This is a genomic window from Bacteroides sp. An19, from assembly GCF_002160215.1.
Lineage (GTDB): Bacteria > Bacteroidota > Bacteroidia > Bacteroidales > Bacteroidaceae > Phocaeicola > Phocaeicola intestinalis.
In genome coordinates this window covers 1-57,671 of sequence record NZ_NFKD01000019.1, presented here as the reverse complement: position 1 = coordinate 57,671, position 57,671 = coordinate 1, and the positions used below count along the sequence as shown (strand labels likewise).

49 protein-coding genes are annotated in these 57,671 nt (G+C 43.3%); 31 read left to right on the top strand and 18 right to left on the bottom strand.

Going from position 1 to position 57,671, the window contains the following annotated elements:
* Positions 1 to 95: 95 nt before the first annotated feature.
* From B5F25_RS09385 to B5F25_RS09350, 8 genes are all read left to right on the top strand, one after another.
* A complete protein-coding gene (locus tag B5F25_RS09385) occupies positions 96 to 629 on the top strand; it encodes a transposase (protein WP_087249159.1) in 534 nt (177 codons plus the stop codon).
* A 1-nt stretch (position 630) separates the two neighbouring features.
* Positions 631 to 1,752: a 2-iminoacetate synthase ThiH gene (gene thiH, locus B5F25_RS09380; RefSeq protein WP_013619484.1), complete on the top strand. Its 1,122-nt coding sequence runs from the start codon at positions 631 to 633 to the stop codon at positions 1,750 to 1,752.
* A 144-nt stretch (positions 1,753 to 1,896) separates the two neighbouring features.
* Entirely contained in the window at positions 1,897 to 2,592 is a 696-nt protein-coding gene (locus tag B5F25_RS09375; protein ID WP_022040884.1) for a HesA/MoeB/ThiF family protein, read from the top strand.
* Positions 2,593 to 2,649: 57 nt separating this feature from the next.
* Positions 2,650 to 3,258, top strand: coding sequence for a thiamine phosphate synthase (locus tag B5F25_RS09370; protein WP_022040885.1), 609 nt, complete (start codon positions 2,650 to 2,652; stop codon positions 3,256 to 3,258).
* Positions 3,259 to 3,341: 83 nt separating this feature from the next.
* Positions 3,342 to 4,280: a ribose-phosphate pyrophosphokinase gene (locus B5F25_RS09365; RefSeq protein ID WP_087209873.1), complete on the top strand. Its 939-nt coding sequence runs from the start codon at positions 3,342 to 3,344 to the stop codon at positions 4,278 to 4,280.
* Between the two features lie 105 nt (positions 4,281 to 4,385).
* Positions 4,386 to 6,023, top strand: a complete 1,638-nt coding sequence (locus B5F25_RS09360) for a radical SAM protein (RefSeq protein ID WP_087249157.1) — start codon at positions 4,386 to 4,388, stop codon at positions 6,021 to 6,023.
* Between the two features lie 35 nt (positions 6,024 to 6,058).
* On the top strand, positions 6,059 to 7,015 hold the full coding sequence (locus B5F25_RS09355; protein ID WP_087249155.1) for a nitronate monooxygenase: 957 nt from the start codon (positions 6,059 to 6,061) through the stop codon (positions 7,013 to 7,015).
* Between the two features lie 281 nt (positions 7,016 to 7,296).
* Entirely contained in the window at positions 7,297 to 8,640 is a 1,344-nt protein-coding gene (locus tag B5F25_RS09350; protein ID WP_087249154.1) for an MATE family efflux transporter, read from the top strand.
* A gap of 2 nt (positions 8,641 to 8,642) precedes the next feature.
* Here B5F25_RS09350 and B5F25_RS09345 read toward each other — a convergent pair whose 3' ends face one another.
* The 3 genes from B5F25_RS09345 to B5F25_RS09335 are packed head-to-tail and all read right to left on the bottom strand — an operon-like array spanning position 8,643 to position 12,703.
* Complete coding sequence (locus B5F25_RS09345) at positions 8,643 to 11,624, bottom strand: AsmA-like C-terminal region-containing protein (RefSeq protein WP_087249173.1); 2,982 nt, start codon at positions 11,622 to 11,624, stop codon at positions 8,643 to 8,645.
* Positions 11,625 to 11,681: 57 nt separating this feature from the next.
* Positions 11,682 to 12,191 carry a hypothetical protein gene (locus B5F25_RS09340; RefSeq protein WP_087249152.1) on the bottom strand — a complete coding sequence of 170 codons (510 nt, stop codon included), beginning with the start codon at positions 12,189 to 12,191 and terminating at the stop codon, positions 11,682 to 11,684.
* A complete protein-coding gene (locus tag B5F25_RS09335; protein ID WP_140406903.1) occupies positions 12,188 to 12,703 on the bottom strand; it encodes a hypothetical protein in 516 nt (171 codons plus the stop codon). The genes B5F25_RS09340 and B5F25_RS09335 overlap by 4 nt, the downstream gene beginning before the upstream one ends.
* A 745-nt stretch (positions 12,704 to 13,448) precedes the next feature.
* On the opposite strand from B5F25_RS09335, the gene B5F25_RS09330 reads away from it, so the two are divergent.
* The 3 genes from B5F25_RS09330 to B5F25_RS09320 all read left to right on the top strand — a co-directional run bounded on the left by B5F25_RS09330 (position 13,449) and on the right by B5F25_RS09320 (position 15,854).
* Positions 13,449 to 14,540, top strand: coding sequence for a histidine kinase (locus tag B5F25_RS09330; protein ID WP_087249148.1), 1,092 nt, complete (start codon positions 13,449 to 13,451; stop codon positions 14,538 to 14,540).
* Positions 14,537 to 15,256 (top strand): LytTR family DNA-binding domain-containing protein, encoded by a 720-nt coding sequence (locus B5F25_RS09325; protein ID WP_087249146.1) that lies wholly within the window; start codon positions 14,537 to 14,539, stop codon positions 15,254 to 15,256. The genes B5F25_RS09330 and B5F25_RS09325 overlap by 4 nt, the downstream gene beginning before the upstream one ends.
* An 82-nt stretch (positions 15,257 to 15,338) precedes the next feature.
* Entirely contained in the window at positions 15,339 to 15,854 is a 516-nt protein-coding gene (locus tag B5F25_RS09320) for a methylated-DNA--[protein]-cysteine S-methyltransferase (RefSeq protein WP_022040895.1), read from the top strand.
* 110 nt (positions 15,855 to 15,964) lie between these two features.
* On the opposite strand, the gene B5F25_RS09315 is transcribed toward B5F25_RS09320, so the two are convergent.
* On the bottom strand, positions 15,965 to 17,707 hold the full coding sequence (locus B5F25_RS09315) for a phospho-sugar mutase (protein ID WP_087208221.1): 1,743 nt from the start codon (positions 17,705 to 17,707) through the stop codon (positions 15,965 to 15,967).
* A 407-nt stretch (positions 17,708 to 18,114) separates the two neighbouring features.
* Here B5F25_RS09315 and B5F25_RS09310 point away from each other — a divergent pair, with 407 nt between their 5' ends.
* On the top strand, positions 18,115 to 19,779 hold the full coding sequence (locus B5F25_RS09310) for an AMP-binding protein (RefSeq protein ID WP_022040897.1): 1,665 nt from the start codon (positions 18,115 to 18,117) through the stop codon (positions 19,777 to 19,779).
* A 101-nt stretch (positions 19,780 to 19,880) separates the two neighbouring features.
* Here B5F25_RS09310 and B5F25_RS09305 read toward each other — a convergent pair whose 3' ends face one another.
* The 3 genes from B5F25_RS09305 to B5F25_RS21670 form a co-directional block, all read right to left on the bottom strand.
* Positions 19,881 to 20,255 (bottom strand): DMT family protein, encoded by a 375-nt coding sequence (locus B5F25_RS09305; RefSeq protein WP_022040898.1) that lies wholly within the window; start codon positions 20,253 to 20,255, stop codon positions 19,881 to 19,883.
* Positions 20,256 to 20,450: 195 nt separating this feature from the next.
* Positions 20,451 to 21,218: an ATP-binding protein gene (locus B5F25_RS09300; protein WP_087208148.1), complete on the bottom strand. Its 768-nt coding sequence runs from the start codon at positions 21,216 to 21,218 to the stop codon at positions 20,451 to 20,453.
* A gap of 4 nt (positions 21,219 to 21,222) precedes the next feature.
* Positions 21,223 to 21,450 (bottom strand): hypothetical protein, encoded by a 228-nt coding sequence (locus tag B5F25_RS21670; protein WP_162614387.1) that lies wholly within the window; start codon positions 21,448 to 21,450, stop codon positions 21,223 to 21,225.
* 181 nt (positions 21,451 to 21,631) lie between these two features.
* Between B5F25_RS21670 and B5F25_RS09295 the strand changes: the two genes are divergently transcribed.
* The 13 genes from B5F25_RS09295 to B5F25_RS21155 all read left to right on the top strand — a co-directional run bounded on the left by B5F25_RS09295 (position 21,632) and on the right by B5F25_RS21155 (position 34,509).
* Positions 21,632 to 23,050 (top strand): tetratricopeptide repeat protein, encoded by a 1,419-nt coding sequence (locus tag B5F25_RS09295; RefSeq protein WP_087249144.1) that lies wholly within the window; start codon positions 21,632 to 21,634, stop codon positions 23,048 to 23,050.
* A 2-nt stretch (positions 23,051 to 23,052) separates the two neighbouring features.
* Positions 23,053 to 23,523, top strand: a complete 471-nt coding sequence (locus B5F25_RS09290; RefSeq protein WP_022040901.1) for an NfeD family protein — start codon at positions 23,053 to 23,055, stop codon at positions 23,521 to 23,523.
* Between the two features lie 26 nt (positions 23,524 to 23,549).
* A complete protein-coding gene (gene floA / locus B5F25_RS09285) occupies positions 23,550 to 24,551 on the top strand; it encodes a flotillin-like protein FloA (RefSeq protein ID WP_022040902.1) in 1,002 nt (333 codons plus the stop codon).
* A gap of 114 nt (positions 24,552 to 24,665) precedes the next feature.
* Positions 24,666 to 25,550, top strand: coding sequence for a nucleoside phosphorylase (locus tag B5F25_RS09280; protein WP_013616587.1), 885 nt, complete (start codon positions 24,666 to 24,668; stop codon positions 25,548 to 25,550).
* 19 nt (positions 25,551 to 25,569) lie between these two features.
* Positions 25,570 to 26,076, top strand: coding sequence for a GAF domain-containing protein (locus B5F25_RS09275; RefSeq protein ID WP_087249142.1), 507 nt, complete (start codon positions 25,570 to 25,572; stop codon positions 26,074 to 26,076).
* The gene (mnmE, locus tag B5F25_RS09270; protein ID WP_087249140.1) at positions 26,073 to 27,449 is read left to right on the top strand and encodes a tRNA uridine-5-carboxymethylaminomethyl(34) synthesis GTPase MnmE; all 1,377 of its coding nucleotides are present in this window, start codon (positions 26,073 to 26,075) and stop codon (positions 27,447 to 27,449) included. Before B5F25_RS09275 ends, mnmE begins: the two co-directional genes overlap by 4 nt.
* A gap of 284 nt (positions 27,450 to 27,733) precedes the next feature.
* Positions 27,734 to 28,609, top strand: a complete 876-nt coding sequence (locus B5F25_RS09265; RefSeq protein WP_087249138.1) for a helix-turn-helix domain-containing protein — start codon at positions 27,734 to 27,736, stop codon at positions 28,607 to 28,609.
* Between the two features lie 119 nt (positions 28,610 to 28,728).
* On the top strand, positions 28,729 to 29,844 hold the full coding sequence (locus B5F25_RS09260; RefSeq protein WP_087249136.1) for a site-specific integrase: 1,116 nt from the start codon (positions 28,729 to 28,731) through the stop codon (positions 29,842 to 29,844).
* A 169-nt stretch (positions 29,845 to 30,013) separates the two neighbouring features.
* Positions 30,014 to 30,823 carry a hypothetical protein gene (locus B5F25_RS09255; protein ID WP_087249134.1) on the top strand — a complete coding sequence of 270 codons (810 nt, stop codon included), beginning with the start codon at positions 30,014 to 30,016 and terminating at the stop codon, positions 30,821 to 30,823.
* Between the two features lie 63 nt (positions 30,824 to 30,886).
* The gene (locus tag B5F25_RS09250) at positions 30,887 to 31,261 is read left to right on the top strand and encodes a helix-turn-helix domain-containing protein (protein WP_087249132.1); all 375 of its coding nucleotides are present in this window, start codon (positions 30,887 to 30,889) and stop codon (positions 31,259 to 31,261) included.
* Between the two features lie 4 nt (positions 31,262 to 31,265).
* Positions 31,266 to 32,336, top strand: a complete 1,071-nt coding sequence (locus tag B5F25_RS09245; protein ID WP_087249130.1) for an AAA family ATPase — start codon at positions 31,266 to 31,268, stop codon at positions 32,334 to 32,336.
* Positions 32,337 to 32,897: 561 nt separating this feature from the next.
* Complete coding sequence (locus B5F25_RS09240; RefSeq protein WP_087249128.1) at positions 32,898 to 33,104, top strand: hypothetical protein; 207 nt, start codon at positions 32,898 to 32,900, stop codon at positions 33,102 to 33,104.
* Positions 33,105 to 33,342: 238 nt separating this feature from the next.
* The gene (locus tag B5F25_RS21155; protein ID WP_162614386.1) at positions 33,343 to 34,509 is read left to right on the top strand and encodes a restriction endonuclease subunit S; all 1,167 of its coding nucleotides are present in this window, start codon (positions 33,343 to 33,345) and stop codon (positions 34,507 to 34,509) included.
* A 25-nt stretch (positions 34,510 to 34,534) separates the two neighbouring features.
* Here the strand turns inward: B5F25_RS21155 and B5F25_RS09230 are convergent, their stop codons facing one another.
* Complete coding sequence (locus B5F25_RS09230) at positions 34,535 to 35,338, bottom strand: tyrosine-type recombinase/integrase (protein WP_087249169.1); 804 nt, start codon at positions 35,336 to 35,338, stop codon at positions 34,535 to 34,537.
* A gap of 112 nt (positions 35,339 to 35,450) precedes the next feature.
* Here B5F25_RS09230 and B5F25_RS09225 point away from each other — a divergent pair, with 112 nt between their 5' ends.
* On the top strand, positions 35,451 to 35,873 hold the full coding sequence (locus B5F25_RS09225) for a restriction endonuclease subunit S (RefSeq protein WP_241148386.1): 423 nt from the start codon (positions 35,451 to 35,453) through the stop codon (positions 35,871 to 35,873).
* Here the strand turns inward: B5F25_RS09225 and B5F25_RS09220 are convergent.
* The 5 genes from B5F25_RS09220 to B5F25_RS09200 all read right to left on the bottom strand — a co-directional run bounded on the left by B5F25_RS09220 (position 35,868) and on the right by B5F25_RS09200 (position 42,876).
* Positions 35,868 to 37,307, bottom strand: a complete 1,440-nt coding sequence (locus B5F25_RS09220) for a restriction endonuclease subunit S (RefSeq protein WP_087249126.1) — start codon at positions 37,305 to 37,307, stop codon at positions 35,868 to 35,870. The genes B5F25_RS09225 and B5F25_RS09220 overlap by 6 nt on opposite strands.
* A gap of 4 nt (positions 37,308 to 37,311) precedes the next feature.
* Positions 37,312 to 38,469 carry a PDDEXK nuclease domain-containing protein gene (locus tag B5F25_RS09215; protein ID WP_087249167.1) on the bottom strand — a complete coding sequence of 386 codons (1,158 nt, stop codon included), beginning with the start codon at positions 38,467 to 38,469 and terminating at the stop codon, positions 37,312 to 37,314.
* A 4-nt stretch (positions 38,470 to 38,473) separates the two neighbouring features.
* A complete protein-coding gene (locus tag B5F25_RS09210) occupies positions 38,474 to 39,892 on the bottom strand; it encodes a class I SAM-dependent DNA methyltransferase (protein WP_087249124.1) in 1,419 nt (472 codons plus the stop codon).
* A 4-nt stretch (positions 39,893 to 39,896) separates the two neighbouring features.
* The gene (locus B5F25_RS09205) at positions 39,897 to 42,602 is read right to left on the bottom strand and encodes a DEAD/DEAH box helicase family protein (protein ID WP_087249122.1); all 2,706 of its coding nucleotides are present in this window, start codon (positions 42,600 to 42,602) and stop codon (positions 39,897 to 39,899) included.
* 67 nt (positions 42,603 to 42,669) lie between these two features.
* Positions 42,670 to 42,876 (bottom strand): helix-turn-helix transcriptional regulator, encoded by a 207-nt coding sequence (locus B5F25_RS09200; RefSeq protein ID WP_087249120.1) that lies wholly within the window; start codon positions 42,874 to 42,876, stop codon positions 42,670 to 42,672.
* Positions 42,877 to 42,998: 122 nt separating this feature from the next.
* Here B5F25_RS09200 and B5F25_RS09195 point away from each other — a divergent pair, with 122 nt between their 5' ends.
* From B5F25_RS09195 to B5F25_RS09175, 5 genes are read left to right on the top strand one after another with little or no spacing between them, the layout of a single operon-like run.
* A complete protein-coding gene (locus tag B5F25_RS09195; RefSeq protein ID WP_087249118.1) occupies positions 42,999 to 45,368 on the top strand; it encodes an AAA family ATPase in 2,370 nt (789 codons plus the stop codon).
* Positions 45,365 to 46,408, top strand: coding sequence for a 5-methylcytosine-specific restriction endonuclease system specificity protein McrC (mcrC, locus tag B5F25_RS09190; protein ID WP_087249116.1), 1,044 nt, complete (start codon positions 45,365 to 45,367; stop codon positions 46,406 to 46,408). Before B5F25_RS09195 ends, mcrC begins: the two co-directional genes overlap by 4 nt.
* Positions 46,409 to 46,410: 2 nt before the next feature.
* On the top strand, positions 46,411 to 47,073 hold the full coding sequence (locus tag B5F25_RS09185; protein ID WP_087249114.1) for a radical SAM protein: 663 nt from the start codon (positions 46,411 to 46,413) through the stop codon (positions 47,071 to 47,073).
* 19 nt (positions 47,074 to 47,092) lie between these two features.
* Positions 47,093 to 48,235 carry an HIRAN domain-containing protein gene (locus tag B5F25_RS09180; RefSeq protein ID WP_087249112.1) on the top strand — a complete coding sequence of 381 codons (1,143 nt, stop codon included), beginning with the start codon at positions 47,093 to 47,095 and terminating at the stop codon, positions 48,233 to 48,235.
* A 14-nt stretch (positions 48,236 to 48,249) separates the two neighbouring features.
* Complete coding sequence (locus tag B5F25_RS09175) at positions 48,250 to 49,377, top strand: ADP-ribosylglycohydrolase family protein (RefSeq protein ID WP_087249110.1); 1,128 nt, start codon at positions 48,250 to 48,252, stop codon at positions 49,375 to 49,377.
* Between the two features lie 20 nt (positions 49,378 to 49,397).
* Here the strand turns inward: B5F25_RS09175 and B5F25_RS09170 are convergent, their stop codons facing one another.
* The 5 genes from B5F25_RS09170 to B5F25_RS09150 form a co-directional block, all read right to left on the bottom strand.
* Positions 49,398 to 50,456 (bottom strand): MBL fold metallo-hydrolase, encoded by a 1,059-nt coding sequence (locus tag B5F25_RS09170; RefSeq protein ID WP_087249108.1) that lies wholly within the window; start codon positions 50,454 to 50,456, stop codon positions 49,398 to 49,400.
* A 1-nt stretch (position 50,457) separates the two neighbouring features.
* The gene (avs2, locus tag B5F25_RS09165; protein ID WP_087249106.1) at positions 50,458 to 55,158 is read right to left on the bottom strand and encodes an AVAST type 2 anti-phage system protein Avs2; all 4,701 of its coding nucleotides are present in this window, start codon (positions 55,156 to 55,158) and stop codon (positions 50,458 to 50,460) included.
* Positions 55,159 to 55,264: 106 nt separating this feature from the next.
* Entirely contained in the window at positions 55,265 to 55,882 is a 618-nt protein-coding gene (locus B5F25_RS09160; RefSeq protein WP_087249104.1) for a hypothetical protein, read from the bottom strand.
* Positions 55,883 to 55,904: 22 nt separating this feature from the next.
* Positions 55,905 to 56,732: a nucleotidyl transferase AbiEii/AbiGii toxin family protein gene (locus B5F25_RS09155; RefSeq protein ID WP_087249102.1), complete on the bottom strand. Its 828-nt coding sequence runs from the start codon at positions 56,730 to 56,732 to the stop codon at positions 55,905 to 55,907.
* Complete coding sequence (locus tag B5F25_RS09150; protein WP_087249100.1) at positions 56,729 to 57,355, bottom strand: hypothetical protein; 627 nt, start codon at positions 57,353 to 57,355, stop codon at positions 56,729 to 56,731. The genes B5F25_RS09155 and B5F25_RS09150 overlap by 4 nt, the downstream gene beginning before the upstream one ends.
* Positions 57,356 to 57,671 lie beyond the last annotated feature (316 nt).

Genomic DNA, 57,671 nt, shown 5'->3' with positions numbered 1-57,671 from the left:
TCCACGTGAATGTTTTCAGGGCGTATGCGATACGCCCCTACATGGCAATTGGATGAAATGAGGATATTTAATATAATAAAAATAAACAGAAAAGAATGTATGACCCCAATACTCATCGACGCAAAAGTATAAGGTTGCCCGGATATGATTATAGTACAGAAGGTTTTTATTTCATTTGTACAAAAGATAAAAAATGTATATTCGGTAAAATCGTTGATGGGGAAATGATTTTGAATGAGGCTGGAAAAATTGTAAAAGAAGAATGGCTACAAACTATCAATATTAGAAAAGGAGAAGCAAAATTGCACAAATATGTAATAATGCCCAATCATTTTCATGCCATCATAGAAATTTGTAGGGGCGTATCGCATACGCCCGAATGCATCAACGCAAATAATAGTGGATGTAATCAGGGCGTATGCAATACGCCCCTACAATCAACATCAAAAACTATAGGTGCCATTATACGTGGATACAAAGGAGCTGTTTCACGAAGAATAGGCTATTCTGTTTGGCAACGCAACTATTATGAACATATCATCCGGAACCAACATTCGTATGATGAAATTGAGGAATACATTTTAAATAATACTTTCCTTTGGGAAAAAGATAATTTATTCATTGAATAGCATGTTTAGCGAAGAATTAGAAAAAATAAGCTGGGAGGAGACGACCGAAGCCATCTACTCCAAAACAGAATCCGATGTGCTGCGGGCACTCGGCAAGTCACACTGTGATGTGAACGACTTTATGGCACTGGTTTCGCCGGCTGCCGAAAAATACCTGGAACCGATGGCACGCCTGAGTCGCAAATATACCGAAGAACGGTTCGGGAAAACAGTATCGATGTTTATTCCGCTTTATCTGACCAACTCGTGTACCAATTCGTGCGTGTATTGCGGATTCCATATCAGCAATCCCATGGCAAGGACTATCCTGACACCCGAAGAAATGGAGAACGAGTACAAAGCCATCAAGAAACTGGCTCCGTTTGAAAACCTGCTGATAGTAACCGGAGAAAATCCGGCAAAGGCAGGCGTACCGTATCTTGCCAAAGCACTTGATCTGGCAAAGCCCTATTTCTCGAACCTGAAAATAGAAGTAATGCCGCTGAAAACCGAAGAATATGCCGAACTGACCAGACACGGCATGAACGGGGTCATCTGTTTCCAGGAAACATACAACAAAGCACGTTATAACATCTATCATCCGCGTGGCATGAAATCGAAATTCGAATGGCGCGTAAACGGCTTCGACCGCATGGGACAAGCAGGCGTGCATTCTATCGGCATGGGCGTATTGATAGGATTGGAAGACTGGCGTACCGATGTCACGATGATGGCATACCACCTGCGTTATCTGCAAAAACACTATTGGAAGACCAAATACAGTGTCAACTTCCCCCGCATGCGCCCCGCAGAGAACGAAGGATTCCAACCCAACGTCATCATGAGCGACAAGGAACTGGCACAGGTGACCTTTGCCATGCGTATCTTCGACCACGATGTGGATATTTCGTATTCTACCCGTGAACCGGCTTATATCCGCGACCACATGGCATCGCTGGGCGTAACCACCATGAGTGCCGAAAGCAAAACCGAACCGGGAGGATATTACACTTATCCTCAGGCCTTAGAACAATTCCATATCAGCGACGACCGTACCGCCATGGAAGTAGAGTGCGCACTAAAGGCAGCCGGACGCGAACCGGTATGGAAAGACTGGGATGCTTCATTCGACTTTGTAAAATGAAGAATGAAGAATGATGAATGAAGAATCGGGGTTCTGATGAACCTATATCCGCAAGCCGATGAAGCTATATCCGCAGACCTATGCATATAGCTGCACCAGATTCTTCATTCCTCTTTCTTCATTCTTAATTCTTCATTCAAAAAAATGGAAAGATACAACCGCCAACTCCTTCTTCCCGAAATTGGCGAAGAAGGACAAGCACGCCTGAAAGCGGCACGTGTACTCATTGTAGGTGTAGGAGGGCTCGGCTCTCCCATCGCACTCTATCTGGCAGGTGCCGGAGTAGGAACAATCGGGCTGATTGATGATGATACCGTAAGTGAAAGCAACCTGCAACGTCAAGTGCTCTATTCTGAAGCCGAAGTAAACCTGCCCAAAGCCCTGCAAGCCCAAAAACGGCTGGAAGCACTGAACAGCACCATCCGGATAAAGGCCTACCCTACCCGCCTGACACCCGACAATGCTAAAGCAATTATATCAGACTATGACATCGTAGTGGACGGATGCGACAATTTCATCACCCGATACCTGATTGATGACACGTGTGCCTCACTGGGGAAAGCATATGTGTACGGGGCAATCCGGGCATTCGAAGGACAAGTATCGGTATTCTTATATAATAAAGGAGAAAAAAGATACCGCGACCTCTATCCCGATGAACAGGAAATGTTATCCATGCCCCCACTTCCCAAAGGAGTGATAGGAGTTACTCCCGGACTGGTAGGTTGCGTCGAAGCTCATGAAGTTATCAAGATTATTTGTGGTTACGGGACCATTTTGGCAGGGAAATTATGGCAAATCGACCTGAAAACGATGGAAACGTACACGATTTTGCTTTAACTTACGCTAATATTACAAACTTATTACTACCTTTGCTGCACCATATTGTGTTTTCACATGAAACTGATAGTAATAACCAGGCCCACTTACTTTGTGGAAGAAGATAAAATACTGACAGCCCTTTTCGAAGAAGGACTGGAGATTCTTCATTTACGCAAAACCGATTCCACTCCGGTCTATGCAGAAAGATTGCTGACATTGATTCCGGAAAAATACAGGAAGCGTATTGTCGTACATGGGAATTTCTACCTGAAAGAAGAATATAAGTTAAGAGGGATTCATATCAACAGCCATAATTCTGTGATACCCGACAACTATTCAGGTCCTATCACTACTTCCTGTCATTCGCTGGAAGAAGTGAAACAGAAAAAGCCCCAGTTCGAATACGTGTTCCTCAGTCCTATCTTCGACAGCATATCGAAAGAAGGATACGATTCGGCTTTCACACCTGAAGAAATCCGGGCTGCAGCTAAAAACGGCATCATCGACAAACGTGTCATCGCATTGGGAGGTATTGACGAAAGCAATATCCTGCAAGTAAAAGATTTCGGATTTGGAGGGTGTGCCGTATTGGGAGGATTGTGGAACAAGTTCTGTCCGGAGCATGACTATAATTACAGTGACCTGATTGAACAATTCAGGAAACTGAAGAAATTGGCTGACTAGAAGTTTTTTCGATACATGTTTTGTCCGGCTAAAGAAATAGTGTAACTTTGTATATATACTTTTTTAAGGCAACATATTTAACAATGAGCGAAACATCAAGATTTAAAGTCTTCTCGGGTACAAACTCGAGATATCTGGCAGAGAAAATCTGCAAAAGTTTGGGATGCCCGCTGGGTAACATGAACATTACTCATTTCGCTGACGGCGAATTTGCAGTATCTTACGAAGAATCGATTCGTGGCCAGCACGTATTTCTCGTACAGTCAACTTTTCCGAACTCCGACAATTTGATGGAGCTTTTATTAATGATTGACGCAGCAAAACGTGCTTCGGCCAAACGTATCATCGCCGTTGTCCCCTATTTCGGCTGGGCACGACAAGACCGCAAGGACAAGCCCCGTGTATCCATCGGTGCCAAATTAGTGGCAGACTTATTAAGCGTAGCGGGCATTGACCGCTTGATTACCATGGATTTGCATGCCGACCAGATTCAGGGATTCTTCGATATTCCGGTCGATCACCTGTACGGTTCTACCATCTTTGCTCCCTATATCCAGTCTTTACATTTGCCTAATCTGGTCATTGCCACTCCCGATGTGGGAGGTTCGAAACGTGCCAGTACGTATGCTAAATACCTGGATGTACCTTTGGTATTGTGCCACAAGACACGTGAAAAAGCCAATGTGGTAGCATCGATGCAAATCATCGGTGATGTAAAGGGTAAAGATGTAGTGCTGATAGACGACATGGTAGATACCGCCGGTACCATCACCAAAGCCGCCGACATCATGAAAGAAGCCGGAGCGACTTCGGTACGTGCCATCGCCAGCCACTGTGTCATGTCGGGTCCTGCATCCGAACGCGTACAAAACTCGCAACTGGAAGAACTGGTATTCACCGACAGCATCCCGTACTCAAACCGTTGTGCCAAAGTGAAACAGCTTTCTATAGCCGACATGTTTGCTGAGACGATTCGCCGTGTATTGAGCCACGAATCTATCAGCTCGCAATATTTGCTTTGATTTCTTATGAAACGCAGATTAACCCAGATTCTTGCTGATTCATAATTAAATAATATGATATCCGCGTCAATCTGAGCTAATCTGCGTTTTTAATAAAATTTCCTCATGAAAATCCTTTGGCTTGACCTGAACAGTTCGTATGCGCATTCCTCGTTGGCTTTGCCCGCCTTGCAAGCCCAACTCATCGGACGTGCCGATATAGAGTGGGATATTGTTTCTGCAACTATCAATGAAAATCCGGGCATGGCGAGTGCTGAAGTATTCCGTCGGAAACCGGATATCGTAGCCGCTACCTGCTGGCTCTTCAATCACGAAATGTTACTTCACACTTTGGGACGTATCAAGGCTTTGCTCCCCGATTGTTGCATCACACTGGGAGGTCCCGAATTTTTGGGGGATAATGAAAGGTTCCTACGTAACTATCCTTTCGTGAATTGTGTATTCCGAGGCGAAGGAGAAGAGGTTTTCGCACGCTGGCTGGAAATATGGAATAAGCCGGAAGCATGGCACACCATAACCGGCTTATGTTATTTGGATACAGTTTCCACCTACCACGATAACGGACGTGCACAAGTGATGCATTTCGACCGGCTTGTCCCGCCCGAAGAAAGCCCGTTCTTCAATTGGAGCAAACCTTTCGTGCAACTGGAAACTACACGCGGATGTTTCAATACATGCGCCTTTTGTGTAAGCGGAGGCGAGAAACCCGTACGCACCCTTCCCATTGAAACCATCCGAAGGCGAATCTCCTTGATTCAGGAGCACCACATCCGGAATATCCGGGTGCTCGACCGGACTTTCAATTACAATACCCGTCATGCCCGCGCCTTACTCGATTTATTCCGTGAATTTCCAGACATCCGTTTTCACTTAGAAGTGCATCCCGCCCTTTTATCCGAAGAGCTGAAAGAAATACTTGCCGCCATGCCAAAGGGACAATTACACTTAGAGGCAGGCATTCAAAGCCTCCATCAGGAAGTGCTGACCGTCAGCCGGAGAGCAGGAGACTTGGCAGATGCCCTGTCCGGTCTGGAATTCTTATGTGCTTTGCCCAATTTGGAAACCCATGCCGACCTGATAGCAGGATTACCTTTATATCATTTAAAAGAGATATTCGAAGATGTCCGTACGTTGGCTTCTTATCGTGCCGGCGAAATTCAATTGGAATCTCTAAAGCTTCTTCCCGGAACGGAAATGCGCCGGCGCAGCTCGGAATTAAGCATCAGCTACTCTCCTTTTCCTCCATACGAAGTATTGAAAACCAACGAAATCACTCCCGACGAACTTCAAACAGCACGCATGTTATCACGCCTCATAGACGGATTCTACAATGCCAAACCTTGGCAAGAAATCACTCGCCTGTTGATTGTGGAAGAGTCTGAATTCTTGCACCGGTTCTTGGAGCATCTGACTCGTATCGGCGTCATTGACCAGCCCATGAGCCTGGAACGGCGTGGCATCCTACTCTATAAGTTCTGTCAAGAAAACTATCCGGCTTACGAAACCGTCGTGACACTTGCATGGATAGAAGCGGGCATGTCGCTCAAGAAAGAACCAGCCTACCGCGTCCGTACCAAACACGTATTACCTCCCGAACATTGGGAGGTACTCAATGGTAATTATCACGAAGAATTGCGTCTCTGCCTGCTTCCGCCTGCCGAAAACGAAGACATTACGTATTGGTTTGGTTTTGAACCTGAATCGCAACAAACCAAACCGGTATTCAAAGCAAGGACTTTATAAATTATTCATTATTAACTGTTAACTAAAAAAATACCATGAACCGAATTTGCCGACTATTCAACATTAAATACCCCATCATCCAAGGTGGAATGGTATGGTGCAGCGGCTGGAGATTAGCTTCTGCCGTAAGCAACGCTGGAGGGCTTGGCTTGCTGGGAGCAGGCTCAATGCACCCCGAAACCTTACGCGAGCACATCCGTAAGTGTAAAGCAGCTACCGACAAGCCTTTTGGAGTAAATGTACCGCTCATGTATCCCGAAATAGATACCATCATGCCAATCATCGCCGAAGAAGGCGTAAGAATCGTTTTCACTTCGGCAGGCAGTCCAAAGAAATGGACTGACTGGCTTCACGAACGGGATATCCTCGTGGCACACGTAGTGGCTTCGTCCAAATTTGCAGCCAAATGTGAGGAAGCGGGCGTAGACGCTATCGTAGCCGAAGGATTCGAAGCCGGAGGGCATAACGGACGAGAAGAGACCACCACCATGTGTCTCATCCCTGCCATTCGCCGTACATGTACTCTGCCCCTATTGGCTGCAGGAGGCATAGCGACTGGCGAAAGCATCCTTGCCGCACAAGCCTTGGGAGCCGACGGCGTACAGATAGGAACCCGATTCGCATTAACCGAAGAAAGCTCAGCACACTTCTCGTTCAAAGACCGGTGCCTGCGCCTGAACGAAGGCGACACGATACTGACACTGAAACAACTTTCGCCTACCCGATTGGTGAAAAATGACTTCTACAAACGGGTTGAAGAAGCAGAACTGCGCGGTGCATCAGTAGATGAACTTCGTGAGATCTTAGGACGGGGACGCGCCAAGTTAGGAATATTCGAAGGAGACATCTTTGAGGGAGAAATCGAAATTGGTCAAGTTGCCTCACAAATCAAACGCTTGCAAGCAGTTGACGAAGTGATGAAAGAACTGATAGATGAATATAATGAATCGCTGATTCGCCTGCAGGCAAACCGCCTGATGGATATGGCATAAAACAAAAAGCATGTGACGGTCATTATTAAAATAATGAGGTGAAAATGAAGATATATTACTTTGCCGTTTCAGTTATCTTCATGGACTGTAGCAGTTAACTGGAATAGCTTATGAAGTATATCTTCGTTTTCAGAAGGAGATGTTATGGACTTATGAAGATATTCGTTTGAAACAAAACCGGGACATAAAGCACAAACAAAGAGCGATAAAATCCAGCTTTCTCTTCGTTTATGCATTCAAATAATTGATTACCTTTGCACGATTTTTCAAGCAAAGGCGCAATGAACAATGCATATGAAGAAAGATTAGGTACCGAACGTATGCTGCCGCTGGTATTCAAGATGGCACTCCCAGCCATCGCGGCACAGTTTGTAAACCTACTATACAACCTCGTAGACCGTATCTACATCGGGCATATTCCAGACATCGGAACTGATGCGCTGGCAGGAATCGGTGTGACCAGCGCAGTCATCATTCTGATTTCTGCCTTTTCATCTATCGTAGGAGCTGGAGGTGCTCCATTGGCAGCCATAGCCTTAGGACAAGGCGATCGCGAACGGGCCGGAAAAATACTGGGTAACGGTTTCATTTTACTGATAATCTTTACACTTATCACTTCCTCCATAGCATATATTTTCATGGAGCCGATTTTATTGTTTACCGGTGCATCCGGACGGACAATCGGCTATGCTACCGATTACCTGTCGGTTTATCTGCTGGGAACGCTCTTCGTAGAATTGTCGGTAGGGCTCAATACTTTTATCAACATACAAGGACGTCCCGCCATTGCCATGTACTCAGTGCTGATAGGTGCCATTCTGAATATCGCGTTAGACCCTCTGTTCATTTTTACATTCGACATGGGAGTAAAAGGAGCAGCTTTTGCCACCATCTTGTCGCAAGCTTGCAGTGCGGCCTGGACGTTAAGTTTCCTGACATCCGGAAAAGCTTCCCTCCGGCTGGAACGGCAGTATATGAAGCTACACAAAAGCATCCTTTTTCCCGTTCTGGCACTGGGAATTTCTCCTTTTATCATGGCAAGTACTGAAAGCCTGGTAAGCTTCGTATTAAACGGTACGTTGGAGCGCTTTGGCGACATCTACGTCAGTGCACTCGCTATTATGCAAAGTGCAATGATGATTGTCAGTGTTCCACTAACCGGATTTGCACAAGGATTTGTCCCTATTGTAAGCTATAACTACGGACATCACGATTTCAATCGTGTCAAATCGTGTTTCAAGATTGCGCTTATCTCGATGTTTTCATTCAACTTTGTGCTGATTGTGTTTATGATACTGTTTCCTTCAGTCATAGCTGGCGCTTTTACTACCGATCAAAAACTAATAACCGTTGTATGTCAAATGATGCCCATATTCCTTGCCGGTATGACCATATTCGGCTTGCAACGTACTTGCCAAAATATGTTCGTGGCACTGGGTCAGGCAAAAGTATCCATTTTCATCGCCCTTTTGCGAAAAGTCTTTCTTCTGGTTCCTTTGGCACTTGTCCTTCCACATATCATGGGTGTGCATGGTGTATTTGCAGCAGAAGGCATTTCAGATGCAACAGCAGCCATCTGTTGTACCCTTATTTTTGCCTTCCGTTTCCCCAAAATACTTCGGTAAGGCTATTCTCTCCGCCTCACGATATTCCGAAAATCGTTCACGATGTCACGCCCTAAGTTAACCCGCGTACTGTCTACCTGCCGGATGGCCACCGGTGTAACCGCATCTTTATATTTCGCTTTACCCAGTTTGAATTTCATCTTGTCCAGATTGCCCGTTATGGTAACTCCCATCTTGAAAGGCAAAGGCGATTTCAAAATGGATATGTGATAATTGAAATTCATATCCAATCCTTGTGTCCCTCCCACTGCAGCTTTATAACGGTCTATTTGCACTACAAACGGATATACCGTCACATTACCGTCTTTCACCGTTACATTAACTGATATGCTGTCGAACACATTCCGTTTCTTGTTTTTGAACCTCAACATTTCTGATATCTCGGAAAAAGTTTCCCCATCCATCAATACCAAGCTGTCACCATCGATACGGACTGCGGCACGCAGGCTGGGTATTTTGATGTTCATGTTCGAATCAAGCCGGGCTTCTGCCGCAGCATCAAAATTGACCTGCCCTTTGAACGAACGAAGCATTGGCACGATGGTATCCAACGAAGGAATGAAATCAACCAGTTTACCGATATTGATTCTACGCAGCCTGAAATCAAACCCCGCATATCCTCGCTTTTTCTCTGTGGCCCGATAAACCACCGTTGCAAACATACTTGCATCCAATCCTTTCATCCGCAAAGCATTGAGGTGTACAGCCTGATCCCGGACGTTTACTTCACCACGTACATTTTCGAATACCATTTTGTCGTAACGTACACGTTTCAAATTTGTCTGCAGTTCGAAATCTATGTTCTTCGGCACGATAAACAATTTCATTGCCGAGGCTGTATCCACTTTCTCTTCTGCAGCCTCTTCCGTATCCACCGTGTCTGCCGGAAAACTGAGGGCATTAATCAACTGATTGCAATCAAGGTTGTGCGAAGACACATCCAACTGGGCACGCAATACCTTATGATGCTTCATTACGCCATATAAGTCGTAAACCACACCACTTGCAGTCAAATCGGAACGGCCAATACGGAAACTGGCATTTTTCAATGTTATCCGACGGTCGCCTACAGTAAGTGCCGTCTTGCGCATACGGACAGGCAAAGCAAATTGAGGAACATTTACTTTCAGGCGATTGAAACCAATGATGCCTTTAGGTATCCACAATGAATCGCGCACCTTTTCTGCCGATACGCCAAACCCTGCCTTGTCCATACCGAACCGGATATCGCCTGCACGTGCAAACAATGTATCTGCCTCCATTGAAAGCCCGATACGTGGCATGGAAGGATTCCGCTGTCCTGGCTCCAGACTGATAGTGGCAGTAGTCTTCTTGCAAAACACAGCCAATGAATCTCCCATATTCCCTTTCAATTGATTCAATTCCACCTTGCAATCCATTTTGGCTATTCGTGCCGTATCCTGCGGATTGGTTGTTTTTGCTGTAGCGGTAAGGCTGGAAAGATTGGCATCCAGACGGCGAGAGCGTAACACCAGCTTGCTTATCTGAGCACGGGCGGCCAAGAAATCATTGCCTAAAAATGCCAGTGATGCATCGCTGGTAAACTCGAAGCCTTTGGCTGTATCTTGCAGCGACATGCCATTCATCGTGACTTTACCTGCCGCCCGGATACGTCCCAAATCACGTTTCTTAATAGATGACAACCGTGTCTTCAACCGTAAGTTTGCTTCGACAGCTCCTTGGATCGTTACTCCCTGTTGTAACGGGAAAGTCTGTGCCAACGAAGTCAGGTCTATCTTTGATTGGGTATTGAACGTAATCACCGGATCACCCAATAAATCATCCACCTTCGCATCTGCCAATACATCGGTATGTGCACCTTGGAAACGGAAAATTTTCAAATCGGCATACGAAGGTTTCTGACGCATCAGGTCTACAAAAGCTTGAAAATCTGCCGAGAGATGGTCAATTCCATAGGGCAATTTATCGTATTTGGCAGAAGCATCCTTGATACGGACATCCAGTGTGACAGCAGGTACCTGTTTTTTCCCGTACCAGCCTTTTACCGTTCCCCGCATCATCACTTCCCCCTTGGCAGTCATGCTTTCACGTTTTAAAATACTTTCGGGTATCATGCTCAGTACCGTTTCAAGCGTAGGAGCATGCAGACCGTATGTGAGATCTACAGCCAGTGCCCGACGAACCGTATCGCCCTGCAATGTCCCTTTCACATCAAAATGAATACCGTTGACCTTGATGCCGGCATCATGCAACACCAGTTTACGTGTTTGCCGTTCCAGTTCAAGGTCGGTATCCAACTCTGCAGCTATCCGGTGCAGCAACAACTGACCGTCTTGCCAGAAAATAATGTTATCGTTTTTAAACTTCAACGACAATCGCGAACGTTCCTTATGCAGAGCGGCACGCAATCCTAAAGAAGCATTCTGCAAGCTGGCATACAACCGGGTGTCGCGGTCGTCAAAAACCACATCTGCATGTTTCAGCGAAACCCGGCGGATGTCAATGCCTCCCGTCAGGGGCTTTGCCGTTACCGTATCCTTTGCTGCCACAGCAGAAGTGTCAACCTGCATGATGTCCCAGTTTGCCACCCCTTCCTTACTTTTATAAGCATAGACAGAGGCATTTTCCAATCCCAGATAATTAACCGTAATTTTATTCTTATACAAATAATCCAACGGGTTAACTACCACCACACACTTGTCGAACGCGACCAATGAATCTGTTTTCTGCCACAATGTGTCTTTCAACGCTTTCGAGACCAGACTTCCATTTGTCAGTTTCAGTCCGAAACGGGGGAATGTGGAAAAGAAAGTCAATTCCACACTTTTCATATCCAATTTGGCATTCAAGACCTGATTGGATACCTTCAATACCACTGGAGTAAGTTTTTCGGGCGTAAATATAAAATTAACCGCCAAAGCTATGCCTCCCAACGCCAGAACAATCAGTGCAACGACCGACAAACTGGTTATTTTCAGAATATTCTTTGTCCGTTTTTTCATCATTCTTTTATTTGTTCATAAAACAACGGCAAAGATACAAATAAAAAGAAGCGGCGGTTATTCTTCTGCCGCTTCTTCAATAGAAAACTTTATCACTGTCACATTTGCCTGATAAAACGTTTTCCCATTTTCAATATACATACTTCCTCCCGACCGCATGCACATGCGCACTGACATACCGTCATTCGCCCGTAAGAGGTATTCGCCTGTGTGTTTTTGTTCATTAACGGTATACCACATCGCATTCTGTCCATACTGTACTTCCACGTAGTTGCCGTCTGTTTCATAATCCCAGGAAATAAGATAGTCGGCCGTTTCTCCCCGGTGAAAAGTAAAGACACATGTCGCTTCATCGTAATTGATATACGACAGACTGGTTACTTCTTCGGGATAAAAATTGAATACTACCACTCCTGCCGAATCGCTTTGCATCACATTATTTATTGTGTATGAGGTATAAGTTTCCCCCAAATGATGCTTTTCTATCGGATAATATTCGATGTCTGCTTGCTGGCAGGAACTGATAACTGACAAAACAAACACACTCCATATTATTATCGTTTTCATTCCATCAGCATTTCCGGTACCAACATCTCGTCCTCTTTCCCTGTAGGAGTTCGGGAAGACCAAATTTCATATTGTTCGTCAGTTAGAATCTTCTTTAACTTCTTGTCGAACTTTTTTATCTGTTTCTGCATATCTTCCCGTTCATTCTTCATGGGCATCGAAGGTGGCATCCCTTCCATTCTCGGAGGCATTCCGCCTTGTGGAGGCATCCCTCCTCCTTCAGGAGGCATTGGGGGACGCCCTCCTTCAGGCAGATGTCTTTCTGTCATCCTTTCCACTTTTTCTTTTTCCTGTTTCAAGTAAAGCTTATATATTTTTTTGTATTGCTTTTCGCTTAATTGCAAAAGTTCGTTCATTTCGTCCGTTCGCCTTTTTGCCATCTTCTCCGGGTTGGGGACTTCCTTTACCTGTTCTTCTGCTTGCCAAAGAAAAGCAGAAAAATTATCTGCCACGGCAAACATTTCTCCGCCGAAAGCCATCCCCAACAACAAACTACAAATGTATCTTTTCATATCTTCTTTGTTTTAATGATGTTTCAAAGTTAAGCGCTCTTTCATCCCATACCAAAAACTATCAACCAACAGGATTATTTTATCTGTAAATCGCTCTATTTTCATAATGAATCTGTCATTTCGGCACATACATACAAGGAAAGGCCTAATCACTTGTCAACAATATGATATTTAAACCGAAAAACGTTTGCATAAAGTATGATATGAATTCCGTCATCAGCCAATCCGGCCGAGTTGAAAACGCAGTAGTACTGCATCTGCCGATGAAGTATATATCCGTAAGCGAATGCAGTATATATTCAACCGTTGATGCAGTATATATTCATTTTTCAAGGGTATGACTGTTTGCAGGAATTCATTAAGTATAACAGCCGCCACCTTTCACAAGGCAGCGGCTATTGTGAGAAAAAAATTGATTTTTTACTTTGTACATTCATGTTTTGGAATCTTTTTGATGTTTGTTACCAGCCTGGCAACTGCTCCAGATTAGGATTATTGTTCACATCATCTGTCGGCTCACCACTACGAAATTAGATTACTGCAAACACTCGGCAAAAAACTATCAGCTAACCAAAGGATTCTCTCAATAAAAACACCGTTCTATACGCTAAAATGTCTATAATCCCAATAGCTTGCAAAATTGGCTGAACAGTCTGTGAAATCATCCAATTCGCCGATTATTTTTGCTGCAACATATCTTTTCTTTTATCTTTGTTTCATGCAATATTAAAAAGACGACAAGACTATGACTACTTTACAAAAACAACAATTTTTCGAGCATACAATTTACGCAACAATTGCCATACTGATTTTTGCTACTCCTATCATCAATGCCTTGTTGATGGCATATCAGACTAATGGAAAAACCGAGATTACCCGTCCTGCCATTGATATGTGGATTATTACCAGTCCCTTTTTTTCCCTCTTCTTAATAAATAACTATGTACTGATTCCGGTCCTGCTATTGAAAAAGCAATATGCCGGATATGTAACAGCCGTCATATTCATTATCCCTTTGTTATTCATCATCATCCCTGAAATAATCGGGCTGTTCCATCCGGATGATATTACCCGCCGGCCTTCTTTGCCGATGCCTCCTCCACCCATGCCCAGCGAAGAAAGACCTGCCTCGCCGTTTCCTCCGTCCGTTACGTTCACCCATATCCTGATTGGCGTATTATTGGTAGGCTTCAACATTGCCATCAGGCTTTTCCTGAAATCGTTGCATGATGATGAACGGCTGAAAGAACTGGAACATGAACGCTTAAGGGCTGAACTGAAGCATCTGAAATACCAACTGAATCCTCATTTCTTCATGAATACACTTAACAACATCCATACCTTGATAGAATTCGACAAGGAAAAAGCCCAGAAAAGCATTATCGAACTTTCTACGCTGATGCAATATGTACTTTATGAAGCTGACAAGAACCTGATTCTGCTGGCAAAAGAAGTACATTTTCTAGAAAACTACCTGAAACTGATGCAACTGCGTTATACCGACAAACTGCATGTAACATTTCATACCCCGTTCATCATCCCTGAGGTGCAAGTTCCTCCCCTGCTTTTCATTTCGCTGCTGGAAAATGCTTTTACCCACGGCATCAGCCATTGCGACAACTCATTTATTGATGCCAGCATCCATGTAGAAGGGGACTCTGTTTATTTTACCTGCAAGAACAGTCTGGCACACCAATCGGCAGCAACCCAACATCAAGGTATCGGATTGCTCAACATACAAAAAAGACTCAACTTGCTTTTCGGCAATAATTATACACTGAATGCCGAAAGAAAAGACAATCAATATCGTGTACTTTTAATTATTCCAGCACAATGATAAACTGTATCATCCTTGACGACGAACCATTGGCCTTGCTTAAACTGGCTGAATATATCAAGCGAATCCCGTTTTTGACTTTAGAAAAAGCTTGTCTGGAAACACATGAGGCCCAATCTCTTTTAGAAGGGAAAAACATAGACTTATTATTCACAGACATCGACATGCCAGACAAAAACGGCATAGAATTTATCCGGTCGCTCACACACCCGCCAATGGTTATTTTTACTACAGCATACCCCATGTATGCCATCGAAGGCTTCAAACTGAACGCGGTAGATTACCTGCTGAAACCTTTCGAATTCGAAGATTGCCTGCATGCGGCTGAAAAAGCACAAAAGATGCAAAGCCTTTCACAATCCATTCCTGCAACTGCAGAAACAGAGAACCCCGAAACTCTTTTTGTAAAGAGCGATTACAAGGTTGTACGCATCAACATAGACAGCATCAACTACATTGAAAGCATGAGCGAATACATTCGAATCTATACCGACGAACGCGAGAAGCCCGTTACTACCCTCTATAGCCTGCAACGGCTGGAGGCTCGTTTACCCGCTCATTTCATGCGAGTACATCGCTCATATATCGTCAATATGCAGAAAATCAAAGAAATTTCCAGATTCCGAATCTGCTTTTCACCCAAAGCACTGATTCCCGTAGGCGAGAATTACAAAGAAAAATTTATGGAGTACATCCGCAAGCATGGCATCTTATGATTCACTAAAAAAACAGTCATAGCTTTCATTGGATGGTTGGGAAGAAAAACGTATCTTTGTTACAATAAAAAAACGATTTCGCATGAATGGATATCTATATAAATACCTGTCTCCACTGGGTGACATAACCCTTGCCAGCAACGGTGAAGCGCTGACCGGATTATGGTTCGACGGACAAAAATATTTTGACCCTGCACTGACAGCTACCTACGTTGAAAAGGAGCTTCCTGTGTTTGTTGAGACTCTTGAATGGCTGGAACGATATTTCAACAGAGAACTTCCGGGTGTACCGCCTGCCCTTCAACCGCAAGGTTCCCCTTTCCGGCAAGCTGTGTGGAATATACTAAAAGAAATTCCTTACGGACAAACCGTCACTTACAAAGACATTGCACAAAAACTCGCCCGCCAAAAAGGTGTCGAGCATTTTTCGGCACAAGCTGTAGGTGGAGCTATCGGACATAATCCCATCAGCATTCTTATTCCCTGCCATCGGGTTATAGGAAGCAACGGAAATTTGACTGGTTACGCAGGCGGACTTTGGCGAAAAGAAAAATTACTGGAATTGGAAAGGGAACATTTCCTTTCCCGCAATGCCTGAGCCTGTTTCAGAAAGTGTTTTTGAATTTTCAAGTAAATATCTGAAGACAAAAAAAACAACTAATTCACACTCTAAATGTGAATTAGTTGGTAATTAATCTAAGCTACTGATCAGATATTCAACGATTTCTTCACAGCTTCTACTTTTTCAAGAGCAGCGGCTGTTTCGCGGGCATAACACTTCGGACAGCCCATTTCGCCCTTCACCTCCACGTAGAACTTAATTTTCGGTTCAGTGCCCGACGGACGAACAGATACCTTCGTACCATCTGCCGTGAAGAACTGAAGCACATTTGAGGTCTCAGGCATTTCAATATCGGTCACATTGCCCTTGTTATCGGTAGCCTTCAGCGTCTTGTAGTCTTTAGTCAAGGTCACTTCTGATCCACCCAATTCTTTCGGCGGACAAGCACGGAAGTTGTCCATCATCGCCTTGATTTCATCGGCACCGCTCTTACCCGGTTTCACTACATTTACGGTTACTTCTTTCGAGAATCCATATTCCAGATAAACTTCCATCAGGATGTCGTACAAAGTCTTTCCCTGGTCTTTTGCCCAAGCACAGATTTCAGCCAGTAACGAGCAGGCAGATACCGCGTCTTTATCGCGTACGAAATCTTCAGCAAGGAAACCGTAACTTTCTTCACCGCCACCGATGTATTGCTCTTTGCCTTCACGCAAACGAATTTCACGGGCAATCCATTTGAAACCGGTATAGCAATCTATCATCTTGATGTTATTCTTTTCTGCCACTTTACGGATAACTTCGGTAGTCACAATGGTCTTCACGATAAACTCGTTGCCTTTCATTTTGCCCATTGCGATACGGTTCTTGATGATGTAATACAAGAATATCAGGCAGGTCTGGTTACCGTTAATCAATACCCATTCACCTTTATCGTCCTTGCAAGCCATGCCTACACGGTCTGCGTCCGGATCGGAAGCCATCACGATATCGGCATCAATGCTCTTGGCAAGGTTAATGGCCATAGTCAAAGCTTCTGCATTTTCCGGATTCGGAGATACGACTGTCGGGAAATCGCCGCTCTTCACCATCTGTTCAGGAACACAATGCACGTTTTCGAAGCCCCACAGCTTTAATGATTGTGGAATCAGCATCATACCGGTTCCGTGCAACGGCGTATAAACAATCTTCAGGTCTTTCTGACGCTTGATTACTTCAGGATCGATAGATATGCCATGCACCTTTTCCAAATAAATATCATCGATATCTTTGCCAATAATTTGAATCAGTTCTTTGTTGCCCTGGAACTTGATATCGGTTACCTTTACCTTGTTTACTTCATCGATAATGCCTGTATCGTGTGGAGCAAGCACCTGTGCACCGTCTTCCCAATATGCCTTGTAGCCATTATATTCTTTCGGATTGTGCGAAGCCGTAATATTGATACCGCTCTGACAACCCAAATGACGGATAGCAAACGATACTTCCGGCGTAGGACGCATATCATCAAAAAGATATACCTTGATGCCGTTTGCCGAGAAGATATCAGCTGAAATTTCGGCAAACTTACGGCTATTGTTGCGGCAATCGTGCCCCACTACTACTGCAATGTCTTTTTTCCCGGCAAAGCATTTGTTCAGGTAATTGGCCATACCTTGTGTAGCAGCACCTACTGTATAGATGTTCATACGATTTGAACCCGCACCCATGATGCCGCGCAGACCACCCGTACCGAATTCTAAATCTTTATAGAACGCATCGATAAGTCCGGTTTTGTCTGTGTCTTCAAGAATCCGTTTTACTTCGGCCTGTGTTTCTGCATCATAAGCAGGAGTCAACCAGCTCTGAGCCTTTTCTGTACAAAGTTTGATTAATGCTTCGTTTTCCATGATGTTATAAATATTATTAAAGTTAGTAATATGCATAATACATTTTGTACCCCAAAAATAAAAGATTCATTCTACATATCCTAATTTTAGGACATTTTTTTTAAAGCCATTTTTAAGCAATCAATAGACTGTTGAAAAATAACCAATCCCCAATTGACCAAAAATCCTCCTCAAACGAACATAAGTGATACGACTGACTCACTTATGTGAAACGCCCGGGTTACTTATGTGAAACGGGGCACTCACTTATGTTCATCAAAAGGCATGCTTGACATCCAAATATAAACCAAAACAATGTGGAATGAGGCATTTATTTGGAAAAAGTTCGCAACACATACACTTATAAGCCTAAATTTTTATTACTTTTGCGCACAATTCACCAACTTCTGTGCAATTTTTTAAGAAAAATGGAGAACAAAGAAAGCTTGATACAATTAATAGAAGAAAGCATCCGCCGGAACTGGGACCGCGATGCAATGACCGACTACAAAGGTGCTACCTTGCAATACCGGGACGTGGCACGGAAAATAGAAAAGATGCACATCCTTTTCGAGTTTGCCGGCATTAAACCCTGCGACAAGATTGCCCTATGTGGACGAAACAGTGCCAATTGGACTGCTGTATTCCTGAGTATCATTACTTACGGTGCTGTGGCAGTACCTATCCTACACGAATTCAAGGCAGACAACGTACACAATATTGTCAACCATTCCGATGCCCGGATGATGTTCGTAGGCGACCAGGTGTGGGAAAATTTCAATGAGGCTGCTATGCCCAGGCTGGAAGGCATCATCGAATTGAAGAACTTTGACCTGGTGGTATCGCGCTCAAAACAATTGACCTACGCACGCGAGCATCTGAACGAAGAGTTCGGCAAGCGCTATCCATGCCGATTCCGTGCCGAGCACGTGTCTTACCGGCGTGAAGACCCGGAAGAACTGGCTGTCATCAACTATACTTCGGGTACTACCGGATACTCGAAAGGTGTGATGCTTCCATACCGGTGTTTTTTGTCGAATATTCAGCACATCCATCGCAAAGTGGGGCTGCAAGCCGGTGACAACGTTGTATCCATGCTCCCTTTAGGACACATCTTCGGACTTACCTTCGATTTCTTGTATGGAGTAACTGTCGGTGTGCACCTGTGGTTTCTTACCCGTATGCCCTCACCTAAAATCATAGCCGAGTCGTTTGCAGAAATACGTCCGCGTGTCATTGCCTGTGTACCCCTTATCGTAGAGAAAATATTTAAAAAGAACATCCTGCCCAAAGTAGACAACAAACTGGGCAAGTTGCTTTTGAAACTTCCCATCATCAGTGACAAGATAAAAGAACAGATACGCAATCAGGCAATGGAGGTATTTGGCAACAACTTCATCGAAATCGTTGTAGGAGGAGCTCCTTTCAATGCCGAAGTAGAAGCTTTCCTGCGCAAAATAAACTTCCCCTATACCATCGCCTATGGTATGACCGAAGCGGCACCGCTTATCTGTCATAGCCGGTGGGACGAAATCGAATACACTTCGTGTGGCAGGACTGTCAGCAATATGGAAACGAAAGTGCTCTCACCCGACCCCGGACACATTCCCGGAGAACTGGTATGTCGGGGACGCAATGTAATGTCCGGGTATTTCAAAAATCCTGAAGCCACCGCACAAACCATCGATGCCGAAGGCTGGTTGCACACAGGTGACATGGCAATAAAGGATGCCGAAGGAAATATCTTTATCAAAGGAAGATGTAAAAACATGCTGCTTACCGCTTCAGGACAAAACATCTACCCTGAAGAAATCGAAGCACGACTCAACAACATGCCTTATGTGGGTGAATCGCTGGTGCTTCTCTCGGGCGATAAGCTTATTGCGCTGGTCTATCCCGACCACGAAGATACTTTCGCACATGGGCTAAGTGCCATCCAACTGGAACAGCTGATGGAAGTGAACCGCGGCGAACTGAACAAGCAACTCCCCGCCTATTGCCAGATAACCCGCATCCGCCTCTATCCCGAAGAGTTCGAGAAAACGGCAAAAAAGAGTATCAAGCGATTCCTTTACCAAAACATCGAAAACTAATAAATAATTGCTTTTTTGTCTGGAAGGACCTTACACATATTCCCGACGCCATCTGTGTGCCTCAGAATGCATAGACAGATGGCGCCGGATAGATACAAACTCTACTTCTTGAACACAAAGTATACTGCAAGGATCAGACAGACAAAAGCAGCAAAATGGTTCCATTTCAACTCCATCTTAAAAGCTATCATCGAAAACACGGTGAATACGGAAAGCGTTATTACTTCCTGTATCACTTTAAGCTGCATAATGTCGAACGGCCCGCCACTATCGCGAAATCCTAAGCGATTGGCAGGTACCTGCAGGCAGTATTCGAAAAAAGCGATTGCCCAACTAAAAGCTATGACGCCTATCAGCGGTAAAGAAGCAAACCAACTGAACTCTTCGCGCATCTTCAGATGCCCATACCAGGCAAATGTCATGAAGATGTTCGAAAAAACCAACAATACAATCGAATAAATTCCTTGTGTAAACATTTTGAACAATTAATAATTAACAATTAATAATTAATATCCGCATTTGCCTGATTGCCGTAGGGGCGTATTGCATACGCCCGGATGCATCAACTTATCCACGTGAACGCTTTCGGGCGTATGCGATACGCCCCTACAGTGGCTGTTTGCGGATTCAATAAAAATATCTCTGTGTCTCCGTGCCTCTGTATTCAGATTTCAATTATTACTCCGCGTCTTTGCGCCTCTGCGTTCAGCATAAACCGGAAGCAAATCCGCTTGAACATTCGTCATGCTGTTCCAAAGACTATAACGGGCTTCGGGGTTCATACGCTCCAGTGTACGCAACACTTCCTTCATATTGGTACGGTGTGAATCTTTCTCATAAGGACAATTCTTCAACTGCTTATGATATTCACGGATGCGTGCCAACTCCGACAACTCTGCTTCGTGTACCAGACATAACGGACGAATAATCGTCATGTCAAACTTGCGCATCACCAGCCGCGGAGGCATTGTACTGAAAGCCCCCTGAAATGTCATATTCATTAAAAGAGTTTCCAGAATATCGTCCTGATGATGTCCTAGGGCAATTTTATTACACCCCTGTTCTTTTGCTATTGTAAACAAAGCTTTCCGCCTGTTCCACGAACAAAGGAAACAAGGTGACTTGCGAGTATCAGTCGAGGGGTCGAACGAAGTTTCATAGCTCACGAAAGGCACACCCAATCCTTCGGAGAATGTACGGAGGTAGTCCGTATCCGACTCATAGGCAATATTAGACATCACTACATGCGCTGCGATTACTGAAAAGCGAGGTTTATAGATGCGAGACCGCTTGGCTAGCAATTCCAGCAGAGCAAGCGAATCTTTTCCACCCGAAAGTCCCACCAGTATCTTATCGCCTTCATCTATCAACCCATATTCCACTACTCCTTTATTAAACCTCCGGTTGATGGTATGTATCAGTTTTTCTTCTTTTCCCATATATTTATAGTTGACAAGGAGACAAGTTGACAAGGGAATCAGGTTCTACATAGCTTGAGTATTTAGAAGCTGTTTTGAATTTCTCCAAAAAGTTTTTCTTGGCTTGATGTATCCGTTTTCGTGTGTGCTTTGGGCGATTTTTTGGTCCTTTTCGCTCCTGTTCTTCGTCAGATAGCCCGCTATCTTCCTCATCACAGAAGCGGAAATGCCTCAAAAACTCATCCCAAATCATCGCACGATAAATTCAAAACAGCTTCTTAAAACCTTATCAACTCGTCACCTTGTCAATTTGTCACCTTAAAATCCGGGCACAAAAGTACATCAATTTAGCGACTCTAAAAAAAGAAATGGAAAATATGCTTCGAATTTCAAAGAAAGTTTGTACTTTTGAGAAAACAACACGAAGAATACACATGAACAGAAAAAAACATATGCTTGCCGCCCTGCTCCTTGCCCTAACGTGCGGAGGGACGGTGTACGCCCAAACTTTGAACCAGGCAAAAGAATGGTTTAACGAAGGCAAGTTCGCCGAAGCCAAACCCGTATTCGAGAAACTGGTGAAACGTGCCCCTTCGAATGCCAATTACAATTTTTGGTACGGGGCATGTTGCTTCGAAACCGGAGAATTGGCGGAATCACAACCCTATCTTGAGAAAAGCGCAGCCCGGAAAGTGATTAACGCCTACCTCTATTTAGGCAAGCTTTACTACACCCAATACCGTTTTGACGATGCGGTAGAGAACCTGGAAGAGCACATCATGTGGCTGGAAAAGAAAAAACAAGATACAGAAGAAGCTGAACGGATACTCTCGAAATGCCGGTTAGCGGCGCGTATGCTACGTGGTACGGGACGGGTGACCGTAATAGATAGTTTTGTTGTGGATAAAACCTCGTTTCTTTCTGCCTATAAACTGAGCAAAGCTTCGGGAAACATTGAAATGACCGATAACGGAGAGGGTGCCATCTATACCAATGAATGGGGAGACAAGACCCTCTTTCCGCAAACCGACGAGGAAGGAAAATTCCACCTCTATTCACGCATGAAACTTATTGACCGCTGGAGTGCCCCTCAGCCCTTGCAAGGGATAAACAAAAGCGGATACAGTCAGAATTTCCCGTTCCTTGATTCGGACGGCATCACCCTTTATTATGCAGCAGAGGACGAAGAAAGCCTGGGGGGCTACGACATTTTCATCACGCGCTACGACTCGGACGAGAACACGTACCTGCGCCCCGATAACATCGGCATGCCGTTCAACTCGCCGGCGAATGACTATATGTATGCCATCGATGAAGTGAACCGCCTCGGCTGGTTCGCGTCCGACCGCTACCAGCCCGAAGGCAAGGTATGCGTCTACGTGTTCGTCCCCAACGAATCGAAAGAAGTGTACGACTATGAGACCTCCGACCCTGAGGACATCATTGCCCTTGCCAGCCTGAAGGAAATCAGGAAAACACAAACCAGCGGCAATGTGGTGCGGAACGCCAGACAACGCCTGGCACAAGTAATGTATGCCGAAGACACAAAGAAAAAGAAAGGTGATTTTCGCTTTGTAGTGGATGACAATGTCATCTATCACCGTCTTTCCGACTTCGCTTCGAAAGAGGCACGCGAGCAATTTCAATCATATCTTCAGAAAGAAAAAGACCTGACCGATCTTCAGACTTCGCTGGAGAACCTGCGTACGGCATACCGCGAAAGCAACCAGACGGGAAAAGAGCAGCTTGCCCCAGGTATCTTAGACAAAGAGCAGCGCGTAAAAGCTTTGCGGGATGAAATTACGGTTCTTGAGAAGAAGATACGGAATACAGAATTAAGTAAATCAAAATAATTATGGAAATACTTATCATCATCGCGCTTATCGTGGCAGGACTGATACTCTTCCTTATCGAAGTGTTCCTCGTGCCGGGCATTACCCTTGCAGGCATCGCGTCGGCATGCAGTCTGCTCTATGCCATTTATTATGCCTTCAGCGACATGGGTATGCAAGCGGGATTCGTCACGCTGGGCATCGTGGTTCTCGGCATCATCGGCATCACCGTATGGGTGATGCGCTCGAAAACGGTTGACCGGCTCTCCTTGAAGAAAGAACTCAATTATCAGCACAACCCATTAAGAGACATTCAGATAAAGGCGGGCGATTGTGGCATATCCACCACACGCCTCACGTTGATAGGGAACGCTGACATCAACGGACATCTCATCGAAGTGCAATCCGCCGACGGTTTCATTGATGAAGGCACTCCTATCGAAGTGACCCGCATCGATAATAACACGGTATACGTAAAACGTGCCGGAAACTGATTTATTCACTTTAAAATAAATACACTATGGTTCCTCCTCTCTATTTGCAAATTATTACTGTAATCGGAATTGTCATCATTTTGGCGGTATTCTTCCATTACGTTCCCTTCTTCCTTTGGCTTTCCGCCAAAGTATCGGGCGTACGCGTATCATTGGTACAGCTTTTCCTGATGCGCATCCGTAACGTGCCTCCCCATGTCATCGTGCCCGCCATGATAGAAGCCCACAAGGCGGGGCTGAACACCATCACCCGTGATGAACTGGAAGCCCACTACATGGCAGGCGGACACGTGGAGAAAGTGGTGCACGCGCTGGTATCGGCATCGAAAGCCAACATCGAGCTTTCCTTCCAGATGGCAACGGGCATCGACCTTGCCGGACGTGACGTATTCGAGGCGGTACAGATGTCGGTCAACCCGAAGGTGATTGACACGCCTCCTGTGACCGCCGTGGCAAAAGACGGCATCCAGCTCATCGCCAAAGCCCGCGTAACGGTGCGCGCCAACATCCGCCAGCTGGTGGGAGGCGCAGGCGAAGATACCGTCTTGGCACGCGTAGGCGAAGGCATCGTATCAAGCATCGGCTCGTCCGAGAATCATAAGTCGGTACTGGAAAACCCCGACTCTATCTCGAAGCTCGTGCTCCGCAAAGGGCTGGACGCCGGTACCGCTTTTGAAATCCTCTCTATTGATATAGCCGACATCGATATAGGCCGTAACATCGGGGCTGCCCTCCAAATGGACCAGGCAAACGCCGACAAGAACATCGCCCAAGCCAAAGCGGAAGAACGGCGTGCCATGGCGGTCGCGCTGGAGCAAGAAATGAAAGCCAAGGCGGAAGAGGCCCGTGCCAACGTGATTCAGGCAGAAGCCGAAGTGCCCAAGGCCATGGCAGACGCTTTCCGGAGCGGGAACCTCGGCATCATGGACTATTACCGCATGAAGAACATACAGGCGGATACCGACATGCGGAACAGCATCGCCCAGCCCGACCAGCATCCCGCGGGAGGCGAGCCGATAGGAAAATAGAATCTCACATTCTCACCACAGATTACACAGATTTTCAATTGATAAATGGAACGCAGAAACGCAAAAACGCGAAAGAAAAATCTGTGTAATCTGCGGTAAAAAAACACGACTACTATGCAAACGAAAACTTACTTTCCCCCATCCGAACTTATCATCAACGAAGACGGTTCGGTGTTTCATCTTCATGTGCGTCCCGAACAGCTTGCCGACAAGGTGATACTGGTGGGCGATCCCGGACGGGTGAACCTGGTCGCTTCGCACTTCGACACGAAAGAGTGCGACATCCAGAGCCGCGAGTTTCATACCATCACCGGAACATACCAAGGCAAGCGTATCACCGTGGTCTCTACGGGTATCGGATGCGACAACATCGACATCGTGCTCAACGAACTGGACGCACTTGCCAACATCGACTTCGGGACACGTGAAGAGAAAGACAGCTTGCGCCAACTGGAACTGGTACGTATCGGTACGTGCGGAGGGCTTCAACCCTATACACCCGCAGGCACTTTCGTCTGCTCGGAAATCTCCATCGGCTTCGATGGGCTGCTCAACTTTTACGAGGGGCGGAATGCCGTAAGCGACCTTCCTCTGGAACGCGCCTTGCTAAACCACCTGGGATGGACAGGAAACCTCTGCTCCCCCACTCCATACGCCGTGCATGCCAATCACGAATTAGTGGAACGCATCGCAAGAAACGATATGGTAAGAGGAATCACCGTGGCATGCGGCGGATTTTTCGGCCCTCAAGGCAGACGCTTGCGCATCCCTCTTGCCGACCCCCGCCAGAACGAGAAAATAGAGAGTTTTGAGTACAAAGGACAGCATATTACCAACTACGAAATGGAAAGTTCCGCCATAGCCGGCCTCTCCCTTTTGCTTGGGCACAAAGCCACAACGGTATGCATGGTCATAGCCAACCGGGTAAAGCAAGAAGCCAATACGGGTTACAAGAACCAAATAGACGACCTTATCCGTGTCGTGCTTGAACGGATTTGATTTTTTATCCTTAATTACAATGGAAGCTAATTTCAAACAAGACCACATTACAGACAAAGCGGAACGCTACAAAACGTTTCTCCGCCAGTTTGCCCCCCTTATCGAGGGTGAAACACATGAAATAAGCGTACTCGCCAATACATGCGCCGCCCTGAAGGAAGCTTTCGGCTTCTTTTGGGTAGGATTTTATTTAGCGGAAAACGATGAACTCGTATTAGGGCCTTTCCAAGGAAGCGTGGCGTGCTATCGCATCAAGAAAGGACGGGGCGTGTGCGGAACCGCCTGGGAACGGATGCAGACATTGGTTGTGCCCGACGTGGAACAATTCCCCGGACACATTGCCTGCAGTTCGCTCTCGCGTTCGGAAATCGTAGTGCCTCTTATTGTCCAAGGCGAAGTAAAAGGCGTGCTCGACATTGATTCAGACCTTCCGGCGGCTTTCGATGAAACCGATAAGCTGTACCTTGAACAAGCGGTCCGGATACTTGCCGGCACCTTATATAATCATAGCAGACAATCCATATGAACCACCAAGATACCATTTGTGCCATAGCCACTGCCCAAGGAGGAGCGATAGGCATCGTTCGCGTGTCCGGTCCCGATGCCGTGACATTAACCGGCCGTATTTTCACCCCCATAGGCTCAACCGTCCCTCTGACGGAGCGCAAGCCCTACACCCTTGCCTTCGGGCATATCAAAAACAGCAAAGGAGAAATTATCGACGAAGTGCTGGTCTCTGTCTTCCGTGCCCCCCATTCCTATACGGGCGAAGATGCCACCGAAATTTCGTGCCATGGCTCGGCGTATATCCTCCAGCAAGTGATGCATTTGCTCATCGGGCAAGGATGCCGTACGGCAATGCCCGGCGAATATACCCAGCGCGCCTTCCTGAATGGGAAAATGGATTTGAGCCAGGCGGAGGCAGTAGCAGACCTTATCGCCTCTACGTCTGAAGCTACCCATCGCCTGGCCATGAATCAGATGCGCGGAGGTTTCAGCCGAGAACTGGCAAAGCTGCGCAACCAGCTCCTTCACCTCACTTCGCTTATGGAGCTGGAGCTGGATTTCTCCGACCATGAGGAACTGGAATTTGCCGACCGTACAGAATTGCAGGCTCTTGCCGCACAGATAGAACAGCTCATCTCTCATTTGGCTAACTCTTTTCATGCGGGCAACGCAATCAAGAATGGCATTCCTGTAGCCATCATAGGCGAGACCAATGCCGGCAAGTCTACATTGCTTAATGCCTTGGTAAAAGAAGAACGCGCCATAGTAAGTGACATCCACGGCACCACGCGCGACATTATTGAAGATACGATAAGCTTAAACGGAATCACTTTCCGTTTCATCGATACTGCCGGCATCCGCCAGACACAAGACACGATAGAAGCATTAGGCATTGAGCGCAGCTTCCAAGCCATCGACCGGGCACAAATCGTAATTCTCGTATGTGACAAATCACAAGGAGAATCAGCCTTTCAAGCATTCTACCGGCAAGTGGCCGGCCGCCTTGAAGGCAAACAAGTCATCGTAGCCCTTAACAAATGTGACTTAGCGGACACTCCCACCTTCCTCTCTCCACAAGGAACAGTCATTGAGATATCCGCCAAGAAAGGACAAAACATCATCGCCCTGCAAGAAAAGCTGGTGGAACTTGCCGCTCTTCCAGACATCCAGACCGGCGATGTCATCGTAACGAATGCCCGCCACTATGAAGCCCTCATCCATGCCCTTGCGGCTATCCGGCGCGTGCAAGAAGGATTGTCCACAAACCTCTCCGGCGATTTCATCTCGCAAGACTTGCGCGAATGCATCTTTCATCTGAGTGATATTGTAGGAGATGTAACGACAGATGAAGTGCTTGGAAGTATTTTTGAGCATTTTTGCATCGGAAAGTGATTGCGCATAACTGACTGCAACGAATTAGAACCAACTATAACGAAGCCGCTGTAAATCAGCGGCTTTTTTATTTGTCCAAAATCCGGCTGACAGTAGTCGGAGACAGTTGTTCACCCTATTTTTCTACCGTATTTCTACCACGAAACAAATCGAGATTTGACCCCGATGTCACACTGACGCAGTAGTTGACGTGTGTTGACAATGGTTTACGTGAGTAGACAAAAAGGGAAATTATCCAAGCTGTAAAAAGCTCATGTTTAACGAAAATATGGAGGACAAACGACATGGAAGTAAAAAGAATCTGCCAATGGTGCGGTAAGCCTTTTATTGCGCAAAAGACCACCACAAATTATTGCAGTCCGCAATGCTCTAAAAGAGGTTACAAACACCGCATGAAAGAGCGGAGAATGGAACTACGGCAAATTCAGGAAATGGTTGAAGTAAAGAAAAAGCTGGAGAGTCAGGAATACTTCACTTTTTCCCAAACGGCCAAACTGATGGGTGTCTCCCGTCAGTATGTTTACAAGTTGGTGAAAGAAGACAAACTCCGTGCTTCCCGACTGAGTTCGAGAATGTCTCTCATCCGCAGAAGCGACATCGAATTGATGCTGAAAACAAAACCCTACGAAAGCGTCAAGCCCAAAGATGATGTCGACATTACCGAATACTATACCGCCGAACAAATAGCGGAGACATATAAGGTAAACACCAAATGGGTATGGACATACACCAGAGAGCATGATGTTCCAAAGGTTAAAATTCGCCAGTTCAACTATTATAGCAAGAAACACATTGATGCGGTATTTGCCAAGTACAAGACGGACGATGCCCTGACGGAATGGTACACTCCCGAAGAGATTGAGAAGAAGTACGGCATGACACGGGTCGCCATCCGCTCTCATGTCTATCGCAACAACATACCTTCAAAGAAAGAGCACGGGCAGATATTCTACTCCAAACTTCATTTCGACCTGTCCAAACAGACCGCCGAAGAGGATTCATCAGAATATTACACTGTGCAGGAAGCCATGAAGAAATACAACCTCACACGGGATTCGGTTTACGGCATCTTGCAATTCCACGAAATCAAACGGGAGAAGAAGGGCCGCTTCGTGCGCTTTCTGAAAGTGGAATTTGACCACATCATGGGAGCCCGTTAGTGGCTAAATGCAACCGACTGTAATTATCTGGAAATTATTTCCTGCTGATTACGGTCTGCATAACATCATTAAAGATTTTCGCAGCAAAAGTCAGTTATAACCATTTAATATTCATCATTATGTCAGAATGCAAAACAGTTACATTGAGGACACGCCCTTTGAAGAAAGGTATGCTGTCTTTCTACCTTGATTATTATCCGGGCTACCGGGATCAGGAAACGATGAAGACCATCCGGCATGAGGGATTGAACATTTATATCTATGCCAATCCGAAGAACCAGCGTGAACGCGACTTCAACGCCGCCATGTCGGAAAAGGCGGAAGCCATCCGGTGCCGGAGGTTCGAAGCTATCGTAAATGAACGGTATGATTTCTTTGACAAGCATAAGTTCAAATCCGATTTTCTGGAATATTACCGCAAGCAACTACGCAAACACGACCCAAAATGGGCGTTTGTGTACCAGCACTTCTACAACTTCGTTCATGGCAAATGTACTTTCGAAGAGATTGATATCGACCTTTGCAATAAATTCCGTGAATACCTGCTTAACGCAAGGCAGCTAAAGCGGAACAGGCCGGTTTCAAGAAACTCCGCTGCGGGTTATTGGTCTACATTCAGAGGATTCCTGAAGATCCTCTATCGTAACAGGATGATCAAGACCAATGTCAATGACTTTCTGGACAAGATTGAAACAGAAGATATCGCAAAAGACTATCTGTCGGTCGAAGAACTATACAGACTGGCCGAGACACCATGCAAGATACCTGTTCTGAAAACCGCTTCCCTCTTTTCGTGTCTGACCAGCCTGCGGCTCAGTGATGTGCTTTCCCTTTGCTGGGAAGAAATCGTTGACTTTGCCGCCGGAGGAAAATGTGTTCATACCATCACGCAAAAAACAAAGACAGAGGACATCATCCCGATAAGCGATGAAGCGTTGAGACTGATAGGTTACAGTTCGGAAAAGACAGGACTGGTTTTCAAAGGGCTGAAACGGAGTTGGACACAACATCCGATGAAAGAATGGATCCGTTCTGCCGGAATCACGAAGGACATAACTTTCCACTCATATCGTAGAACATTCGCCACCTTGCAAGCTGCTGCAGGGACAGATATCCGTACCATTCAAAGCATGATGGCTCACAAGTGTATTACTACCACGCAACGCTATATGAAAGTCGTGGACAGCAACAAGCGTGAAGCGACCACTAAAATCACTTTGACGAGGAAGGGCTGACCAGCTTGTCATTGCCCCATTTTTATCGGTTAGAATATGATTTTCAGCGCAAAATCATATTCTAACCATATTTTTTCTTAATTCCCGATTGATTTTCTATCGTTATTTATTACTATCTGCAAACGGGCATCTAATTTTGTCGTAGTAAAATTTCAAATAACGATAGTCTATGGCAGATAACAACAGACACACCATCAAAAAAGTAAGCATTGTCCTTAGTGTGATATGCATCATTTTCGCAACAGTTGCCACAATATTGCATAAGAATCATCAGATTGACTTAATTAGCTACTCCGCCCCATTTGTAATTGGAACGGTAGTGACAATCCTAACATGCGCTGCACTACAACGCCTGTTCTGCTCACTGCTCGCCAAAAACTATCTTTCTTTTGGCTGGAATACTTCTATCAAGACAGAAGCCGTTGCATTGAAGATAGATATAGACAACCTCGATGAATTCTCGCAACCAGACAATACAGCCAGTACGGTCAATGTTGTAGTGCAGAGACCTTCCTATCTTGAAAAATATGACGCACGGATGGAAGAACTGGAGCGTACCAAAAGAGAAAAGCGGACTGCAATAGTCAGCACCATTCATGACTATACTACATATATAATGGCAGAGTTTTTCACCAAAGAAGAACTTGAAACGCTCCATGAGAACATAGATGCTTTGGCTTACGGACAACCGGAATTATACAAACCAATCCGTTCTAAAGACGATAATCCCATCAAGTCTCCGGCACTAAGGCATTTTGCATGGAATATCGGAGAGAGACTTGATATTCCGCTAATCGACAGGGCAAAATTCATAAAAGAAATATTCCCACACGAACTGGGAAACGCAACAATCGAATATCTTTCCAAGAACCTCCGCGACTCTGTTACAAGCAAAATCAAGATTGATGTGCCTGAAAACGAAGACTACCGGTTTGACTGCATGAGGAATTTTGCTGACGAGAAAATTAGTTCCTGCTGATTATAGTCTGCGTAATATCATTGGATTGGTTTGCAGCATGTTAAACAATTAAATCGTTTAGTCATGCTAAAAGAAAACCTTACATTCAATGACCTGCCGGAAATGGTAGGCAGACTGTGTGAAAAGATTGAGAGTTTAGAGAATACTCTGAAGGAAAGTCTCGCCAAAGAGCCGCCAGTCAAAGAAAATCTTCATGTTCCCATGACCGTGGAAGAAGTATGCAGCTATCTCGGAATATCTAAGTCATCCTTCTATTACAAAGCCAAGCACGGAGGGATTCCTACCATTAAACAGGGCAAGCACCTGTTTGTCTATCGGGACGAACTGGACAAATGGTTGGAGACCGGAAGGAAAGGCCAGGTGCCACTGAGCATTGAGGAAGAACACGAGCAGATACTCGCTGCGACAAGACATAAGGCAAAACCAAGAGAGTTGTAGGAATATGGAAAAGATGAACAACAATATTCCTACCCCGGAGGAACTGAAAGCTTACATAGACGAATCGGTCATCAGCGTAACCGGGACATACGAGCAATCTGCTTCCGTGCTGATGGTGGATGATTCCGTAATCGGGACTCTGGGGAACTTCAGCGCATCCATCGGGAAAGCCAAAAGCAAAAAGACCTTCAATGTCTCGGCCATCACTGCGGCTGCTCTGATAAATGGCACTGTGCTGCATTACCGAGCCTGCTTCCCGGAAGATAAAAGGAAGATTCTCTACATTGACACGGAACAGGGTAAGAACCATTGCCAGATTGTTCTGAATAGAATCCTAAGACTGGCAGGACTACCGAAAGGTAGTGATGCTGACAATTTGAAGATGCTGGCACTCCGAAAATATTCGCCCGAAATAAGAATGGCAATAACAGAACAGGCAATCGGCATGATACCCGACTTGGGACTGGTCATCATCGATGGTATCCGGGATTTCGTCTATGACATCAATTCACCCGGAGAGTCCACCGAAGTAATATCCAAACTCATGCGATGGACTGACGACAGGCAGATACACATCCATACCATCCTGCATCAGAACAAGAATGATGAACACGCACGGGGACATGTCGGCACAGAACTGAACAACAAGGCGGAAACCATCATGCAGATTGAAGCGGACAAGGACGACAAGTCTATAAGCGTGGTAGAAGCCCTGCATATCCGTGACCGTGAATTTGAGTCTTTTGCTTTCCGGATAAACGATGAATGCCTGCCCGAAACGGTGGAGTTCTACCAGCCACAGAAACGACAGGCAGGACGACCATCCAAAGAGCCATTCGACCCTTACAAGGAAATCCCGGAGGATATGCACCGTTCCGCTCTAAACGCCGCTTTTGAGGACGGTAATATCAACGGCTATGACAACTTGCTCGAACGGCTGAAAGATGGCTACGGACGACAAGGAATAAAATTGGGACATAATAAGGCAGTTAAGCTCGCTACATTCTTGAGCAACATGCGTATGGTTGTAAAAGAGGGCAAGGAATACAGGTTCAACCGAGATTTCCATTATTGAGCCGATACCGCAAAACGCCATTGGTGTGACATTTTTTTTGTGACATTTCCCGGCTTTACTTTATTGCCGGGGTGTAGATATGAGAATAAAGCAAAGTGATGGCAGGTTTCACCATGCAGGTGCAATCTGCCATTTTCCTTTTGTATGTACGCTGGCATCCGGACAGACCCCGTGCTGTTTGAGATGTGGTATCAATCCATTCCGGGCTTGCCCGTGTGCCAGTAGAACTCCGTAGGGGGAGCCTAATACCCCACTAGCCTTTCGGCGGCGGGATGCGTTCCACTTGAAACAGCAAGCTGGGCATGGGAAAATCGTTGTCGAATTTGGACATGCACAAAAGATTCTATCTCTCGTATTGCCGACTATGACAACTTATATTTTGCTTATAGCTCAGCAGAAGAACAGGTCAGGAGTTTAACCAAGTTATAATTTCGAGGAACTGTTACTTTAGGGCAAAAACACATCAAAGATACCCATCGTTATCTAAGCGGAAAATCGTCACCAAAGCATACGGATTTATTCGGCAGGACATTGTACAATTCAACACCATGACTATTGGATATGATGTTGATTTTGTCTCCCCTATTTTCGAACATGGTTTGCCGTGCCGATACCCAAACTCTCTATCGGAACCAAGCCGGGAATATCCAATGCGTATACCGTATCCTCACCTACAAAGATTCGCTTATGTTATGGCAGATTTCTATCATGGGCTTTGGTAAACAAGATTTCCTCGACTGGATAATCTTTGCCATAAATGCACTTTGAGAATCCGACAAACACTGATACGACATCTGGCAGAGTTAGTTGATGCATCTGCACAATATGTTCAAATCAACAATGTCTGAAAACCATCTCCATAATTTACTCAAACTAGGCAGTAGTGTATTAGGAACAGATGAAAAATCAGATTAAATCTGGTAAATCTTATAAACATAGTAATGACCCGTCAACCCCAAACAGTAATGGATGACGCATATCTGTACATACGCCCCATTATGAGAATGTGCCGTTTGAGGTGCCAAGTAATTGGACATGGACGACTTTAGGAGAAATATTCACCTTACAAGCCGGTAAAAATATTACAGCGAAAGATATTTCTGCTAAACAAGATACAGCCCATTGTTATCCCTGCTATGGTGGAAATGGACTCAGAGGATATGTTGGCAGCTATAATAAAGAAGGGCATTTTCCTTTAATTGGAAGACAGGGTGCATTATGTGGTAATGTAAATGAAGCCAATGGGAAATTTTATGCAACCGAACATGCAGTAGTCGTTGATACATATTGTAAAACAAATATTCCTTGGGTCATAAATACATTGTTGTATTTGAATTTAAATCAATATGCTACTTCTACGGCACAACCAGGATTGTCTGTCAGTACAATTAATGAAGTCATGATTCCTGTTCCTCCATTAAAAGAACAACAGAGAATTTCTCAAAGTATAGAAAATTGGTTTGCTTTGATAGATCAAATAGGGCATAGCAAAGCGGAATTGCAGATAACAATCAAGCAAGCAAAAAGCAAAATCCTTGACTTGGCAATTCACGGTAAGCTTGTATCCCAAGACCCGAATGATGAACCTGCCATCGAACTGATGAAACGTATAAATTCTGACTTCACACCTTGTGATAACGGGCATAGCAGGAAGTTACCCCAAAATTGGTGCTGGGCAAAAGGAATGTTTATTTTTTCTCCAATGAAGTCTGTACAACCCACAGGAGAAACGTTCCAATATATTGATATTGATTCCATTGATAATGTCCGACAAACTGTTAAGGAGACAAAAGTCATAAAAAGCAGTAATGCGCCAAGTAGAGCTAGCCGTTATACTCAAAAAGGTGATGTAGTTTTCTCAATGGTTCGTCCATATTTACGTAATATAGCTAAAGTTTGTTTTAATGATTGTATAGCATCAACAGGATTTTATGTCTGTAGTCCATTGGATATGCTTCATCCAGAGTTCTGTTATTATCTAATGATTTCTGATTATGTGGTAAATGGATTAAATCAATTTATGAAAGGGGATAATTCTCCATCCATTAAAAAAAGGGATATTGATAATTGGTTATTTCCTCTACCTCCTTTTGCCGAACAACAGCGTATCATCGCTAAAATAGAAGAGTTATTTTCAACTCTTGACAATATTCAAAAAGCCTTAGAAGCGTGATATAATACGCTTCTAAGGTCTTACATTACCAATTTACTACCTTGTCAACAATTTTTTGTTGTTCGCTGGCAGTACGACGTAGATAGATACGAGTTGTTTCAATACTCTCATGCCCCATGAGGTCGGCAAGTAATGCAAGGTCATTGAAACGGTCAAGAAAGTTTTTGGCAAAGCGGTGGCGGAAAGAATGGGGATATACCACATCCTTGTTCAAACCGTATTTCTCGGCGAAGTGTTTTAGCTGTTGCGCTATACCTCGTGTTGTAATACGTTGCCCAAAACGGTTAAGGAAAATATAACCGCTTGTTATGCCCTTACTTTTCAACCATTGGGTAGCTTCACTTCGTAGATTCTTGGGAATATAAAGGCGGCGTATCTTTCCCCCTTTGCTATAAAGGTCAAGATAACCCACCTTCACATGTTCCACCTTGATGTGTAGCAGCTCGCTCACACGGGCACCTGTAGCGGCCATAAACCAAACCACAAAGTACCAGTCATCATATCCATCCGCTTTTAGCCTTGTTTTCAGAAACTTATAGTCAGCATCGCTGATTACGTTTTCCAAGAAGTTTTTCTGTTGCACCTTAACGAATTTTACCTTCAATTTGTCCTGTTTGATAAACTCCAGATACTTGTTAATGCCCTGCAAACGGAGATTGACGGTATGCGGTTTGAAGTTCTCCACCAAGTAGCCCTTATAGGCCAACAGATTTTTCTTATTCACTTCTCCATAGTGACTGAGAAAGTAGTTCACCGTCCACACATACGATGTCACGGTATTCTTTGCCAAATTCGTTTTGGCGAGATAATCTTTGAATCTTGTTATCATATACATTAATTTTTGATGAATACGATAACAATATAAAGCGCAACCTAACGGGCATTATCCGCAGTTGCCAATTGGGTGGGCAGTAGTTCCGATGCAAATGTTATGTTCTTTGGTGGATGGAGAAAAAGTTGACGGCAAAGAAATGCCAAACCTTGATGTAAAATATCTAAGAGGAGGGCGAGAGTTTAAGATTTTAAAAAGTGGCAAATATGTGGCAGCAAACAGTCTTTTGATTTTAGTCGATGGAGAAAATTCCGGTGAAGTGTTCAGAACACCGATTGAGGGTTATCAAGGTAGCACATTTAAACAACTACACATCAATGAAAACATGTGTGCAAACTACCTCTTATACGTTATAAACTTACATCGTAAAGCTTTACGTGAGAACAAAGTAGGTTCGGCAATACCTCATTTGGACAAAAAACTATTTAAGACAATAGAAGTGCCTGTACCGCCTTATAATGAGCAAGTAAGGATTGTGGCTGCAATAAATGCGGCATTAAACAGATTTGATGCAATAATGGAGAATTTATAAGCTCTCCATTATTGCGTCAAGTTTTTCAAACATATCTTCAATTTTATTTATGATACGTTCTTGTTCTGAATATGGTGGAAGATATAACGGCATTGAAAGATATTTGTCAAGAATTAAATTATGTAAACCAGTGGTCTGAGTTTGCATAGATTTCATTACCCCTGCCTTATATTTTGCCAATATATAATAGTACAAGAACTTGCTTAAAACGAGCTCTTTATACTTTATTCTTAAAACCATTGTAAAATTGCTGTAAGAAAATACCCCACTATTCCCTTCATATAAAACAGCCCTGCCAACTGGATTATTATCACTACCTCCAGATTTTTCTACAATCAAATCTCCGTTCAACAAATGACGCTGTGCAAAAGCTCGTTCTTCCACATCAATATACTCTATATTAGAATAATCTAACTTGAAGTCTTTTGTAAAATTGGCATTGCGTATAACTCCAACATTTACAAATGGTTCTTTCTTTCCTTTCCATAATCCATTGATGTTTTTACATACGTCTTTAATGGTTACATTAATCCATCCTTTGGGCAACTGCGGATAATGCCCGTTATCACAAGGTGTAAATTCAGGATTTATACGCTTCAATAACTCAACAGCAGGTTCATCATTGGGGTCTTGCGACACGAGTTTACCGCGAATAGCAAAGTCAAGAATCTTATTCTTGGCTTGCTTGATGGCGGTTTGCAAATCTTCCTTGTTGTTCTCTATAATATTAATCAAAGAAAACCACCTTTCTATTTCAGCCACGATGCGGTGTTGTTCGGCAAAAGGAGGTAAAGGTATCATTCCTTTGCATGCATCATTTGTACTTAATCTCGGCATTTTTACACCATAACCACATTGCTGTGTATAATCAAGAAAATATGCAGAGCGCAGCACATGGCACAAGTAATGTGTTGAAATACCACAATATGAATTGAATGGAATAATTTCAGTTGTGCAATACCCAGTTTGAGGGGCAACCAATACCTTATTCAAATATGTACGCAATTTGGAATATAGTACATCGCCCTTTTTGAATTTATGACGTACACCTTTGATATTTCTTTCTTTTTTCGATAATATCTGAATAATGGAAGCTGTATCTTTTTCCAAATCTTCAAGTTCTAGTATCCATTCATCATCAGCAATATCTGTGACAGAAACATTATTACTGTCGCCATAATTACTTATTTCCCCTAACGTTGTCCACGCCCAATTACTTGGCACTTCAAACGGCACCTGCTCATAATGGGGCGTATCAGAAGTCTTTGCAGACTTTTTACTCCTTTTTATCTTCCCTTCTTTTATCAAGCGCTCTTTCTCTGCCTTGATGCGTTCAAGCAAAACAGAAGCCGGTTCATCATTCGGGTCTTGCGGCACGAGTTTGCCATGAATGGCAAGGTCTAATATCTTTTGACGTAATTTATTGGTATCCATGGCATCAGTCTTTATTCAGGAACAGGTTACAAAATTCGTTCAATTTCTCCTGCATACGCTCCTGCGGAATAAGGATGCGCTTGTATTCTGCAATCATCGTAGGGCTCATGCTCCGGCTCATGGCATATTCCACCACTACCCGGTCAGCTTCCGGACAGAGAATTATACCAATAGACGGATTCTCATTGGAACGTTTCACATCACGGTCGAGTGCTTCCAGATAAAATTCCAACTGGCCGAGGTCGCGAGGATGGAATTTGGTCTTTTTCAATTCTACAGCAACCAGTGCCTGCAATCCACGATGAAAGAACAACAAGTCAGCCTTGAATGTGGAAGCCCCGATATTGAGACGATATTCCTGATCCATGAATATGAAATCCTTGCCCAATTCAAGAATGAACTGCTTCATGTGCTCCAGCAATCCGTTTCTCAACCGGGATTCACTATGCTTTCTCGGCAAATCCAAGAAATCAACAAACAATGTGTCTTTGAACATAATGGGAGCATTAGGGTATGTCTCAAGCAATCCTTTTGACATATTGTCCTTGCTGCCCAATAAAGCCGAAAATGTCTGGTTCGAGATACAACGCTGTAGTTCCCGTTTTACCAGATGTTCTTTATTGGCATAGAGTATGTAGAACATCCGTTCTTCGTTATTTTTACAGCGGCATAGTATCTCTATATGGTTGGTCAATGTGGTCAACTCCAGTATCTTCGGCATCTGTCCTATTACCGTCTGGACAATTTGTGCAGTTTTTGGCTGCACAGTTATCGCATGGTCCGATGAAGGTTCAAAATTAGATGCCTCTATTTGTGCAGTCGTTGGCTGCACAAATTCCGAAGACAAGAAATTCTCCACTGTCGTTAAAAAAGACGTTGTAGAATACGCATCATAAAACATGACCATATTGTAAATACTTCTTCTGCTATATCCTTTAATATCAGGCCGCTGTGAGCGGATATATTCAGACAGTTGCGTCACGACCTTACTTCCCCATTCTTCGCTTTTCAGTTTGGCTGAAACATAACCTCCCACATGCCATGCCGTAAGCAACAACTCCTTATTGACCGCTTTAGAAGCACGGCTTTTATGCTGGAGAATGATGTCTATGACTTCCCCGAACTGCTGCTCAATTGAAACGGTTATCTTATTATCTCCCATAGATTCAATCTTCATTTATGTTTGCCAACAGTTTTTCAAGCTCTGCCACAGCAGCACTTATCGTCTGGCTTTTTTCTTTTATATCCGCCATCAGTTCCGCCAAGGTACGCTCATCCTCCTCTCCACCCTGTTTTATCCATGTAATGTCAAGGCTCGTTTTGTCTCGGGCAAAAATATCTTCTACCGGATATTTCCGCCATCGTCCCTGCGGATTGTTTTCCGCATCGTAGGTTTCTACTCTGTTATTGTAACAAGAGACGAAATCATCCAGATGATGGCGTTCGAGCTTGTTGGTGGCAAGAGTATGCTTGATACCTGTACGATAGTCGTAAAACCAGACCTCTTTTGTCGGTTGTCCTTTCATAAAGAACAGGACATTGGCTTTTACGCCTTGAGCGTAGAATATACCCGTAGGCAAGCGTAGAATGGTATGCAGATTAAAATCCGTCAGCAACTTCTTTCGTATCGTTTCACCCGCACCTCCTTCAAAAAGAACATTATCCGGCAATACTACGGCTGCACGTCCTCCGGTTTTAAGCATCAGCATTATATGCTGGAGGAAGTTCAACTGGTTATTCTTTGTCTCTACATAAAAATCCGGACGGTTAATGTCAACAGATCCTGCCGGACGTGTTCCGAACGGAGGATTTGCAAGTACTACATCTACAAGAGTAGCTGGTTCTTTTTCCAACGAATCTTCACACACAATAGGACTTCTGTCTGTACCTACGCCATGCAAATACAGATTCATAGAAGCAAGCGTTACCACCAATGGAGTATTGTCCACACCATGTAAGGCACTATTACGCAGGAAATCTCGTTTCTCCTTACTTGCCGATTGTCCTTTCACATAATCGTATGCAGTCAAAAGGAAACCACCTGTTCCACAAGCCGGGTCACAGACCGTTTCTCCAATTTGCGGAGCTATACAATCCACCATCGCCTTGATAAGCGGACGAGGCGTAAAATATTGTCCGGCACCGCTTTTCTTGTCCTGTCCGTTCTTTTCAAGAATGCTTTCGTAAATAGCTCCCTTCACATCACCATCCATGATAAGCCATTGCTCTTCATCAATCATGGAAATGACCTTTTTCAAATAGACAGGCTTGTCAATCTTATTTTGTGCCTTTGTATATATAGTGCCAATCAGATTCTCTTGTTCACTAAGTAGTTTAAGCGTATCTTCATACTGCCTAACCAGTTCCAAACCGTCAAGAGAAATCAAATCCACCCACTGATAGCCGTCTGGAATAGCGGATTCTTCTCCAAACATTTCCACATTCTCGGCATCCATCTTCAAAAACAGAAGATAGGTAAGCTGGGTTATATAATCGGTAAACCCAATTCCTTGCCCGGCAAGAGTAGTTGCCAGATTCCATACCTTCTTTGTAAGTGATTGCTCTGTTGTATTATTTGTTGCCATATTTTTATGCTGCTTTTCTTAAAACCACGAATGTATAAAGAGAACGGAGCGCATCGTCTGCTTTCTGCATATTACCGAACGCCCGTATCATTTGTGCCGCATGGGTCGCATCGTCTTCACGGATATCCTTCACTGTACAAGCACCATTGGAGGCTATGTAATCCACTATGCGACTTATCACTTCACGCTGCTTATCGGTTATTTCACGTTGGTTTTGTCCTAACCACAGATTGAAATACTGCTTGGAGGTAGCTACCACGCTATCCAACCGTTCGATTTGCCGGAAGGCATAACGCACAAGCTGGATAATATTTGTCAGTGCATCGCTTTCTTCTTTTGTAGTGGAACGTCGCACGCTGTTTGGATTAAGAATGGCATACGAGTTCCAAAGTTGTTTGGAAGTGAAATGGTTGTCTGCCATTTTGAGCTTATTCTCCAAATCTTTCAACATTGAATAGGTAATAGGTTCTCCTTCATTGTTGTAAATGATTCGCAATGCTTCAATTTCATCACTGTGTTCTCTACAAAACTTCTCGAAAGCCTCGGTTGTATTTTTGGCTTCTTCAATGGAAAAACCTTTCGAGATAAGCGTGTCTTCTCCCGGCATCAGCGTATTGACAAATCCGGCGGCGAGAATAAGCAAATATCGTCTTGCATCCGCATGATTGGCAAGAGGAGCAACCAATCCCTTTCGCTCGTTATTTGGCTCATCAACACTGATAAAAGGCGGAAGCATGCCGTTTTCAAGTGAACCATAAATCCGGGAAGCAAGGTCTTTCATGTCATCATGAGCCAGACGAGCAAACTCTGCCCGTTGAGAGTTGTCTGCCTTGTTATATATTCTGGAAAGCGTTGCGGCAAGACGTTGCAGGTACTCATCAGGAATATAACCATGACTGATACGCTCCAATAGTTCTTTAAGGGAGATAATCTTTGTTGTCGGTTCATCCGTAGCCGTCGGTATAGTCTTTTCGTGTTCAGTTACACCTACGGCATCTACCAAGTAGAAGCAGTCTTTGCTAAAAGCGTTCGGGGTCACATTACGCAGTTGTTCATCTCCGATGGTGCGAACACCGCGTCCTTTCATCTGTATATAGAGAGGCAACGATTCGACATCACGCATGAACATCACCACCTCCAACGGCTTTATGTCAGTCCCTGTCGCGACTAACGTGCAGGTCACTGCTATACGGAAATCCCTGTCATTTCGGAACTGGCGTATCAGCTCGTTGCTATCACCTGCAGAATATGTTATTTTCTGTATAAAACGGTTATCGGTACGCCCGAATACCTCTTTCGCTATCTGCACGATATTGGTAGCGTGAGTTTCGTTGAGTGCAAATATCAATGTCTTCGGTAGCCAGTCAAAATTGGCTTCCCTTTGAGGGTCATTGAACAGTTCGGTATAGACAGCATCCCGATAAGTGGATAGGACAAGCTTGATTTGTGCCGGGTTGATGACACTTCGGTTTAACTCCTTGTTAGTATAGGTCTTGGCTTCTTTGTTTAAGATGGTTTTAATATCTCCTGTATAGCGTGTTTCCTCTTTTACCTTTTCCCCCTCCAATATAGCACCGCCATTTTCCGTCACCTGTGTTTTGATTCTATACACACGGCAATCCACATTAACACCATCAACTATGCTTTTTTCCAAGGTATAGTTGACTATGCGGTTGTTATTGAAGAATGCCATGGTTTCAGGAACAGGCGTGGCTGTCAAGCCTATGAGTCTTGCTATATCGAAATACTCCAGAACTTTCCGCCAGTTACCATATATTGAACGGTGACATTCATCTATGATGATCAGATCAAAATAATCATGCGGTAGGTTCGGATTAGGCGGCAAAATGATTTCTTCGGTTGGTTCATTGCCATCATCTTCATCGTTATCTTCGATAGTATCCCCTTTCAAGAATGAAAAAAGTCGCTGAATAGTCGAAATAATCACATTACTGTCTGACGGAATGGATGAGGAACGAAGCCTGTTCACCGTAAATATGGTATTGAAGGCATCTCCGTTTTCTGTCAACCGAAAAGTTCCGAATTCACCCTCTGCCTGTTTGCCCAGATTATTCCTGTCCACCAGAAACAGTATTCTTCGCATGGGAGTGTAGGATAGCAGACGGTATGCGGCAAGGCAAGCCGTATATGTCTTGCCTGCACCGGTCGCCAAAACCATCAGAGCCCGGTTCTGTCCTGCACGAAAACTTTTTTCCAGCTCGGTTACAGCCTCGTACTGGCAATCACGCAATCCTTTTTTCTGCAAAGTTGGAAGTCCTGCGAAATAATCACTTATTCCCAACTGTTTGACTAATTCATAGGGAGTCGGAATAGCTATGATCTGTTTAAAGCCCTGCTCTTGTTCACGAAAATCACAGAAATACAGTTCCTTGCCATTTGACGTGAAGATAAACGGCAATGGTTTCTGATATGCCTGATAGATATGAGGAACACTTTTAGCATATAATGCCGCCTGCTCACATACCTTATCGGAAAGAGCATCTATATCTTCCCTCTTTGCTTCTAACACACCAACAGCTTTACCATTAATAAAAAGGAAATAATCAGCTTCAAGATTACCTTTTAGCAACCCTTCCCTTATGGCGACAGCCGTACAGGTCGGTTCATAGTCTTCCCTATTGATTACCTTCCAACCCGCCTCGGCGAACCACTGATCTATCTTTTGCCTCGCTTTTTCTTCCGGAGTCATAGTCATTCCTATATTTCTGCATTATCAGAAGTTACACGCCAAAAAGATAACACATGCCCACAGAACATCATTCTCGTTCATCCTTATCTGTTATCAGATCTTTTAAGTCAACTTGAAGGATCTCTGCTATCTGTTGCAGTGTCTCCAAGTTTGGCTGGATTCTGTTACAAGCATAGGCATTAACCATACTGAAACTCTTATCCAGCTTTTTAGCCAACCACGTCTGAGAAATGCCTTTGTCCACCAAGACTGCCTTTATCCTATTTAACTTCATCCTTAAATGCAATTTTATTGTGCAAATATAGCGAATTATATTCGATAGCTCGAATTGTTTTTATATTTTTGTTCTCAAAAACAATAAGTATATAACAACCCCTTTCAAATACTCCTTTGAACATGGATAGAAGAACATTATATAACCAATTTCTACAGCAATTCCCTATTGAAAGTCTTGAGAATATGACTTTGGAAGAGTATAGCAATCTTAATAGAGATAATTCATTCTGCTATTGGCTTGAAGCAAAGACAAAAGAATTAGGGTCAATATGGGGTGGTGCTGCATATAAATTCGGCATTTTTAAGTTCGACAGAACTCCCAAAGACGATAATTCAAAATACGCACATGATGAGAACTATTCGTGGAGTAGCCGTTTGGGAAGCACTTCTGAAGAAGCATTCAACAATGTCCGGAATGCAATTGTAAAGATAGCCCACCATGCACGCAATGCGGAATGGGGCGAGATTGAGAAGATGAAAGAACTTTGGCCTATAACTACATGGAAGATCGCATTCTTATATTCTAATGAGCAGTTATTGCCTATTTACGATAAAGACGGTTGGCTGATTCCTCTCACCACTCATTTTGGACTACCAAACGCAAAGAAACGCTCCAGAGTTGATTTATACAAATTTTTACTTGAGAAGAAAGGGGATAAAGATTTATATGTATTCTACGATGAACTGCTTGCCATTATGGAGGCAGAAAAATTTAAAGCAAAGAGCAAAGTCTGGCTCTTTGCCCCAGGTGAAAATGCCTGTATGTGGGATGAGTGCAAAGAATCCCAAACCATGCGTCTTGGCTGGGACTTGATTGGCGACTTATCTGAGTTCGAAAACAGAGAAGAACTGACCAAAGCGTTACAGGTGGCCTACGGCAAGGAGGATGCTTCATTTAAGAATGACAGTCTTGCGCTATGGCAGTTTGCACATGAGGTTCGTGAGGGAGATATTATATATGTCAAGAAAGGCATTAACAAGATTATCGGACGAGGAGTTGTAGAAGGTGACTACCGTTACGACGAAACCCTATCGACTTACCGTCACATCCGAAAAGTAAAATGGACTCACGACGGAGACTGGAACTATTCCATTCACAAGCTTGTGCAGAAAACGCTAACGGACATTTCCAAATATCCGGAATTCGTAAAGAACCTGAATGATATTGTTATTGACGGGAATGAAACAGCACCATCCCAGTCAACAACATCAAAGCAATACTGGTGGCTGGTAGCGTCTCCTGACGTATGGAAGTTCTCAGATATTGATGTTGGTGAGATTATCGAATATACATTGGTGAACGAAAATGGCAATAAACGTAGAGTATACCAAAACTTTCTGGATGCCAAAGCAGGTGATGTCGTCATAGGTTATGCATCGACTCCGACCCTGCAAGTGGTTGCGTTGGGAGAAATAGCCAAGGACACAGATGACAAGCACCTATACTTCAGGAAGACAGAACAGCTACTGAATCCCATTGATTACTCGACCATTAAAGGGTATGAAGAATTGCATAACATGGAGTGCTTAGCTGGCGGTGGACGTGGCACACTTTTCAAAGTCACAGAAGACGAGTATCAAGTGCTGATGGAAATAATCCGCAAGGAGAATCCACTATCGGCAACACAGACTCTTGAGGCATATACTGATTCGAATTTTCTGAATGAGGTTTACATGTCTTCTACAGACCTGCATAGACTAAAGGCCTGCTTAAAGAACAAGAAGAATATCATTCTTCAAGGAGCACCAGGAGTGGGCAAAACTTTCACGGCAGAAAGGTTAGCTTATACACTCATGGGCGTCAAAGACAAACAAAGAATCGAACTTATCCAATTCCACCAAAACTATTCATACGAGGACTTTATTCTGGGTTACAAGCCCAATGCGGATGGAGGATTTGAGCTGAAATACGGTATATTCTATAGATTCTGCAAGAAAGCACAGAATACTCCAGACAAAGATTTTTTCTTTATCATAGATGAAATCAACCGAGGAAATCTCAGTAAGATTTTTGGAGAATTACTGATGCTTATTGAAAACAGCTATCGGGGAAAAGAAATCAGGTTGGCATACACGGATGAACCTTTTTCCGTACCGGAGAACTTATACATCATCGGCATGATGAATACCGCTGACCGCTCTTTGGCCATGATAGACTATGCGCTTCGCAGACGGTTCAGTTTCTTTGAGATGAAACCCGGCTTTAAGACAGAAGGCTTCAAAAGCTATATAGCGTCTTTGTCGAATAAAAAACTAGACAATATCATTGACGGCATACAGGTGCTCAATGAATCCATCAGCAATGACGATTCATTAGGCAGTGGATTCTGTATAGGTCACAGCTACTTCTGTAATCAGTCGGCGTTCTCTATGGAATGGTTGGAGAATGTGATTGAATATGACATCGAGCCTATGCTCAAGGAGTACTGGTTTGATGATGTCCAAAAGTATGAATCACATATCAACACCTTGAGAAGCTTGTTAAAATGACAATAGACAGAACCATACCCATAAAGAACATATACTATATGCTCACCTACGCATTCAAGGAGTTGAGACACAACAATTATGAGTATATAGCCGGAGAAAGTTTCGACAATATATACGACCTGTTTGCCGAAATTATCTCCAAAGGCATAGCATATCTATTAAAACAAGGATTGCATAAGGAGTATGCCATCATAGAAGACACTCTGACCACCTTAAGAGGTAAGTTAGACATACAAGGAACAATCAAAGAGAAAATCAGTCAGCGTACATGCCTTGCCTGTGAATATGATGAACTTACAGCCAATAATCTCTACAATGCAATTGTAAAAACAACAGTCAATTTACTTCTTGGTAAATCTGATATTAAAATTGAGAGGAAAAGAAGCCTCAGAAAACTGATGCTGTTCTTTGACGGCGTTGACACCATGAATCCATCATTCATAAGATGGGATTCATTAAGATACGACAGGAACTCCAGAACTTATCAGATGTTGCATAGTTTGTGCTATTTCATATTGAAGAACCAGCTATTATCTACAGAACAAGGTGACACCAAAATGCCACAGTTCTCTGACGAACACATGAACCTGCTGTTCCAGCGTTTTGTAATAGAATACTACAAGAGGCATCATCCGGAATATAAAGCCTCTGCAAAGCAGATAAAATGGAATGTTAGCGACAATAGTGTAAGTTCATCAAGCATGTTGCCTATCATGCAATCAGACATTACGCTGACGCTTGATGAGCGAACACTTATCATTGACACTAAATATTACAGCAGGAACTTTCAGGAGCATTTCGGTAAGCCCACCTTCCACTCCTCTAACATCTATCAAATACACACTTACGTTATGAATGAAGACAAGGATCATACCGGGAATGTAGATGGTCTGCTGTTGTATGCTAAGACAGCAGCAGACATTCAACCTTATGGCAATTTTAAAACTAATGACGGGAATATCTTGATGGTCAGAACCATGGATCTAAGTCGGGATTTTGAGCATATCAAAAACGATCTAGATAAATTAGTGATATACTAACTATGCAAGACTTCGGAAGTACAATAAAAGCACCGATATTCGCCATCAGCAGGCTGCGTATGGGGACTGACGGCAAGGGCATTACTACGCTAGTGGCTTTCATGGGCTGTCCTCTGAATTGTAAATACTGCCTGAATCCGCAATGCCACGAACCCGTCTATGAAACTGACGGCACAACTCTGCTGAAAAACATAATGATGCTTACGCCTCAAAACCTGTATGAGTTGGTGAAAGTTGACAATCCCTATTTCCAAACCACGGGCGGAGGCATTTGCTTTGGTGGTGGAGAACCTACAATGTACGCGGATTTCATTGTGGAGTTTCGGAAGATATGCGGTCATAGATGGAAGATTACCTTAGAGACCTGCCTGCATTGCTCAGATAACGTAATTAAACAGTTGAGCGAGGTGGTTGACCATTGGATTGTAGATATCAAGACAATGGATCCACCCGCCTACGAGCAATATACAGGAAAGACATCAGGAGTTCTACAGCAACTGAGCTTACTTCAAATGAACATACCACAGGAAAAGGTAACGATAAAAGTTCCGCAGATACCCGGATTTACTGACGGTCGCGATTTAGACCTCGATATCAAGGATATTGAACGACGCTTTAACTTCACGGACATTATAAAGGTAAGATATAGAACCAATAACCGCTAACATTCATAACACTACGAACATGGAAACTGGTAAAGAAAAATGCGAAAGACTGAAAGCAATCCGAAAGCAGATAGCAGAACAGTATGGTTTGGAATACGTCCCGACAGAATGTACCCACAAGGGCGAGTGCACGGGCACTTGTTCCAAATGTGATGCAGAACTGCGTGACTTGCAGGAACAGTTAAACAGGAAAGGAATTATGGATATTGACCTGAATGTGAAAATCCCCATTCAAGGCAGTGGAGATGACACAACTGAAAATGCAGACATACATATTCTTCAGGGTGAAGTAGCTGCTCCTGAACTTCCGCTGGATGGTATGCCTGCACCACCTTTCATACCCCGCCGAAAAATTCATGTTCTGTATAAAGAGTGTCATATAGCAGGAACTACATTTCACAATCTTGAAAATGTATGGGATGAACTTTATGAGGGTGCGGAACTTGCTTTGGTCAGAGAGAAAGGCAATCTGCACGATAGGAATGCCGTTGCCGTAGCATTGGCAGATGATTACAATGGCGATCCCGAAGATTTTGATTTCGATTATATCTTAGGTTATGTTCCACGTACCGAGAATGAGCCCATAGCCATGATGTTGGATATGGGCTGGACAGAGACTTTTGGATGCGAACTCAGCCGGATCGAGGGAGAGAATCCACGAACCGGGAAACTGTATATGAAAATCTATATTGTAAGCAAGGATGAAGTGGAGGTTACCAACCATCTGCTGAGGGCGATGGAGCTTGATGACGAAGAATTTGCCGACTTCACAATCTCGTTGCTCAATCAGGGATGTACCTATTTTCGTTGGGGTGGCTTTCCGCCTTGGAAACGAAATCTTCCGAAGAAAAAGGACAAGGTGGTATTCATCTATAGACATGGAAACGAAGTAGATCTTTACCTACTCTATTGTATAGCCGTAGGCGATGATGACGCTGCCTATTTTGTGGAAGAAAAAGAACTCCTTCATGCCGTTGACGACTGTTGTTTCTATGTCTTTACCAATGTCAAAGGTCCCGTCACTGTAGCTAACGAGCAGCTTGATTTTCTGAACGGAGAGCCGGTAGAAAGCGGTCAGCCTGAAACATACCTTTCCGAATCTGCATCAGGAAGACTGTATGAATTGTTTGGAATAGAAAAACCTCAATTTGACGGCAGATAAAATATTTTGGAAATATGTTAGGTGCAATCATAGGTGACTTGACGGCATGGACGTGGGAGAACGATCACGAGAGCTTTTATCCGAAATTGGTTTCTCAGGAAGCAAAATTGTCAGATTATGCCCATACCTTATTGGTTACATGCGATGCCCTCATACATGACAGAGATGTGCCGATAAGCGAATATCGGAGACTGTTCTCTTTTGACGGATGGGAAAAAGAGCGGATAAAATCTGTCATAAGGGCAATTGCTGTTGCATGGCTGTATGAGAATGAAGAAGAAATGCGACATGCCATAAAGACCTATTGTTATTGTCTATGGAACGACAAAGAAGAAATTTATGCTGCATCCTTTATGGCTGAAATCATCTACGCATTACGGCATGGGACAACAAAGAAAGAGGCCGGGCAAGTGGAATTTGGTGGTACATTCTACTCTTTTGCACAAAACGATAACTGGCAGAAAGGGACTGGAGCGCTCAGCATACTTATCCGTGCATGGAATGCTTTCTATTGCGCTTTCGACTATACAAGTGCCATACACAATGCGATAAAACTTCCCGGAAACAGACAAGTCAATACCATTCTTACAGGAGCGTTTGCCGAGGCCATGTATAGCTGTGAAATGACGTTTCTCAAAAAGAAATACAGACCGGAGGGAAACTGGTACAACCATATTGTGTTTCCTGACAGCATCATTGCAAAATATTCAGACATTCTCAACACCATCAAACAACACAAAGAAAATGTCCGTGTATTCTACCCTAAAAACCGCGCCTTGACAAATGTGGAACTCCATAACTGGATTACGATTGAGAATCCGTTTCAGAACATACGGATTAACACCGAATTACGCAGACGTATTCTCAAAGCATTTGATACGGGTTGGGAGGCACGATATGGATTCTATCTCGATGATGGCTGGATTTATGTCTGCCGCAGCGGTATTCTCCTGCATAGATTCCAATTGCATCAAAACAAGGATGGTCTATGGGATATCGTACATCTACAAAGAAGTGAGGCCAAACAAAGCAATAGTACGGTAGACATTACAGAAGCCTTATACGTTTGTGAACATCGATGGTTTTTGAAGAGTGGCGAGCAGAAAACATCTGAACAAAATCTGTCAGACACCAGTTCATGACATGTCTGACCCTTTTCAGTTCATAAATCGATAGCCTCCATATCATGTAAATAATGAATATCAATCATTGATTTCACATACTCTGGGACATCAGATTTAAACATTCTCACCAACCGGCCATCATCATAATTTAAATACAGCGTTACAGGTAGTTTCGAAGAAGCAGAAATTATTCTTGCTACAGTTTCTTTGTTTGGTAGACAATAACGATTAATTCCATCTGCGCTAATAATATACTTTTCACATTGTATCATCTTAAATAGAGCTAAGCTATTATTTGCTACACTTCCATGATGCGAAAGCAAGACAGCATCGCAATGCAGTTTGTTCGCTTCACAATATCCTAGTTTAAACAATGAGTGTATTATAACTGATGGCACAGAGTCAGAAAGCCATAAAATTCTTTTCCCCACACACTCAAACAATGCGGCTATACTGCTGGCGTTCTCAACACTTATGTCTTCTTGAAAACAGTCTGTATTAAAATCATTCAGTGATGTTGCATAATCATCAACAACATTACCCGCTTCAACACTAATCTCATTTGTTTCAGACTTACACAATGGACGATTGTTTGAATATTTTTCTCTAAGTAGGTTCAGTTTGTCCTCATCAGGAGAAAGGATTGTTATCCTCATTCCATCAATACTAAAAGACATCCCCTCTATAACATCACCCAAATCTAATGGGCTATGTGACTGAATATATTCATAGACTTTATCCCCTGAGACTATGCCACATAGCACTCCGTTCTTATTATCAAAAGTTTGTTCAACATCATACATTCTTGGCGGATTATATATCCACCGACAAACAACATTCCCCAAAGCACAATCTTTTTGAATATCTTTTATGAATCTACCAGCTCCGCCAATGTGGTCATCATGAATATGGGACAAGAACAAAGCATCTATCTGTTCTGAACTCCTAATAAGATTTGAAATAACACCTTTCAACACCTGGGTATAAGTCTTAGAGTACCCCATGTCAAGAAATATGTTACGACATCTACCACTTTCACCCTCATATTGTAGATGAAATGCATCACCACACTTTGCTTTGTAACAGAACAGTCTCATATCACACTCTCTTATATGTTCTAAGGACACCTTCCGGAACATTGTTATCATCCAAATAATATACTCCACATGGGGCATATAGGCACTGACATCCAATTCCTCCACTTATATATACCCGCTTTTCCCCCCGTACAATCCACAAGATAGCCAGTCCACTTTGCTTCAAAAATCGTAAAAGAGGCTCCTTTTTAACCAAAATCTGGTCGTACCCATATGTTAACGCCACAAGGTTGCCGTCTTTATCCAAATATTGACCGTCATGTGAATCATACTCCATGCCCATACCCTCGAATAATAACCTGCACGGAATGCTATATTTGCTGATAGTGCCTGACATGTCAGCTTCAATATGTCCGCAGGCTTGCTCACAAGAATAATAATATGGTACATCTAGCCCATCTATTGAATTTGCCCAACCTTGTCGGTTTCTATAAACATCTTTATATGCTGGTGACCAGTATTTTTCCCTGTTCACAAGATATTGCCAGTCGTCGGTTGGTAATTCTACACCATTCCATAAATCTCTACCATCTAAAGACTGTATTGCCTCCTCTTTGTCTTGTTGCTTTACAAGGATGGCATCTGCAGCCAAATAGACATCATGCTTTAAGTGTTTATACTCATATTTTTCCTTACCAATGTCTTTGGGTTCATCCCAACTCCTGGAGTTATTCAGGGTCAACCATTCTATGCCGTTATCATCCAATTTTTGGATTAAAGAAACAGGATCTGGCAAATCTCTAATCATGGATGCCCATGATTCATTTGTACCAGAATACTCCCAGTTATCAAACTGTTCTTCCTCATACCATTCGTGTTCTTCAGCCGCCCAGTTATCATCCGCAGCCTCACTCTCAACGCTTTTTACTCTTGCAATCATTGAAGGATTGATATTTCTCAGAAAAGATTGCCATGTTCCATGAAACAGCTCATATCCTCCAGAGCCCTCGTTTGCATAATCATCCTCATATTTGTAATTGTCTGCCAAGATCCCCATAATCTCATGAAAGGCTATCCACTGATATTTCTTTCCTATGCGGTCTATTCTTTTATCTGAATTACGGAACGTCCAGTTCTTTGCAAAACGATCGTAAGCACCATGCAAATTCACATCAAATCCTAATTCATAGGCTCTCTTAACAACCCAATTTCTAATCCCTTCAGTTGGAAATCTATCATAATGATGTTGCTTCAAAGGTAATTCCCTTACTTTAAAAGGAATCATTATTTCGTATAAAGCCTTTTTCTGCTCTACCGACATTAACTTTTCTATCTTATTACAAATAATTTCGAACATAGTATCGTTTTCGCTAGCATTCTTTAGCCCTTTTTGCCTATTTAAGATTAAAACAGCTTTCCTTTCACACATATTTTTAGCCAGTTTCTTCATACTTCCCTTAAACAGACGTAATGCTTTATTGAATTCTTTTTCATCAGAAATCGGTATTGGATAAAAGTGTTCGATTGTCGGCATAGCTATCTTATTCCAGAAATCCGCCAACCCACCTTTCACCGATTCCCAAATTAGGTTTTGCTCCGAACCTTTTCTTTCCTTGAAATCTGGTGCATCATAATCAATATGAAAGTAGTTAACTTCATCATCGGCAGGCCATGTAGGGAGTGTGGTCGCATATGGCGGGCGAACCTTTTTCATATCAACAGCAGTTATAGCCCCCTTATATCTGGCGTACTCAACAATATTTCTTGCATAATCTCGCAGTAAAATATTTTTTGGTGGGTTATTACGTTTGAAAATGGTTTCATATACATATCTTGCAAGTTTCAACAGCCCATCGCGTGATGAAGTCCGCAATGCGACCCCGTAAGCCACAGCATACAACCGTTCATAGATATACATATCATCCACATTCTCAAACTGGCGTAGCGTTTCAATCAATACTTCTACCTGCTCAGAAAGAAGGTTGACAAGAGCTTTTGTTGCCTCATCTCTGTGTTTAATATATGTTGATGACAGCAACCAACAAAGCATAATGGCTGCCAATCTAGTTGATTCGGGATCTGCTTTTACAGATACATTTTCAGCCCATGCCCAGTCTATCAAACGCCGCAGAGGATTGGCACACCTGTTATCATCATATCCTGCGCAACCATTGAAAAAGAATTGGAATCTGCCATCACGTTTTGGCATGGTAAACCCCATCATTAGTGTATGAAAATAATCAGCATTAAAAGGATGATTAGGGATAGTTGAAAACTCTACCAATTTATTATACCAATAATCAGAATCTATATTGCAATATTTGGAGCCTAGAAACTGCCTTATAGTTTTTTTGTCAATGGATTCTATAGTGCGCCAACACAAACTATTTATCTCGGCCTCAGAAATTGTGTCAAGACATGTATAATATACTCTTTCAAACTCATCTTCTGGAATGAAATGAATGACATCTGTCATCTCATGAGAAAATCTCTCGGGGATTAAGATAGCCATAGCTTCTAGAATTCCGTTGAATGACCAATGCTTGTCTACAAAAATGGAATGCAAAGTTTTGTCTGTATTTATGTTTTCTGCAAACGATTCCCAATCTCGAAACTTATTGACAATTTCACGCGCAATTATAAAATCACTGATCCTCTGATAAGAGAAAACAACACCGTCGATATTTTCTCCATCAAAAGAATACTTCGTTTTAAGCAGCAAATTGTTGTCTATTAGATCTGCAAGCAAATTATGACAAGAAGGAAATTGTTGTTGCAATAATGAGTCTGCATCTTTTATCCTTAGAAGATTATATTTAGCCTCAAATATAGGGAATGCCAGCAGTTTAACCGCCGCACTGACAACATCCCTATATTTATATTCGGATCTCTTTTCAGCAAACTTCTTATCCAAATTCTTGAAGTACTGATTAAACAGTGATGAAACGCCATTAAATCCTTTAGGAAAATTTTTCTCTCCAGAGGTTTCAAGTGTATCGCAAATTATCTTCAAAAATAAAGGGTTACAAAACTCAGGTGTAAGAATGGGAACATTGGGCAAGTTCAACTCATACGCCGAACAGAACTGTCTTACCGCCTCATATTCCAAACCTTTAAATCCTTTATGCTCAATAACGGTAGCTCCCGAATCAGTTTCCACCCCATCGGGAATAACATCATCAAAGTATGTATCACGCACTGACACCACTAAACCTATCGCAGGATAGTCTTTAAGAGACTTGATAAGTCCAGAAAGTTTGTCTTTCCATAATACAGCCTGAGGTCCTTCATTCAGCGCATCAATCATCAGAAGTGCCCTCGAACCTACTTGGGTTCCTATCTGATTGAAACTGGATAGGAATTCCCGGAAAGAACCTACAAAACCTACTTTTGAAGTAATGGTTGTTTCATAAGCCCCCTCAGAGAAGTCTGTTCCTAAGAACAACAAAGTGGGCAGACCATCATCGATTCTCTTACTGGCAACATCACCTAACAAATGCGACTTTCCACAACCAGCTTCACCCTTAATTATCAAATAGGGATTGTTTGCTAGATTAATCTTTAAATCTTCAAAGTTTTCAGTGAATGAATACAAATCTTGAGATATTTCTGATAATCTGGCTTCATCAGCTTCAAGCTCTTTCCTTACATTATCATCTTTTTTTGTCGAGGAATAATCAGAATAAAATCTAAGTCTAACTTCTTCTATTTCGTTTTGAAGAGATTCAACGCGCTTCATCAAACCTGAAAAATCAATGATAGAATCTACATGTTGATCCAAATCTGCCAATGCTACAATAAAATCGTCTCGAATCGCTTTAAGATGAGATTCTAACTGGCCTATTCTAATAGAATCCTTTCTTGTTCTATAGCTTTTCTCTGTTAACCAAGAATCTATATTTTTGTACAATCGCTCAAAATATGCAGGAGTTTTTGCCACGCAGTCAAAATACTTGGCAGCTCCTGTCTTAACATTGACTTTCTTACAATATCTTGGACCCAAGTTTGCTACGGAATCTTCAACATTGTTTTTTAATGTCTTATGTCCTAAACCGTGATACCCGAGGAATGACAATGACATTTTCTTTTTATACTCTTTTTCCAGCAGTTTATTGAAGGAAATCAACCTCTGAGCACTTATAACCTTTCCACGCTCCTCATCAGTGTACCTAATGAAAATTCCATTAATATACAACTCCTCACAAGCTTCTATAAAAATACCGGAACCTGACATTCCGATAATTGTATCTTCACTATAATCGTCATTTGTAGAAAGCTGGAATACATTCTCAGTTATATCTTCATGAAGGTAAGTCATTCTGATCATTGCCAAGAATGACTCTCCATTTTCGTTGGTCTGATCAAGGGTTGCCACAGGGAATCCCTTACTCACTGCTTCGTCAACTCCAAAATTCTTATCAATCACGTACACCGATGGAAGGTCAGAGACAACCGGGGCAAGCTCTCGTTTATTAATAATGATTATACCTGCATCGTCTACGGGATGAAGCAAAATTTTTTGCTTAACAGGGGTAACGTATTCGTATGTACTGGTATCAGGTTTATAAATTCTTAACGATACCCTACCTTTTTCCCCAAACTTTACAAGGCAATGCTTGGCCGTCAAAACATATATCACCCCAGACAATTTCCTATTGGTATAAAGCACACCAGTCCCCAACTTTTCTTTTGAGGTATCATCTTTATGTAATTCAACCGTTAACTGCGTTATTATATTAAGACATGTATCCGTCATAATCATTTATGTCATTTTTTTTCACATCTTCTCATGAAAATCCTATATAGACTTCTTGTCATTCCCAAAATAACCATTATTTTCACACCTGTAGAACATAAGGAAATCTTATTCATTCGTCTTCCTCAAATCCATCCGAAGCATTTGCCACTAACGCTTTGCCTATTTCCAGCTGCAAGAATTTAGGCAACCGAAGCAATTTTGCCATAAGTTGGCTGTAAGTGAACTCAACTCTGGTATCCAGTATCGGTTCTTCTTCGATATCCGTGTCAATTCTTTCAACAGACTCAGAGCCTTCTATAAAATCAGAATAGTCCGGATTCTCAGGCCAGTTTTCTATCGAGCCGTCACTATTGATCCTTAAACGGATATAGTCACCGCAGTCATCTGACTCCGGAATCAGGCCGTTTGGGACATATCCGGCAATCTTACATATTGCTTTTTTATCTTTATCGAGCAGGAAATACGTGCCGCTGTCGCAGACTTTGGCTTGTAAGTACATATCCCCATATTCAGACTTCCAATTTAGCAACTTATTTGTTTTCAAGTCGATTATTCCTGACCACAAACCTTTAGAAACCAACGGATATTTGTTCTCGTACAGTTGTTCTCCCATCCATACATCCGTATAGCTGCACATTTCCTCGTTATATGGGAAATATATCATAAGATAGTGCGCAACCTCACTCAGTTTCTTTTCCTTAATGCCAATCAAAATCTGTTTTGCCATAATCAGTAAATATTAACTGTTATTATTCAAACTTCATCATATCTGCCAACTGGACAAAATAATCGTTTGACCAGATGTCAAGTTCCTTGGGATTCCTAACAAAGGGAAGAACATCGCTCTTTACCTGATTAATGTTCGCCGAAACTAATCTGTCCTTCAATTGAGCCAAGAACTCCGCCTGTCCGATTTCTTCATTGTTGAACTGGCGGACACGTTCTGCGAGATGGGCAAAATCAAGAGGTACATTATGGCGAACATACCATTCAAAATCATACCAGTCACGACCTTTCACCCTGTTTTTCCAGCCCCTGTACACCAATGCGTGCATCTTCCCGGCAAACAAATCCGGCAAAGTGAAACAGCGTGTCATGAAGGAGTGCGGTTGTAAAAGCAGTTTTTGCTCCGTTCTGAAATTCAACGGGGGTTGAGTATCAACCTCAATTTTTATTTTTATGGATTTATCGGTCTGGAAAGATACATCATACACATCCGTATTGTCTTTCAGGAAAGCGGATTCCACCTTCCCGAATCCCTTTTTGTCCTTCTTTTTAATCTCCACCTCACGACCGACAATGGCAAATTCATCTATGATGGGCTGGAAGTATTTCGTGAAATCAAACTTGTCATCGGGAGCTAGAAGGGAAAAATCCATATCCTCGCTGAAGCGCTGGAGGCCATGAAAAATTCTGAGGCAGGTACCGCCATAGAAAGCAGCCACGTCGAAGAAGCCACCGTTGTAGAGCCCTGCAAGTATCACCTGCTGGTTCACTTCAAATATGGCGTTCCGCTTCTGTTGCTCCGTAGCCATATCGTATGCCGAGAGCATATTGTCATAAATCTCATTCTTCATTTCTTCAGCAATTTAAGTAATGTGCGTATCGAATCAGACTTTTTGCCGACCTTGATGTATTCTTCAAATACCCCGGCATCCATCTGCATAAAATCTTCTCGTTCCATCCGTATATCCTCCTCCAGATAAATCTCGGCATCTTTCAGATAGCGCAAATTCACTTTTGGAGAATTTGCAATCAGATCACAAAGAGCCTTTTCCGGTGTAGCCATCACAAATGCGTAGCCATCTTTCTTGATACTTGTCAGTCCTACAGGAAATGCGGCCTTAGATATATGTGTATATTCAAACCTGCCAAACGGCGTGTCAAAGTTCTTGGCATACTTCAAAGTCATGGACTGTTTGGTGTAAACCTCTTCCGGTATCAGCCCATAGTAACGCAAAGCCGATGACATGGAAACATATGATGGAGCATACAGATGATTAGCTATCAATTCGGTCGAAAGTGTTTTCCCCGTTATTTCAGGACTGCACACATAAAGCCCTTTCTTGAGACGTATTATCTGTTTGTCACGCTCAAGTAACCTGAGTTTCTGGTTTCCGCCCTTGATATGTGGAAACAGGGACTCCAAAACGGAAGCCGTAACAGGGATATTTCCCAACTGTCGCAATGGATTGTTCATAGCACAAAGATAGATATTATTTTAATATAAAAGCATATTCAATATGTTTTTCTGCTGAAAATATCACTTTCCATATAACTATGTTTTTAGTGATGCAAGTAGATAAACAATGAGGGTTATACTTTCCACCAAATCTTTTTTCGCTATTTTGTCAATATCCACCAAATCTTCCCTGGTCCGGCATATTCTATAAAGTAATTCAAGTTTCGCAAGTTCAACTTGCAGCTTTTAATCTATAAATGTCGCAAATATGTTTCATATCTTCCTCCCTGTTGATGATAGCCTGATAGATATCTTCATCAGTCAATCCGAAGAG

Coding starts and splice junctions, on each gene's coding strand:
- B5F25_RS09385 (WP_087249159.1), top strand. CDS start 96: ATGTATGACCCCAATACTCATCGACGCAAAAGTATAAGGTTGCCCGGA.
- thiH (WP_013619484.1), top strand. CDS start 631: ATGTTTAGCGAAGAATTAGAAAAAATAAGCTGGGAGGAGACGACCGAA.
- B5F25_RS09375 (WP_022040884.1), top strand. CDS start 1,897: ATGGAAAGATACAACCGCCAACTCCTTCTTCCCGAAATTGGCGAAGAA.
- B5F25_RS09370 (WP_022040885.1), top strand. CDS start 2,650: ATGAAACTGATAGTAATAACCAGGCCCACTTACTTTGTGGAAGAAGAT.
- B5F25_RS09365 (WP_087209873.1), top strand. CDS start 3,342: ATGAGCGAAACATCAAGATTTAAAGTCTTCTCGGGTACAAACTCGAGA.
- B5F25_RS09360 (WP_087249157.1), top strand. CDS start 4,386: ATGAAAATCCTTTGGCTTGACCTGAACAGTTCGTATGCGCATTCCTCG.
- B5F25_RS09355 (WP_087249155.1), top strand. CDS start 6,059: ATGAACCGAATTTGCCGACTATTCAACATTAAATACCCCATCATCCAA.
- B5F25_RS09350 (WP_087249154.1), top strand. CDS start 7,297: ATGAACAATGCATATGAAGAAAGATTAGGTACCGAACGTATGCTGCCG.
- B5F25_RS09345 (WP_087249173.1), bottom strand. CDS start 11,624: ATGAAAAAACGGACAAAGAATATTCTGAAAATAACCAGTTTGTCGGTC.
- B5F25_RS09340 (WP_087249152.1), bottom strand. CDS start 12,191: ATGAAAACGATAATAATATGGAGTGTGTTTGTTTTGTCAGTTATCAGT.
- B5F25_RS09335 (WP_140406903.1), bottom strand. CDS start 12,703: ATGAAAAGATACATTTGTAGTTTGTTGTTGGGGATGGCTTTCGGCGGA.
- B5F25_RS09330 (WP_087249148.1), top strand. CDS start 13,449: ATGACTACTTTACAAAAACAACAATTTTTCGAGCATACAATTTACGCA.
- B5F25_RS09325 (WP_087249146.1), top strand. CDS start 14,537: ATGATAAACTGTATCATCCTTGACGACGAACCATTGGCCTTGCTTAAA.
- B5F25_RS09320 (WP_022040895.1), top strand. CDS start 15,339: ATGAATGGATATCTATATAAATACCTGTCTCCACTGGGTGACATAACC.
- B5F25_RS09315 (WP_087208221.1), bottom strand. CDS start 17,707: ATGGAAAACGAAGCATTAATCAAACTTTGTACAGAAAAGGCTCAGAGC.
- B5F25_RS09310 (WP_022040897.1), top strand. CDS start 18,115: ATGGAGAACAAAGAAAGCTTGATACAATTAATAGAAGAAAGCATCCGC.
- B5F25_RS09305 (WP_022040898.1), bottom strand. CDS start 20,255: ATGTTTACACAAGGAATTTATTCGATTGTATTGTTGGTTTTTTCGAAC.
- B5F25_RS09300 (WP_087208148.1), bottom strand. CDS start 21,218: ATGGGAAAAGAAGAAAAACTGATACATACCATCAACCGGAGGTTTAAT.
- B5F25_RS21670 (WP_162614387.1), bottom strand. CDS start 21,450: ATGATTTGGGATGAGTTTTTGAGGCATTTCCGCTTCTGTGATGAGGAA.
- B5F25_RS09295 (WP_087249144.1), top strand. CDS start 21,632: ATGAACAGAAAAAAACATATGCTTGCCGCCCTGCTCCTTGCCCTAACG.
- B5F25_RS09290 (WP_022040901.1), top strand. CDS start 23,053: ATGGAAATACTTATCATCATCGCGCTTATCGTGGCAGGACTGATACTC.
- floA (WP_022040902.1), top strand. CDS start 23,550: ATGGTTCCTCCTCTCTATTTGCAAATTATTACTGTAATCGGAATTGTC.
- B5F25_RS09280 (WP_013616587.1), top strand. CDS start 24,666: ATGCAAACGAAAACTTACTTTCCCCCATCCGAACTTATCATCAACGAA.
- B5F25_RS09275 (WP_087249142.1), top strand. CDS start 25,570: ATGGAAGCTAATTTCAAACAAGACCACATTACAGACAAAGCGGAACGC.
- mnmE (WP_087249140.1), top strand. CDS start 26,073: ATGAACCACCAAGATACCATTTGTGCCATAGCCACTGCCCAAGGAGGA.
- B5F25_RS09265 (WP_087249138.1), top strand. CDS start 27,734: ATGGAAGTAAAAAGAATCTGCCAATGGTGCGGTAAGCCTTTTATTGCG.
- B5F25_RS09260 (WP_087249136.1), top strand. CDS start 28,729: ATGTCAGAATGCAAAACAGTTACATTGAGGACACGCCCTTTGAAGAAA.
- B5F25_RS09255 (WP_087249134.1), top strand. CDS start 30,014: ATGGCAGATAACAACAGACACACCATCAAAAAAGTAAGCATTGTCCTT.
- B5F25_RS09250 (WP_087249132.1), top strand. CDS start 30,887: ATGCTAAAAGAAAACCTTACATTCAATGACCTGCCGGAAATGGTAGGC.
- B5F25_RS09245 (WP_087249130.1), top strand. CDS start 31,266: ATGGAAAAGATGAACAACAATATTCCTACCCCGGAGGAACTGAAAGCT.
- B5F25_RS09240 (WP_087249128.1), top strand. CDS start 32,898: ATGATGTTGATTTTGTCTCCCCTATTTTCGAACATGGTTTGCCGTGCC.
- B5F25_RS09230 (WP_087249169.1), bottom strand. CDS start 35,338: ATGATAACAAGATTCAAAGATTATCTCGCCAAAACGAATTTGGCAAAG.
- B5F25_RS09220 (WP_087249126.1), bottom strand. CDS start 37,307: ATGGATACCAATAAATTACGTCAAAAGATATTAGACCTTGCCATTCAT.
- B5F25_RS09215 (WP_087249167.1), bottom strand. CDS start 38,469: ATGGGAGATAATAAGATAACCGTTTCAATTGAGCAGCAGTTCGGGGAA.
- B5F25_RS09210 (WP_087249124.1), bottom strand. CDS start 39,892: ATGGCAACAAATAATACAACAGAGCAATCACTTACAAAGAAGGTATGG.
- B5F25_RS09205 (WP_087249122.1), bottom strand. CDS start 42,602: ATGACTCCGGAAGAAAAAGCGAGGCAAAAGATAGATCAGTGGTTCGCC.
- B5F25_RS09200 (WP_087249120.1), bottom strand. CDS start 42,876: ATGAAGTTAAATAGGATAAAGGCAGTCTTGGTGGACAAAGGCATTTCT.
- B5F25_RS09195 (WP_087249118.1), top strand. CDS start 42,999: ATGGATAGAAGAACATTATATAACCAATTTCTACAGCAATTCCCTATT.
- mcrC (WP_087249116.1), top strand. CDS start 45,365: ATGACAATAGACAGAACCATACCCATAAAGAACATATACTATATGCTC.
- B5F25_RS09185 (WP_087249114.1), top strand. CDS start 46,411: ATGCAAGACTTCGGAAGTACAATAAAAGCACCGATATTCGCCATCAGC.
- B5F25_RS09180 (WP_087249112.1), top strand. CDS start 47,093: ATGGAAACTGGTAAAGAAAAATGCGAAAGACTGAAAGCAATCCGAAAG.
- B5F25_RS09175 (WP_087249110.1), top strand. CDS start 48,250: ATGTTAGGTGCAATCATAGGTGACTTGACGGCATGGACGTGGGAGAAC.
- B5F25_RS09170 (WP_087249108.1), bottom strand. CDS start 50,456: ATGAGACTGTTCTGTTACAAAGCAAAGTGTGGTGATGCATTTCATCTA.
- avs2 (WP_087249106.1), bottom strand. CDS start 55,158: ATGATTATGACGGATACATGTCTTAATATAATAACGCAGTTAACGGTT.
- B5F25_RS09160 (WP_087249104.1), bottom strand. CDS start 55,882: ATGGCAAAACAGATTTTGATTGGCATTAAGGAAAAGAAACTGAGTGAG.
- B5F25_RS09155 (WP_087249102.1), bottom strand. CDS start 56,732: ATGAAGAATGAGATTTATGACAATATGCTCTCGGCATACGATATGGCT.
- B5F25_RS09150 (WP_087249100.1), bottom strand. CDS start 57,355: ATGAACAATCCATTGCGACAGTTGGGAAATATCCCTGTTACGGCTTCC.